The 57,671-nt window shown below is 66.9% G+C and carries 50 protein-coding genes (2 of these 50 only partly in view); 26 read left to right on the top strand and 24 right to left on the bottom strand.

The features are described from left to right. The 7 genes from AC5Y2L_RS02515 to AC5Y2L_RS02485 all read right to left on the bottom strand — a co-directional run. Positions 1-1,206 carry the 5' portion of a nitrate/nitrite transporter gene (locus AC5Y2L_RS02515; RefSeq protein ID WP_499934505.1) on the bottom strand. It extends 237 nt beyond the left edge of the window, so 1,206 of the gene's 1,443 nt are visible here — the first part of the coding sequence; the start codon lies at positions 1,204-1,206; its stop codon lies beyond the left edge, outside the window. Positions 1,207-1,480: 274 nt separating this feature from the next. Continuing rightward, positions 1,481-2,872, bottom strand: a complete 1,392-nt coding sequence (locus AC5Y2L_RS02510) for a nitrate/nitrite transporter (RefSeq protein ID WP_499934507.1) — start codon at positions 2,870-2,872, stop codon at positions 1,481-1,483. A 157-nt stretch (positions 2,873-3,029) separates the two neighbouring features. Continuing rightward, complete coding sequence (locus AC5Y2L_RS02505) at positions 3,030-3,575, bottom strand: GNAT family N-acetyltransferase (protein ID WP_499934508.1); 546 nt, start codon at positions 3,573-3,575, stop codon at positions 3,030-3,032. A 41-nt stretch (positions 3,576-3,616) separates the two neighbouring features. Further along, the gene (locus AC5Y2L_RS02500) at positions 3,617-4,528 is read right to left on the bottom strand and encodes a 5-oxoprolinase/urea amidolyase family protein (protein ID WP_499934509.1); all 912 of its coding nucleotides are present in this window, start codon (positions 4,526-4,528) and stop codon (positions 3,617-3,619) included. Between the two features lie 21 nt (positions 4,529-4,549). Beyond that, complete coding sequence (locus AC5Y2L_RS02495; protein ID WP_499934511.1) at positions 4,550-5,221, bottom strand: 5-oxoprolinase subunit B family protein; 672 nt, start codon at positions 5,219-5,221, stop codon at positions 4,550-4,552. A gap of 89 nt (positions 5,222-5,310) precedes the next feature. Continuing rightward, positions 5,311-6,315, bottom strand: a complete 1,005-nt coding sequence (locus AC5Y2L_RS02490; RefSeq protein ID WP_499934512.1) for an ABC transporter substrate-binding protein — start codon at positions 6,313-6,315, stop codon at positions 5,311-5,313. A 32-nt stretch (positions 6,316-6,347) separates the two neighbouring features. Then, positions 6,348-7,610 (bottom strand): DNA polymerase domain-containing protein, encoded by a 1,263-nt coding sequence (locus AC5Y2L_RS02485; protein ID WP_499934513.1) that lies wholly within the window; start codon positions 7,608-7,610, stop codon positions 6,348-6,350. Positions 7,611-7,677: 67 nt separating this feature from the next. Between AC5Y2L_RS02485 and fadD2 the strand changes: the two genes are divergently transcribed. After that, on the top strand, positions 7,678-9,360 hold the full coding sequence (gene fadD2 / locus AC5Y2L_RS02480; RefSeq protein WP_499934514.1) for a long-chain-fatty-acid--CoA ligase FadD2: 1,683 nt from the start codon (positions 7,678-7,680) through the stop codon (positions 9,358-9,360). A gap of 72 nt (positions 9,361-9,432) precedes the next feature. Here fadD2 and AC5Y2L_RS02475 read toward each other — a convergent pair whose 3' ends face one another. The 4 genes from AC5Y2L_RS02475 to AC5Y2L_RS02460 form a co-directional block, all read right to left on the bottom strand. Further along, positions 9,433-9,768, bottom strand: a complete 336-nt coding sequence (locus AC5Y2L_RS02475) for an ATPase (protein WP_499934516.1) — start codon at positions 9,766-9,768, stop codon at positions 9,433-9,435. A gap of 130 nt (positions 9,769-9,898) precedes the next feature. Then, positions 9,899-12,082 (bottom strand): acyl-CoA dehydrogenase family protein, encoded by a 2,184-nt coding sequence (locus AC5Y2L_RS02470; RefSeq protein ID WP_499934517.1) that lies wholly within the window; start codon positions 12,080-12,082, stop codon positions 9,899-9,901. Positions 12,083-12,197: 115 nt separating this feature from the next. Then, a complete protein-coding gene (locus AC5Y2L_RS02465; protein ID WP_499934519.1) occupies positions 12,198-13,331 on the bottom strand; it encodes an alpha/beta hydrolase family protein in 1,134 nt (377 codons plus the stop codon). Beyond that, complete coding sequence (locus AC5Y2L_RS02460) at positions 13,328-13,978, bottom strand: TetR/AcrR family transcriptional regulator (RefSeq protein ID WP_499934520.1); 651 nt, start codon at positions 13,976-13,978, stop codon at positions 13,328-13,330. The genes AC5Y2L_RS02465 and AC5Y2L_RS02460 overlap by 4 nt, the downstream gene beginning before the upstream one ends. A gap of 101 nt (positions 13,979-14,079) precedes the next feature. On the opposite strand from AC5Y2L_RS02460, the gene AC5Y2L_RS02455 reads away from it, so the two are divergent. Both AC5Y2L_RS02455 and AC5Y2L_RS02450 read left to right on the top strand, forming a co-directional pair. Next, positions 14,080-14,661, top strand: coding sequence for a VOC family protein (locus tag AC5Y2L_RS02455; protein ID WP_499934522.1), 582 nt, complete (start codon positions 14,080-14,082; stop codon positions 14,659-14,661). Positions 14,662-14,669: 8 nt separating this feature from the next. Next, positions 14,670-15,218 carry a hypothetical protein gene (locus AC5Y2L_RS02450; protein ID WP_499934651.1) on the top strand — a complete coding sequence of 183 codons (549 nt, stop codon included), beginning with the start codon at positions 14,670-14,672 and terminating at the stop codon, positions 15,216-15,218. Here AC5Y2L_RS02450 and AC5Y2L_RS02445 read toward each other — a convergent pair. Then, positions 15,175-15,840 (bottom strand): TetR/AcrR family transcriptional regulator, encoded by a 666-nt coding sequence (locus AC5Y2L_RS02445; protein WP_499934652.1) that lies wholly within the window; start codon positions 15,838-15,840, stop codon positions 15,175-15,177. The two genes, AC5Y2L_RS02450 and AC5Y2L_RS02445, sit on opposite strands and share 44 nt — an antisense overlap. A 112-nt stretch (positions 15,841-15,952) precedes the next feature. On the opposite strand from AC5Y2L_RS02445, the gene AC5Y2L_RS02440 reads away from it, so the two are divergent. Together AC5Y2L_RS02440 and AC5Y2L_RS02435 are read left to right on the top strand one after the other, a co-directional pair. Continuing rightward, on the top strand, positions 15,953-16,858 hold the full coding sequence (locus AC5Y2L_RS02440) for an oxygenase MpaB family protein (protein ID WP_499934523.1): 906 nt from the start codon (positions 15,953-15,955) through the stop codon (positions 16,856-16,858). 136 nt (positions 16,859-16,994) lie between these two features. Beyond that, the gene (locus AC5Y2L_RS02435) at positions 16,995-18,554 is read left to right on the top strand and encodes a PPE family protein (protein WP_499934524.1); all 1,560 of its coding nucleotides are present in this window, start codon (positions 16,995-16,997) and stop codon (positions 18,552-18,554) included. A gap of 79 nt (positions 18,555-18,633) precedes the next feature. On the opposite strand, the gene AC5Y2L_RS02430 is transcribed toward AC5Y2L_RS02435, so the two are convergent. After that, positions 18,634-20,109 (bottom strand): PPE domain-containing protein, encoded by a 1,476-nt coding sequence (locus AC5Y2L_RS02430; RefSeq protein WP_499934526.1) that lies wholly within the window; start codon positions 20,107-20,109, stop codon positions 18,634-18,636. 189 nt (positions 20,110-20,298) lie between these two features. Between AC5Y2L_RS02430 and AC5Y2L_RS02425 the strand changes: the two genes are divergently transcribed. Continuing rightward, positions 20,299-22,536: a heavy metal translocating P-type ATPase gene (locus AC5Y2L_RS02425; protein WP_499934527.1), complete on the top strand. Its 2,238-nt coding sequence runs from the start codon at positions 20,299-20,301 to the stop codon at positions 22,534-22,536. A gap of 6 nt (positions 22,537-22,542) precedes the next feature. Here AC5Y2L_RS02425 and AC5Y2L_RS02420 read toward each other — a convergent pair whose 3' ends face one another. Together AC5Y2L_RS02420 and AC5Y2L_RS02415 are read right to left on the bottom strand one after the other, a co-directional pair. Continuing rightward, positions 22,543-23,259 carry a DUF2275 domain-containing protein gene (locus tag AC5Y2L_RS02420; RefSeq protein WP_499934528.1) on the bottom strand — a complete coding sequence of 239 codons (717 nt, stop codon included), beginning with the start codon at positions 23,257-23,259 and terminating at the stop codon, positions 22,543-22,545. Between the two features lie 15 nt (positions 23,260-23,274). Further along, on the bottom strand, positions 23,275-24,213 hold the full coding sequence (locus AC5Y2L_RS02415) for a class I SAM-dependent methyltransferase (RefSeq protein ID WP_499934530.1): 939 nt from the start codon (positions 24,211-24,213) through the stop codon (positions 23,275-23,277). Positions 24,214-24,439: 226 nt separating this feature from the next. Between AC5Y2L_RS02415 and AC5Y2L_RS02410 the strand changes: the two genes are divergently transcribed. From AC5Y2L_RS02410 to eccE, 12 genes are all read left to right on the top strand, one after another. Beyond that, positions 24,440-26,011 (top strand): PPE family protein, encoded by a 1,572-nt coding sequence (locus tag AC5Y2L_RS02410; protein WP_499934531.1) that lies wholly within the window; start codon positions 24,440-24,442, stop codon positions 26,009-26,011. Between the two features lie 248 nt (positions 26,012-26,259). Continuing rightward, on the top strand, positions 26,260-28,101 hold the full coding sequence (gene eccA / locus AC5Y2L_RS02405) for a type VII secretion AAA-ATPase EccA (protein WP_499934532.1): 1,842 nt from the start codon (positions 26,260-26,262) through the stop codon (positions 28,099-28,101). Beyond that, positions 28,098-29,735, top strand: a complete 1,638-nt coding sequence (gene eccB, locus AC5Y2L_RS02400; RefSeq protein WP_499934533.1) for a type VII secretion protein EccB — start codon at positions 28,098-28,100, stop codon at positions 29,733-29,735. The genes eccA and eccB overlap by 4 nt, the downstream gene beginning before the upstream one ends. After that, positions 29,732-33,730, top strand: coding sequence for a type VII secretion protein EccCa (gene eccCa / locus AC5Y2L_RS02395; protein ID WP_499934534.1), 3,999 nt, complete (start codon positions 29,732-29,734; stop codon positions 33,728-33,730). The genes eccB and eccCa overlap by 4 nt, the downstream gene beginning before the upstream one ends. Positions 33,731-33,765: 35 nt before the next feature. Next, positions 33,766-34,074, top strand: a complete 309-nt coding sequence (locus AC5Y2L_RS02390; protein ID WP_499934536.1) for a PE family protein — start codon at positions 33,766-33,768, stop codon at positions 34,072-34,074. 2 nt (positions 34,075-34,076) lie between these two features. Continuing rightward, positions 34,077-35,603, top strand: a complete 1,527-nt coding sequence (locus AC5Y2L_RS02385; RefSeq protein WP_499934537.1) for a PPE family protein — start codon at positions 34,077-34,079, stop codon at positions 35,601-35,603. A 64-nt stretch (positions 35,604-35,667) separates the two neighbouring features. Next, positions 35,668-35,961: a WXG100 family type VII secretion target gene (locus AC5Y2L_RS02380; protein WP_499934538.1), complete on the top strand. Its 294-nt coding sequence runs from the start codon at positions 35,668-35,670 to the stop codon at positions 35,959-35,961. Between the two features lie 40 nt (positions 35,962-36,001). Next, positions 36,002-36,292: a WXG100 family type VII secretion target gene (locus AC5Y2L_RS02375; protein ID WP_499934540.1), complete on the top strand. Its 291-nt coding sequence runs from the start codon at positions 36,002-36,004 to the stop codon at positions 36,290-36,292. Between the two features lie 10 nt (positions 36,293-36,302). After that, positions 36,303-37,181, top strand: coding sequence for an ESX secretion-associated protein EspG (locus AC5Y2L_RS02370; RefSeq protein ID WP_499934541.1), 879 nt, complete (start codon positions 36,303-36,305; stop codon positions 37,179-37,181). Between the two features lie 84 nt (positions 37,182-37,265). Further along, the gene (eccD, locus tag AC5Y2L_RS02365) at positions 37,266-38,666 is read left to right on the top strand and encodes a type VII secretion integral membrane protein EccD (RefSeq protein ID WP_499934653.1); all 1,401 of its coding nucleotides are present in this window, start codon (positions 37,266-37,268) and stop codon (positions 38,664-38,666) included. After that, positions 38,663-40,081 carry a type VII secretion-associated serine protease mycosin gene (mycP, locus tag AC5Y2L_RS02360; protein ID WP_499934542.1) on the top strand — a complete coding sequence of 473 codons (1,419 nt, stop codon included), beginning with the start codon at positions 38,663-38,665 and terminating at the stop codon, positions 40,079-40,081. Before eccD ends, mycP begins: the two co-directional genes overlap by 4 nt. Continuing rightward, on the top strand, positions 40,078-41,064 hold the full coding sequence (gene eccE / locus AC5Y2L_RS02355) for a type VII secretion protein EccE (protein ID WP_499934544.1): 987 nt from the start codon (positions 40,078-40,080) through the stop codon (positions 41,062-41,064). Before mycP ends, eccE begins: the two co-directional genes overlap by 4 nt. Here eccE and AC5Y2L_RS02350 read toward each other — a convergent pair. Next, complete coding sequence (locus AC5Y2L_RS02350; protein WP_499934545.1) at positions 41,051-42,235, bottom strand: alpha/beta hydrolase family protein; 1,185 nt, start codon at positions 42,233-42,235, stop codon at positions 41,051-41,053. The two genes, eccE and AC5Y2L_RS02350, sit on opposite strands and share 14 nt — an antisense overlap. A 156-nt stretch (positions 42,236-42,391) precedes the next feature. On the opposite strand from AC5Y2L_RS02350, the gene AC5Y2L_RS02345 reads away from it, so the two are divergent. After that, entirely contained in the window at positions 42,392-43,171 is a 780-nt protein-coding gene (locus tag AC5Y2L_RS02345; RefSeq protein WP_499934654.1) for a trans-aconitate 2-methyltransferase, read from the top strand. A gap of 78 nt (positions 43,172-43,249) precedes the next feature. Here AC5Y2L_RS02345 and AC5Y2L_RS02340 read toward each other — a convergent pair whose 3' ends face one another. The 3 genes from AC5Y2L_RS02340 to AC5Y2L_RS02330 are packed head-to-tail and all read right to left on the bottom strand — an operon-like array spanning position 43,250 to position 45,851. After that, positions 43,250-44,641, bottom strand: a complete 1,392-nt coding sequence (locus AC5Y2L_RS02340) for a sulfatase family protein (RefSeq protein ID WP_499934546.1) — start codon at positions 44,639-44,641, stop codon at positions 43,250-43,252. Then, on the bottom strand, positions 44,625-45,341 hold the full coding sequence (bluB, locus tag AC5Y2L_RS02335) for a 5,6-dimethylbenzimidazole synthase (protein ID WP_499934548.1): 717 nt from the start codon (positions 45,339-45,341) through the stop codon (positions 44,625-44,627). The genes AC5Y2L_RS02340 and bluB overlap by 17 nt, the downstream gene beginning before the upstream one ends. A 27-nt stretch (positions 45,342-45,368) precedes the next feature. Continuing rightward, entirely contained in the window at positions 45,369-45,851 is a 483-nt protein-coding gene (locus AC5Y2L_RS02330) for a hypothetical protein (protein WP_499934549.1), read from the bottom strand. A 47-nt stretch (positions 45,852-45,898) separates the two neighbouring features. Between AC5Y2L_RS02330 and AC5Y2L_RS02325 the strand changes: the two genes are divergently transcribed. Both AC5Y2L_RS02325 and AC5Y2L_RS02320 read left to right on the top strand, forming a co-directional pair. Beyond that, positions 45,899-46,591, top strand: coding sequence for a phosphatase PAP2 family protein (locus AC5Y2L_RS02325; RefSeq protein ID WP_499934550.1), 693 nt, complete (start codon positions 45,899-45,901; stop codon positions 46,589-46,591). 4 nt (positions 46,592-46,595) lie between these two features. Continuing rightward, positions 46,596-47,252, top strand: a complete 657-nt coding sequence (locus AC5Y2L_RS02320; RefSeq protein ID WP_499934551.1) for a L,D-transpeptidase family protein — start codon at positions 46,596-46,598, stop codon at positions 47,250-47,252. Positions 47,253-47,327: 75 nt separating this feature from the next. Here the strand turns inward: AC5Y2L_RS02320 and AC5Y2L_RS02315 are convergent, their stop codons facing one another. Both AC5Y2L_RS02315 and AC5Y2L_RS02310 read right to left on the bottom strand, forming a co-directional pair. Then, positions 47,328-47,804, bottom strand: coding sequence for a nuclear transport factor 2 family protein (locus AC5Y2L_RS02315; RefSeq protein WP_499934553.1), 477 nt, complete (start codon positions 47,802-47,804; stop codon positions 47,328-47,330). Positions 47,805-47,831: 27 nt separating this feature from the next. After that, entirely contained in the window at positions 47,832-48,452 is a 621-nt protein-coding gene (locus AC5Y2L_RS02310; RefSeq protein WP_499934554.1) for a TetR/AcrR family transcriptional regulator, read from the bottom strand. A 39-nt stretch (positions 48,453-48,491) separates the two neighbouring features. Here AC5Y2L_RS02310 and AC5Y2L_RS02305 point away from each other — a divergent pair, with 39 nt between their 5' ends. Beyond that, positions 48,492-49,718 carry a hypothetical protein gene (locus AC5Y2L_RS02305; protein WP_499934555.1) on the top strand — a complete coding sequence of 409 codons (1,227 nt, stop codon included), beginning with the start codon at positions 48,492-48,494 and terminating at the stop codon, positions 49,716-49,718. A 154-nt stretch (positions 49,719-49,872) separates the two neighbouring features. Beyond that, the gene (locus tag AC5Y2L_RS02300; RefSeq protein WP_499934557.1) at positions 49,873-51,786 is read left to right on the top strand and encodes an Hsp70 family protein; all 1,914 of its coding nucleotides are present in this window, start codon (positions 49,873-49,875) and stop codon (positions 51,784-51,786) included. Positions 51,787-51,844: 58 nt separating this feature from the next. On the opposite strand, the gene AC5Y2L_RS02295 is transcribed toward AC5Y2L_RS02300, so the two are convergent. After that, entirely contained in the window at positions 51,845-53,269 is a 1,425-nt protein-coding gene (locus AC5Y2L_RS02295; RefSeq protein WP_499934558.1) for an RNA-guided endonuclease InsQ/TnpB family protein, read from the bottom strand. A gap of 453 nt (positions 53,270-53,722) precedes the next feature. Here AC5Y2L_RS02295 and AC5Y2L_RS02290 point away from each other — a divergent pair, with 453 nt between their 5' ends. Next, positions 53,723-55,135, top strand: a complete 1,413-nt coding sequence (locus AC5Y2L_RS02290; RefSeq protein ID WP_499934560.1) for a DUF7159 family protein — start codon at positions 53,723-53,725, stop codon at positions 55,133-55,135. Between the two features lie 99 nt (positions 55,136-55,234). Next, on the top strand, positions 55,235-55,621 hold the full coding sequence (locus AC5Y2L_RS02285; RefSeq protein ID WP_499934561.1) for an Rv0313 family protein: 387 nt from the start codon (positions 55,235-55,237) through the stop codon (positions 55,619-55,621). Positions 55,622-55,631: 10 nt separating this feature from the next. Here AC5Y2L_RS02285 and AC5Y2L_RS02280 read toward each other — a convergent pair whose 3' ends face one another. Next, positions 55,632-56,288 carry a DUF3060 domain-containing protein gene (locus tag AC5Y2L_RS02280; protein WP_499934562.1) on the bottom strand — a complete coding sequence of 219 codons (657 nt, stop codon included), beginning with the start codon at positions 56,286-56,288 and terminating at the stop codon, positions 55,632-55,634. 44 nt (positions 56,289-56,332) lie between these two features. Here AC5Y2L_RS02280 and AC5Y2L_RS02275 point away from each other — a divergent pair, with 44 nt between their 5' ends. Next, positions 56,333-57,352, top strand: coding sequence for an NADP-dependent oxidoreductase (locus tag AC5Y2L_RS02275; protein ID WP_499934564.1), 1,020 nt, complete (start codon positions 56,333-56,335; stop codon positions 57,350-57,352). Positions 57,353-57,355: 3 nt separating this feature from the next. On the opposite strand, the gene AC5Y2L_RS02270 is transcribed toward AC5Y2L_RS02275, so the two are convergent. Continuing rightward, positions 57,356-57,671, bottom strand: the end of a protein-coding gene (locus tag AC5Y2L_RS02270) for an aldehyde dehydrogenase (RefSeq protein ID WP_499934565.1). 1,103 nt of this gene lie beyond the right edge of the window; only the last 316 of its 1,419 coding nucleotides appear in the window; its start codon lies off the right edge, out of view; it ends in the stop codon at positions 57,356-57,358.

Below are 57,671 nucleotides of genomic sequence, written 5' to 3'. Positions count from 1 at the left end.
GGCCCGTGACCAACGGCGGCGCTCCACTTCCCCGGCATGCAGAGCGTGGCTGCGGGCCTCGAAGACCGACGGGATCAGTTTGAACACCGACCCGTTGCCCATTCCGGACAGCACGAACAGGGCCATGAAACCGGCGACGTAGCCGATCATGATCATGGAGCTCGTTACCCCGCCGTCGTGGGAAAAGCTCCGGTGCTGGGCGAAGGTGCTGATGACGACCAGCAGCGCGGCGGCCGGGATCATCCCACCGAGCACGCCCAAGGTGACGTGGCTACCGCCGCGTCGATCGGCCAGCTTGCCGCCGTAGATGCGGGCCAGCGAGCCCAGCAGCGGCCCGACGAACGCGATCTGCGCGGCGTGCAGCGACGCGTGCTTGACGCTTTCCCCACTGGCCATGAAGTTGACCTGCATCACCTGACCGAAGGCGAACGCGAAACCGATCCACGAACCGAACGTGCAGATGTAAAGCAAGGAAATCGCGTAGGTGTGCCGGTCGACGAGGATCGACCGCATGTGGTTTACCGCGATGCCGTGGTCCAGGTTGTCCATGAACACCGCCGCCGCGATACCGACGACTGCCAGCAATACCAGGTAGATCGCGCAAACCCAGTAGGGTGCTTCATGTCCCGCGATGGCCAGCACCAGCAGACCCACCAATTGGATGACCGCAACGCCTAGGTTGCCGCCACCGGCGTTGATGGCCAGTGCGGCCCCCTTCAGCCGCTGCGGATAGAAAGCGTTGACGTTGGCCAGCGATGCCGCATAGTTGCCTCCGCCCAAGCCGGTCAGCGCCGCACACACCACATACGGCCACCGGGGCAGGCCCGGATTTGCCAACAGCACGATGGTGCCGACGGTCGGGATCAGCAAAACCAACGCCGAGAACGTCGTCCAGTTGCGGCCGCCGAACGCGGCGATGCCCCAGGTGTAGGGGATGCGCACACAGCCGCCTACCAGCGTGGCGACGGCGCCCAGCAAGAGCTTGTCGCCGGCGGACAAGCCGTAGACGGAGGCCGGCATGAACAACGCCATCACCGACCAGAGGCTCCAGATCGAAAACGCCACATGGTCGCCCGCTACGGTGCAGATCAGATTGCGGCGTGCGATGCGCTTGTTACCGGCCTTCCATGCCACGGTGTCTTCGGGGTTCCAGTCACTGATGTGGTGGTTGCGGCCGACGTCGCGCACGGTGGCGTGCACCCCCATAGTCCGGACCCTCTCTCATCGAGCCGTTCCGCTGCTGAATCTGCCTGGCCGACTTTGGCCTTGGAAGCGCCGCACCTGAAACTCGAACGGACCTAACTGAAGGAGTATGCGCCGCTGGCAGGGTCGATGCTCACATCCGTGATCGCCGGCCGTCAACTCGGTATGGCCCGATATCGCCTGAAAGTTGATTCCGAGTTGGCTGGTAACTTACTGGCAGACCAGCCAACATCAACGAGTGTGAGCTGCAATACATTTGGCGACACACCAGCGCGCCCTACGCCAGCGAAGCGGCTTCGGCAACGGGCGCGGTCATTGGGCGACGCACGTACACCGCCCACGTCGTAAACGCGGCTCCCACGTAGAACAATGCGAAGGACCAGAATGCCGCCGTTGCGGTGCCGCTTTGCATATATGACTGCCGCAGCGCGAGATTGACGCCGACACCGCCCAGCGCGCCGATGGCCCCGGCGAGGCCGATCAGTGCCCCAGACATGGACCGCGACCATTCCCGGCGCTCGGATTCGGTGAGTTGCATTGAGTGGCTTCGTGCCTCGAAGATCGACGGAATCATCTTGTACACCGAGCCGTTGCCGACTCCTGACAGGATGAACAGCGCGACGAAGCCGACGACGTAGCCGACCATTGTGGCAGCCGGTACCGGTCCGGTCGTGTGCGCACCGAAAGTGCTTGCGCTGATTACTATTCCGGCGGCAAGCAGCATCGCGCAGAAGACGGCGAGGGTGACGCGGCCACCACCGATGCGATCTGAGAGCTTGCCGCCGTAGACGCGCGACACCGAACCCAATAGCGGCCCCAGGAAGGCGATCTGGGCGGCATGCAGCGAAGCCTGCGCAGTACTTTGGCCACTGGCGATGAAGTTGAGCTGCAGCACCTGGCCGAAGGCGAACGAGAACCCGATGAACGAGCCGAACGTGCCGATATAGAGCAGCGCTACCACCCAGGCGTGCGGCTCGGAAAGCACTGCCCGCATGGTGCTCATCTCGATGCGGTACTGCGGCAAGTTGTCCATGTACAGTGCCGCGCCGATTCCGGCGATTGCCAACAGCACCAGGTAAACGGCACACACCCAGTAGGGCTGCCGGTTGCCGGCCGTCGCGATCACCAGCAGGCCGACCAGCTGGACCACGGGCACGCCCAGGTTGCCGCCGCCGGCGTTGAGCGCCAACGCCGCACCCTTGAGCCGTTGCGGATAGAAGGCGTTGATGTTCGTCATCGACGAGGCGAAATTGCCGCCACCGAGGCCGGCCAGTGCGGCACACACCAGATACGGCCACAACGGCAGGCCAGGGTTGGCCAGCAGCAACAGGGTGCCGATCGTGGGGATGAACAGCACCAGCGCGGAGAAGACGGTCCAATTGCGCCCGCCGAACTTCGCGGTGGCGAACGTGTACGGGAATCGCAGGCAGCCTCCGACCAACGTCGCGACGGCGCCCAGCAGGAACTTGTCTCCCGCCGAAAAGCCGTACACGGAGGTCGGCATGAACAGCACCATCACCGACCAGATGGACCAGATCGAGAAGCCGACGTGTTCGGCGGCCACCGACCAGATCAGGTTGCGCCGCGCGACGTTCTTGTTGCCGGCTTCCCAGGCCGCAGTATCTTCCGGGTCCCAGTCCAGCAACACATGCGAACGCCCTTTACGCATACTCCAAAGCTCCTCACGTCATCACTCTTGGCGATCACGCTAGGAATCCTTTGTTGCCCCGGACGCCGCCCACAGTGACCCGGGCGTGAAATTCCGCTCACCCCCGGCAAGCCGACGATGTGAGCGTCAGTCGTTTCGTGTGACCCTCACCACACGGCTACCAGACATCCCCTGCGCGCCAATCGCACATCAGCTCCGCCGAGGTATCCAGGCTGATTCCGACCGGCAGGACGAATACTGATCCGTCGTCGTCGGGCGTACGCGTCGGGCCGGTGGGGGCCAGCACCGAGGTGGGGCCGCGCCAGGGCATCCAACCGCGCGGCGGATAGAGCCCTCGGGCACGGTCTGAGGAACTGAGCGCCCCGAGTTGGTAGGCGCCGCGGATCACCTGCTCGACCCCGTCCAGCAGCGAGCTCACCAGACCACGGCCACGCCAATCCTCGCGTACCGCAACGCCTTCGACGTACCCGCAGCGCAGAGCGGTACCGCGGTAATACAACCGCCGCTGGACCACCGCGGCGTGCGCGATGATCGCGCCGTGCCGGCAGATCAGCGCGTGCATCCCGCCCAGCGTGTGTTCCCAATCGGTTTCGGCGAAGTCGCCGCCGAACGCATCGGTGACCATCTGACGGACCCGCCGGCGCGCCTCGATGTCGAGATCCGCGGTGTGGACCAGGCGGGCGGTGTGTACCTGGCGGGGCACCTGCGCGCCTCCGGCTTCGCCCTACCGATGTATGGCCAAGGCTATGGCCAACCTGCAGCAGCTGCGCTCACACGGGACCGCTGCGGCGACCGGGGCCGCGACCAGTGCAGCCGCACATATTGGCCTGGCCGCACCTGCGCAAGTTTGTCGATGTCCTCGTCGATCACCACGCCGATCACCGGGTAGCCGCCCGTCACCGGGTGATCCGGACCCAGAATCACCGGTAAGCCGTTGGGCGGCACCTGGATTGCGCCGCGGGTTACGCCCTCGCTCGGAATTTGACGGTCCGGATTGCGGTATTGCATGGGACGGCCCACCAACCGCATGCCGACCCGGTCGCTGCGATCAGACGCCATCCAGATGGTGTGCACCAGCGCGTCGGGATCTACCAGCCAGTCGTCGTGCGGCCCGGGCACCACCAGCAGTTCCACCATTTGCCTGGTGATCGCCGCGACCGGGGCCTGTTCGAGCTCGGGGTAGTCGTCGGTGTGCTCACCGACCGGCACGACGTCTCCGGCCTTGAGCGGCGATGGGCCGATCTCCGACATGACGTCGTAGCTGCGCGAACCCAGCACCGGTTTGACGCTGATGCCGCCGCGCACCGCCAGATAGCTCCGCAACCCGGCTCGGGGGGTGCCCAGGGAGATCACCTGGCCGTCTTTGACATGCTGAATGCTGTTGGTGCCGAACGTGATTCCGTCTACCGTCGGGTCGGTGTCGGCGCCGGTCACGGCGATGTCGACGTCGCCGCCGTGGACCCGGGCGCAGAATCCGCCGAACGTCACCTCGACAGTGGCGCGATCATCGGGGTTGGCCACCAGGCGGTTGGCGAGCGTGTGCGAACGCCGGTCAGCGGCTCCCGAGCGGCCGACGCCGATGTGGGCCAGGCCGGTGCGGCCCAGATCCTGAACGACCGCCAACGGTCCGGTTCGCAGAATCTCCAGAGTTGCCACGAGTCCCTCCCTCAAAGTCCCTCAGGCCGCCCGGAACTGGACCCACATGCCGGGCGTCAGCAACGCCGGGTTGGGCCGGCCGAGGTCCCACAGCACCGCCTCGGTGTGGCCGATGAGCTGCCACCCACCGGGCGACTGCCGGGGATACACCGCGCTGAACTCGTCGGCCAGGGCGACCGCCCCGGCCGGTACCGCAGTTCGCGGCTCGGACCGGCGCGGCACCCGCAACCGCGGGTCGCCGTCGACCAGGTAGGCGAAACCCGGTGCGAAACCGCAGAATCCGACCCGCCACAGGGTGGTGGTGTGGGCATGGATGACCTGGGCAGTGCTCAGCCCGGTGCGGCTGGCAACCTCGGCGAGGTCGGGTCCGTCATAGACGACGTCGATCACCACGTCGGCGCGCCGATCCCCTGAAGCGGTCGGTGTGGCCTCGGGAAGGACCTGCAGTTTGCGCAGCCGGTGACGAGTACCGGCCTGGTAGCGGGGGCCGTCCAGCTTCACCAGGACAGTGCGCGACGCGGGGACGATGTCGAGCACACCCGGCAGGGCCGCCTCCCGCAGCGCGGCAGTCCATGCCAGTACCTCGGCGGTGCTGTCGAATTGCAGCAGCAGCGCTTGGTCGCCGTAATCGGCGATGGCAAGGCTTTTCGCCGGACCCATCGAGAGGTCTGCTGAGAGATCCGTCACGCTCATAAAACGACGGTAGCGCCGCATTCGGGGGCTCGGCGAGCTTCTACCCGGGATTTTCGAGCACTGCCAGAGGTGCCTTAGCAAACGCTCAATTACGTCAGGATTTTGCCGATCAGCGGGGGCAACTGATCGGCGACCATCGGGTAACTCAGCGGAGACGCGAAAGCGATCGCGCCGGCCAGTTCCTTCGACGTGAAGATGTGGCGGTTCTGCGCGGTCGCCTGTGCGCCGGCCACCTCGGGATCGGCCAGCAACGCCTTCTGGTCGTCCGGACTCTCGGTGGACCAGATCACCACGTCGGCGGAATCAAGCACCGCTTTGATGCGATCACGGGGAATGACAGCGCGGTGGTCGGCGCCGAATTCCTTGATGCTGTCGGCGATCGCCAGACCCATCGCGGTGAGGAAGTCGGTGCGCCAGCCCGCCGGCGTCGCGACCACAGTGCCCTGCTCGAGCCGGCCCCGCATCAGCAGCGCCTTCTTGCCCTTCCATTGCGGATTCTTCTGCGCGACAGCGGAAAACTTCTGGTCGACGGCAGAGATCAGCGACTTCATCTGGTCGGCCTGGAACACCGCCTGGCCGATCGCGGTTGCCTGGTCCTTCCACGGCTCGAAGAATGCGTCCTCACCCGACTGCGGGATGGTCGGCGCGATCGCCGACAGCCTGTGGTAGGTGTCGGCGTCCACGCCGGCGTTGGTGGCCACGATGAGGTCCGGTTTCAGGCCGGCGATCTGGTCCACCGGGATTCCGTTGTCGAGGTTCAATACCGTCGGCTTGGCGTCGCCGAGCTTCGGCTGCGCCCACGGCCACACCGCGAACGGCTGGTCACCCCACCAGTTGGTCACGGCGACGGGCACCACGCCGACCGCGAGCAGGTCGTCTTGTTCGGTATATCCGGCGCTGACCACGCGCTTCGGCGGCTCCTTGACGACGGTCTGGCCGAACAGGTGAGTGATGGTCACCGATCCGCCACCGGGCGAGCCGGGCGCCGGCTTGGGTGTCGAACACCCTGCCAGAGACTCCGAGGCTCCCGCTGCGAGCAGCCCTGCGGCCCCGGCGAGCTGGAAGAATCCCCGTCGACTCCATCCCTGCCGCACAGCGTGAGAGTATCGCGTGCGTCACGGGCTGGTCAGTCACGCGGCCGAGGTTTGGCGTGATAGCGCTCCCAGGGGCTGTAATCGGCGATCAGCTCCTCCTGCGCAGGCCGCTGGTCGGGCGGGACGTGCTGCAGGTTGATCCGGATGCGGTACCAGATGGAACTCGGCCCGCGCATGCCGTCGACCAGGACGTCCGCCGGTTCCAGCCGGCCGGCAGCCGTCGGATGACGAGCCCGCCAGGTGTCGAGCGCGGCCATCGCCTCGTCCCGGGTCTTGGTACGGGCGATCTCGATCAGCGGCTTCGACGAGACCCGCCGGCCGTCACGGCTACGTGAGGTGTTCTTGGCGCCTTTAGGCGCACGCTCGGGCGGGCCCAGCTCTTCGGCCAGGATCAACAGGCGGTCGAGTTCCCCAACGGCGTGCTCCGCGTCCATGCCCGCCCACGGGTCACCGATCTCGGCGAACCGGGCCGGCACGGTCGCGATGGTGAACGCCTCCGGCCGGCAGTCGGCGACCTCGTCCCAATGCAGCGGCGTGGACACCCGGGCGTCCGGAGTCGCCCGCACCGAGTAGGCCGACGCGATGGTGCGGTCCTTGGCGTTCTGGTTGAAGTCGACGAATACGCCTTCGCGTTCTTCTTTCCACCAGCGGCTGGTTGCCGCATCGGGTATCCGCCGCTCGACCTCGCGGGCAACGGTCTGGGCGGCCAGCCGAACCTGCCTGAACGTCCGGCGGGGTGCAATCCGCGCATAGACGTGGAAGCCCTTCGACCCGGACGTCTTCGGCCAGGCGACCAGGCCGTAGTCCTCGAGCACCTCGCGGGCCACCAAGGCCACATCGACAATCCGTTGCCAGGACACCCCGGGCATCGGGTCGAGGTCCACCCGCAGCTCGTCGGGATGATCGAGGTCCCCGGCGAGCACGGGATGCGGGTTGAGGTCGACACAACCCAGGTTGATCACCCAGGCCAGCCCGGCCGCGTCGTGAACGACCGCCTCCTTGGCCGAGGTACCCGACGCGTAGCGCAGTTCGGCGACGTCGACCCAGTCCGGGCGGTTGGCCGGCGCCCGCTTCTGAAACACCGCCTCCACCGCGATGCCCTTGACGAAGCGCTTCAGGATCATCGGGCGTCCGGCCACACCACGCAGCGCCCCCTCGGCGACCGCGAGGTAGTAACGGACCAGGTCAAGCTTGGTGTACGCGGGTGCGCCGTCGTGCGGTTCGAAGACCACCTTCTCCGGATGGGTGATGGTGACCTGGCGTCCGTCCACTTCGAGTGATACCGGCCTGGTCATGGGGTACAGGGTAGTAATGCGCAATTTTTCCAACCGCACTGCGACCTGCGTCACATAGGGTGAGATCATGCCTAACCTCAGCGACCTGCCCGGGCCAATCCCAGCCAAGATTCAGCAGTACGTCGAACGCGGCGCAGCCGAACTGCACTACGTCCGCAAGATCTTCGAAGCGGGTGCGTTCCGGCTGGAGTCGCCGCTCAAGACCGCCGCGATGGCAGCCGATATCGCCAAGTGGGGCGAGTTCGGCATGCTGCCGTCGCTCAATGCCAGACGCCACCCGGACCGGGCGGCGTGCATCGACGAAGAAGGCGAGTTCACGTTCAAAGAACTCGACGACGCCGCCCACGCGGTGGCCAACGGGCTGATCGAGAAGGGCATCAAGGCCGGCGACGGCGTGGCCATCCTGGCCCGCAACACCCGCTGGTTTCTGGTGGCCAACTACGGTGCGGCCCGGGCCGGTGCCCGCATCATCCTGCTCAACAGTGAGTTCTCCGGGCCGCAGATCAAAGAGGTGTCGGAGCGCGAAGGCGCCAGGCTGATCATCTACGACGACGAGTACACCAAGTCGGTCAGCAAGGCGGAACCGGAGCTGGGCAAGTTGCGGGCGCTCGGCACCAACCCGGACAGCAACGAAGACTCCGGCAGCGAGGACGAGACCCTGGCCGACCTGATCGAGCGGAGCAGTAAGGAACCCGCCCCGAAGGCCAGCAAGCACGCGTCGATCATCATCTTGACCAGCGGCACCACCGGCACGCCCAAAGGGGCGAATCGCAGCACCCCGCCCACCTTGGCGCCGGTCGGCGGAATCCTGTCGCATGTGCCGTTCAAGGCCAACGAGGTGACGTCGCTGCCGGCGCCGATGTTCCACGCGCTCGGGTATCTGCATGCGACCCTGGCTATGTTCCTGGGCTCGACGTTGGTGCTGCGGCGCAAGTTCAAGCCGCCGCTGGTATTGCAAGACATCGAAAAGTACCGGGCGACCGCAATGGTCGTGGTGCCGGTGATGCTGTCCCGGCTGCTGGACGCGATCGAAAAGCTGGAGAAGAAGCCGGACCTGTCCAGCTTGAAGATCATCTTCGTGTCCGGCTCGCAGTTGGGCGCCGAGCTAGCCTCCCGCGCGCTCAAGGACTTCGGGCCGGTGATCTACAACATGTACGGCTCGACCGAGATAGCGTTCGCCACCATCGCCGGCCCCAAGGACTTGGAGAAGAACGCGGCGACGGTCGGTCCGGTGGTCAAGGGGGTCAAGGTCAAGATCCTCGACGATAACGGCAAGGAATTGCCGCAGGGTGAGGTCGGCCGGATCTTCGTCGGCAACGCCTTCCCGTTCGAGGGCTACACCGGCGGCGGCCACAAGCAGATCATCGACGGTCTGATGTCCTCGGGTGATGTCGGCTACTTCGACGAGGACGGATTGCTGTACGTCAGCGGCCGCGACGACGAGATGATCGTCTCCGGCGGTGAGAACGTGTTCCCCGCCGAAGTCGAGGACCTGATCAGCGGCCATCCCGACGTGGTGGAGGCCACCGCGATCGGTGTGGAGGACAAGGAGTGGGGCCACCGGCTGCGCGCCTTCGTGGTCAAGAAGGAGAACGCCGATCTCGACGAGGACAAGATCAAGCACTATGTGCGCGACCACCTGGCTCGTTACAAGGTGCCGCGGGAAGTGATCTTCCTCGACGAGTTGCCGCGCAATCCCACCGGCAAGATTCTCAAACGCGAACTGCGCGAGATGGACGTCGAGAGCTAGTACGAGTTAGCGCGAGCAGACGCAAAATCCCCTGAATCTTGATTCAGGGGATTTTGCGTCTGTTCGCGGGCGTCAGCGGCGGGCCTGAATGGCGCGGGTGATCTGCGCGGCCAGCTTGGGGTCGGCCAGAAGTTGGTCGACGAGTGCGGCGAGGACCTCTTGTCCGGTCACCCGGGCCACTCCCAGGCGGTCGGCGGCGTCTCGCTGCCAGATGTCGAGGGCCCGGTGGGTGGCGACCGGCAGATCGACGGTTCGACGGGTTCGCTGGCCGCTGCGGCTGGCCTGGCTGATCTGTTGCGCCGACTGTCTGAGGTGGCTCAGGCGCACGGTGGGCACCGCATCCCCGGCTGGTGGGGTTGGTGGACGATGCGATCCGCCGGGTTCGCCGGGACCTGGGCCGATGCTCAAGGTAGCCACCTCCGTTCGTGCGGCACAAATCAGTAACTCAGTACATCAGTATACCACCGCCCGATTGTCGGGCGGCCGCGAAAACCCGAAATCCGGCCGTTGCTAGGGGTTTTCGCGTCGACTGACCGGATCACGGATCTCGGGGCAGGCCCAGCAGCCGTTCGGCGATGATGTTGAGCTGCACCTCGGAGGTGCCGCCGTAAATCGTGGTGGCGCGACTGCCCAACAGGTATTCGCCCCACTTGCCGGCCAACTCGTCGGGGTCGCCGATCGCGGCATCGGAGCCGAACGATGCCACCGCGAATTCCGCATAGCCCTGACCCGTGCGCATCGACAGCAGCTTGGAAATCGCCGCCGAGGGCATCGGGTCGCCCCCGGCCAGCGTCAGCAGCGTCGAACGTAAGTTGAGCACCTTGGCGGCATGACCTTCGGCGATCAGTTGGCCGGCGCGGTGCTGCGCGACTTGGTCGAGTTGGTTGTCGCGCACGAAATCGACGAACTCGGGCAGGGTGGCCAGGAAATTGGCATCGCTGCTGCCGATCGAAACGCGTTCGGCGGCAAGGGTATTACGGCTCACCTCCCAGCCGCGGTTCACCTCGCCGAGCACATGGTCGTCGGGTACGAAGACGTCGTCTATGTATACCGTGTTGAAAAACTCTTGGCCGGTGAGTTCCCGCAGCGGTTTGACCTGTATGCCTTCACTTTTCATGTCCAGCAGGAAGTAGGTGATGCCGTTGTGCTTGGGAGCGTCGGGATCGGTCCGCGCCAACAGCGCGCCCCACTGCGAGAACTGGGCGGCCGTGGTCCAGATCTTCTGGCCGGTGATGCGCCAGCCGCCGTCGACGCGGGTGGCCTTGGTGGACAGCCCGGCCAGGTCCGAACCCGCGCTTGGCTCGGAAAACAGCTGGCACCAGATCATTTCGCCGCGAAGCGTCGGGGGCAAGAACCGTTGTTTCTGTTCTTCGGTGCCGAAAGCGACGATGGACGGGATGATCCACGCCGCGATGCCGACCTGCGGTCGCTTCACCCGACCCGCGGCGAATTCCTGGGCGATAATGACCTGCTCGACCGGGCTGGACGCACGCCCCCACGGCTTGGGCAGGTACGGCAGCACCCATCCGCCCTCGGCAATCGCGACCTTGCGTGCCTCGCGGTCCATCGCCTTGAAAGCGGCTACCTCGGAGCGGATTTCGCTCCTCAGTTTTTCGGTGGTGGGGTCCAGGTCGATATCCACGGCGCGCATCCCGGTGGTCGTCGCCGTGTCGACAACTTTCTGCGGGTGTTCGGACGCGCGGCCGAAGCCCGCGGCCAGCACCAGCGCTCGCCGGTAATACACGTTGGTGTCGTGCTCCCAGGTGAATCCGATGCCGCCGTGTACCTGGATGCAGTCCTGTGTGCAGCGCTGGGCGGCGGTCGGCGCCAGCGTGGCGGCCACCGCCGCGGCGAATTCGACATGCTCGCTGGGCTCGTCGATGGCACGCGCGGCGTCCCATACCGCTGCGGTGGCGCGCTCGGTGTCGGCCATCATCTCGGCGCACTTGTGCTTGACGGCCTGGAACTGGCCGATGGGCCGACCGAACTGTTCACGGATCTTCGCGTACTCCGACGCGGTCTCGGTCGCCCACCGCGCGACTCCGATGGCCTCGGCGGACAGCAGGGTGGACATCAGCGCGTGCGCGGTGGCCGTGCTCAGGTTGCTCAGCACGACGTCGTCGCCGATTTCGACGGCGTTGGCTCGCACGTGCGCGATGGGCCGCAGCGGGTCGATGCTCTTGACGGGCTCGATCTCCAGCTGGTCGGCGCGCAGCACCACCCATTCCTCGCCGCTGTCGATCGCGACCGGGAGCACCAGCACTGACGCCTGTGCCGCAGCCGGAACCGCGCGGGCCTCCCCGCGGATGACCAGTACTTCTTCTTCGGGGCCATGGCGGGTCGCGGTCAGTGACGACTCGCGCGCGTAGGCGGCGATGGTCGCCCCCGACGCCAGCTCGGCAAGCACCTTGGCGTCCGGGTCATGCGCGGAGATCAATGCGCTGGCGATCGCCGACGGCACGAACGGCCCGGGCACCGCGCCGTAGCCGAACTCGGCCAGCACGATCGCCAGCTCCAAGATGCCAAAGCCTTGTCCGCCAACCGATTCCGCCAGATGTACGCCGGGCAAGCCCTGGTCTGCCGCCGCCTGCCAGTACGGCGGAGGGTTCTCGAGCGGCGTCTCCATGGCCTCGTGCAGCACTTCGGACGGCGCCACCCGCGCCACCAGAGATCGCACGGATTTGGCCAGGTCCTGATGCTCAGGAGTTATCGCGATCGGCATTGGTCGCCTTCCCTGCGTTTCGGGGTCCGTCTTCGGACAAGCACCATCCAAGCTAACAACCGGGCGGTTGGTTGACGATGTTGGCCGGCACATCTCACCGTCGGTGCTGGATCCCTCAACGCCAGCGCTGGTGGATCCACGCAGCGATGATGTCGGCCTGCTCGCTGCGCGCGCCCGGGGTGGTGAAGTAATGGTCGGTGTCGATCGCTGCTTGCGCTTTGTCGGTGCTGCCCAGCGCGTCGTAAATGCGTTGCGCGTCGGAGGGAAACACTCCGGTGTCGGCCTCGGCGTTGATCACCAGCGCCGGGCAGGTGATGCGCGCGAGGTGCGGTTCGGCCCGGGTCTGCGCCACCCGCAAACTCCACATGCCCAACCAGTTGCGCAGGGTGCAGGCCGCGGCGATCCCGTGCGCGGAGCGGTTCGCCTTCGCGGGAACGCCCGCGTAGCACTGGTTGGGCGCACGCTTGGTCGGCTCGATCGTGGGATCGACCATGCGCGGGTCGGCCCAGGTCCGCATCACGGTGAACGGCCGGTCGGAAAAGCCTGCCGCGCGAACCCGTTTGAGCTCGGTTTCGGCCCACTCGGTGATGGCGTGGTTGCGTGCGGTCTGCGCCGAGCGGTACCGGGAAATGAAATCCGGCGAAAACGGCGGTCCGTTGCTTTCGTCGAACAGGTCGAGCTCGGGATTGGTTGCGACAGGGTCATTTTCGTCGACGACGGCCGCGTCCATCCAGGCCGTCAGCACTTCGGGACGTCCCGGATGTGCCGCGGTGGCGACGTACCCGTCGGCGGGCGGCAATTCGGTCACACCGGCCGCGGGCCGCATCCCCTCCAGCGGCGTCACGTTGGGTTCCACCGCCTGCGACTGGTATGCAGCCATCAGTGAACCGCCACCCGAATTACCCAGTAGCACAACAGTTTCGACGCCTTGGATGTCACGCAGCCAACGGACCCCGACGCCGATGTCCACCAGCGCGTGATCCAGCAGGAAGCTGCTCTCGAAACCGCGAAACCTGGTGTTCCAGCCCAGAAAACCGATCCCGCGGGTGGCCAGGTACTCGGCGATGTAGTGCTCGGAGAAATCGATCTGGTAGTGCGTGGCGATCATCGCCACCTTCGGCTTGCGGCCCACCGCGCGGTAGTACAGCCCTTGGCATGGGTGGCCGCCCGCGCCGGCGCGGCCGGCGGTGCGCGACGGGAGCCCGACGAACTCGCGCACAACCCCTGGAGCGCCGGCCTGACCAGTCAATTGAGGCGATCCTCCTCGCTGTAGATGGCTCGGTAGTAGATGTTGGCAAGGGTCTTGATGCAGGCCGCGTCGTCGGGTGCGCCGGCCTTTTGGTCGGACCCGCTGAGCCGGATGTAGCAGAACTGGTTGAACATCGCCACGATCGCCTCGGCGATCAGCTGGGGGTCGTCATCGGGGCAGTAGCCGTCAGCCTGAGCGCGCCGGACCGACTCGGCAATGAAAGATATTGGAATGGCGCACATCTCGGCCCAGTATCGCGCGAAGTCGTCGTTGACCATCGCCAGCTGCGACACGCTGATCATCTCGGCGAGGCGGTTTCGGTAGGTGTGCCAGTGCGAGGCGGCTGCCTCGTGGGCACGCTCCCGGTTGGTCAGGCCATGCCGGGTAACCGAACGTGCCCGCTGGTTGGCCTCGTCACGGAAGCGCAGCGCCCATTGGCGCACCATCGCCTCCTTGGAGTCGTAGTAGTTGTAGAACGATGCCGCCGACCGGCCGGCCTCGGCGGCGATGTCGGCGATGGTCGCGGCGAGAATTCCCTTGCGCGCGATGACAGTTCGCGCGGCGGTGTCGATTGCCGCCTGGGTACGCCGGCCCCGGTGAGTCGGGAGTTGCGGGGAACGGCCCGCCTCGTCGAACGCGGTCGACACCGGCACCTCCCTGGATCGGAACTGAATCTGATGTTAGATTCAGATTCAGGTCTTGGCCAGCGCCGGTTGATCGCGACCCGCTGGGACGAGGGGAGCCCGCAATGATCAAGCCGCACAACACCAACTCCGAGTTCGAACTCGGCGGAATCAACCACGTCGCGCTGGTGTGTTCGGACATGGCCCGCACCGTCGACTTCTACACCAATGTCCTTGGCATGCCGTTGGTCAAGTCGCTCGACCTGCCGGGCGGACAGGGCCAGCACTTCTTCTTCGACGCGGGCAACGGCGACTGCGTCGCGTTCTTCTGGTTCGCCGACGCACCCGACCGGGTTCCGGGCGTCTCGTCGCCGGCAGCCATCCCCGGCATCGGCGACATCACCAGCGCGGTGAGCACGATGAACCACCTGGCGTTTCACGTACCGGCCGAAAAATTCGACGCCTACCGGCAGCGGCTCAAAGACAAGGGCGTGCGCGTCGGCCCGGTGCTCAATCACGACGAGAGCGAGATGCAAGTGTCCGCCACGGTCCACCCGGGGGTTTACGTGCGTTCGTTCTACTTCCAGGATCCCGACGGCATCACACTGGAATTCGCCTGCTGGGTAAAGGAATTCACCGAAAGCGACACACAGACGGTGCCCAAGACCGCCGCCGACCGCCGTCCCCCGGTGGGCGCGGGCCACTAGCCCCCATGATCACCGACGGCATCTTGACCGACACCCAGATCGCCGCGCTTACGCCCGAGGAGCGGCGGGAGTTGATCCGCCGGCTGGAGAAGCCGCTCAACCAGCTGATCGACCCGGAGATGGTGCTGCGGATACGGCGAATCCGGTTAACCCTCCTGATCGGTGGCTCGATCGCGATGATTCCCTGGATCGGCTATCTGTCGGTGACGCTGCCGCAGAAGTACGTGGCCCACAACTGGGACCTGACCTGGGTCGGCTTCGACGTACTGTTGGTTGCCTTCATGTTGGCCACGGCCGTCCTGGGTTACCTGCGGCGCCAGGTGCTGCTGCTGGCCGCGTTCACCTCCGGGGTGCTGCTGATCTGTGATGCGTGGTTCGACCTGATGACGGCGGGACCTGCCGACATCTGGTTGTCACTGGTAACCGCGCTGCTGATCGAAGTCCCGATAGCGATCTTCCTGATTAGCAGTGCGCTGCGCATCATCCGGATCACAATGATGCGGTTGTACCTGCTCAAGCCCGGGATGCGCCTTTGGCAGCTGCCGCTGTTTCCGTGACGCGGTACAGGGCCGGTTCGGTGAGCTCGTCGAGCAGCGACGCCAGGAGTTCGACGAACTGCTCTTCCTCCATGCGCACATCGTGAGCCAGCCAGGCGCTGATGGTCTGTCCGACGCCGCCGACCGCAAAGTGGGCCCCCGCTTTCAACCGGTCGTTCGCCGGAGCACGCAGCACGTTGACGGCGTGTTGGCCGTACAGCATGGCGAACAGCGCGCTGGATTCCACCCGCTTGCGCACGATCACCGGGTCCGCGAGCTGCGTGCTGAACAGCAGCCGGCCCACCCGCGCGTCGTTGGAGATGGTGCGCACGATGTTGGCCATCCCCGCGCGCGTTTGCTCTTCTGGCCGGACCGCAGCGACCGCGGCCTGGGTCGTAGCCGCCAGATCGGCGACCACCCAGTCGAAGACGCCGCTGACGAATTCGTGCTTGTCGGCGAAGCTTTCATAGAAATAGCGAGATGCCACCCCCGCCCGCCGGCAGACTTCCCGCACGGTCAGCGCGGCAATGTCCGGATGGTCGGAGCCCAACAGGTCCAGCCCGGCGTTCAGTAGCCGGCCGCGACGTTCGGCTCGTCGTACGGCGGCCTCGACGCCGCGGTAGGGCCGGGCGCTCGCAGTCACGTCCGATTCACCCGGGCTCACCAAGCCACCTTGACACCAGGGCAGGATACCGCCAAAATCAGGAAACAAGCGTTCTCACAATTTGCGGGACGAGTGCAGTGGGAGTTACCAGATGGCCATTCAGGAGACGATGCACCTCCCGATTCCCCATGTCGAGCGCCCGATTTCCGATCCACCTCGTCCGCAGCGGCGTAAGCGCCGACGGGTTGCCGACGACTACGGCTTGATGGGCGTGGCGCTGCTGGCCGGCCCGGCCAATGTGATCATGGAGCTGGCCCGCCCCGGCGTCGGCCACGGCGTGGCGGAGAGCCGGGTCGAAAGCGGCCGGATCGACCGTCATCCGATCAAACGGGCCCGCACCACGTTCACCTATATCGCGGTGGCCAACTCGGGCACCGAAACCCAGAAGGCGGCGTTTCGTCGCGCCGTGAACCGCGCGCACGCGCAGGTCTATTCCACTCCGGAAAGCCCGGTCTCCTACAACGCATTCGACCCCGACCTGCAACTGTGGGTGGCCGCGTGCATCTTCAAGGGCGGCGTCGACATCTACCGCACGTTCGTCGGCGAGTTGGACGACGAGGAGGCCGATCGCCTGTACCGGGAGGGCATGTCCATCGGCACCACCCTGCAGGTGCCGCCGGAGATGTGGCCCCCGGACCGGGCGGCCTTCGACCGCTATTGGCAGGAGTCGCTGGAGAAGGTGCACATCGACGACACCGTCCGCGAATTCCTCTATCCGATAGCCGTGTCCAGGGTTCGCGGGGTCAACCTGCCCGGGCCGCTGCGTCGGCGGTCGGAGAGCTTTGCCTTGCTGATCACGACTGGCTTTCTGCCGCAACGGTTTCGCGACGAGATGCGGTTGCCGTGGGATGCCGTCAAGCAGCGGCGCTTCGACCGGCTGATGGCCGTGCTGGCCACGCTGAACAGCATGATGCCACGGGTTGTTCGCGAGTTTCCGTTCAACCTCATGCTATGGGACTTGGATCGCCGGATCCGGACGGGCCGGCCATTGGTTTAGGCCTTAATGGGCACCCCGCCGCTAGCAGTTGAAAACGACAATCATATTCATTAAGCTCTCGGGCTGGTAAGACTCTCCAGCCCGAGGAGTACCTTGTCGTGACGTTGCACGTCATGAACCAACAGCGTGGTGCCTTATGACGGCCCCGATATGGATGGCCGCACCACCCGAGGTGCATTCGGCGCTGCTCAGCGCCGGCCCCGGCCCCGGCCCGTTGCTGGCGGCGGCGGCGGCGTGGACGTCGCTGAGCACCGAATACGCCTCGGCGGCAGACGAACTCGTAGCATTGCTGGGCGCCGTGCAAGGTGGAGCATGGGAAGGCCCCACCGCAACGGAATACGTGGCCGCACATGTGCCGTACCTGGCGTGGCTCACGCAGGCCAGCGCGAACAGCGCGGAAGCCGCCGCCCGGCATGAGACGGTGGCCGCGGCCTACACCGCGGCGCTGGCGGCGATGCCGACACTGGCCGAGCTGGCCGCCAATCACACCGTGCACGGCGTCTTGGTCGCGACGAATTTCTTTGGGATAAACACGATTCCGATCGCGTTGAACGAGGCCGACTACGCGCGGATGTGGGTCCAGGCCGCCACCACGATGGCGACCTACGAAGCGGTGTCCGATGCGGCGGTGGTGTCGACGCCGACCACCGTGCCGGCGCCGCAGATCCTGAAATCCGATGCGCAGACGCTGGATTCCGGCGATGGCCACGATCATGGGTTCGAGAGCGAGTTGGATAACGCCATCGCGAACTTGCTTCGCCAGATCACCAACGGCTGGATCAATTGGGACCCGGCCGAAGGCACCCTCAACGGACTGCCTTTCGACTCGTACACGAACCCGCTCGACCCGATGTGGTGGGTGGCTCGGGCGCTGGAACTGCTTCAGCAGTTTGAGCAGTTCGTCAAATTGCTGTTCGAAAATCCGATCCTGGCGATTTGGTACCTGATTCAACTCGAGTTGTTCGACTGGCCGACTCACATCCTTCAGCTGGCCCCGTTCATCGGCCCGCAGATGATCGGCCTCATGCTTGGCGCCGGCGCCGCCGGGGTGGGGGCGATAGTCGGCCTGGCCACCCTGGCCGGACTGCCCGGCGTCGAGCCGATCGCGGTGCCCGTCGCGCCGCCGGCGCCGGCCCCCGCGCCGCCGCCCGTAGTCGTGCCGACCTCCGGGTCTGCCACGCCCGTCACCGCGCCGGCCACGGCTCCCACGTCGGCCTCGGCACCCGCATCGGCTACCGCCCCTGCCTCAGCCCCAGCGCCCGCGCCGTCGGCCCCCGCAGTCGGGGGCTTTCCGCCCTATCTCGTCGGCGGCGGACCCGGGATCGGGTTCGGTTCGGGCATGTCGGCCCGCGCCAAGACCGAGGAGCCGGCCTCCGATTCCGCCGCCGAGGCGGCCGCGGCGGCGGCACAGGCGGCGGCGCGCAAACAGGCGCGGGCCCGTCGGCGCCGGAAGACGGGGGTCGGCGAACACGGCCATCGCGACGAATACATGGACTTGGACTCCGATTCGGGCACCCCGCCATCCGGCGCCTTCGCTTCGGACCAGGGTGCGGGGCCGGTGGGATTTGCGGGCACGATGCGTCGCGACGCTGCCCCGCAAGCGGTGGGACTGACCGTACTGGCCGGCGACGAGTTCGATGGCGGCCCGCGCGAACCGATGCTGCCCGGCACCTGGCACCAAGACGAAACCGATTAACGGTTGACCCGCCGCGAGGGCGCGCATATGCACCGCGAAACGACGGTATGACCGGCAATTTGCGCGCGCTCGGCGGCGATTAGGGCCGTTCCGGATCGGTTTCCCAGGTACCCGGGACCATGGGCACCGTCGGCCCGCCGCCGAACCCGTCATCTGCCAGCGTGGCCAAACCCGTGGCCGCGATGTCGGCGGCCTTCGGTGCCGCGCCGGCGAACCCCACCGCTCCGCCGCCGCGATCTGATGCCGTCGAGGCGGGCTCCGTCCCGGAATCAGAGTCCAAGTCCATGTATTCGTAGCCGCGGTAGTGGTCGTCCATCGTTGCTCGACGGCGCCGACGCGCCCTGCGCCGTTCTCGTGTGGCGGCAGCGGCCGCCGCCGCGGCGGCGGCGGAATCGGGTTCGGGCGCCTTGCGCCGCGCGCTGCTGCTCATACCCGAACCGGTTCCGTTACCCGGGCCGCCCACCAGGTACGGGAACGCAGCGACCTCGCTACCTGCCGGCGGCGGCAACGGTGGTCCGCCGGTTGCGGGTGCCGAGGTCGGTGCGGGCGCCGAAACGGAAGTGGGGGCAGGAGACGGCGCCGAGGCCGAGGCCGTGGCAACGCTGACCGCCGGAGCGCTGGTGATAGCCGGCGCACGAGGCGCCTCGGGCGTTGGCTCAGACATGGCGGCGGGCGCCGGTGTCGCGGCCGTGTCAGGCTGGATCGCGGCCAGCAGGCTTACGCCCGCTATCCCTCCCGCAAATGCTCCCGGTACGGCGAACGGAACGGCCAGAAGCTGGGGGAAGGTCTGAATGGCCTCGAGGGCATGGTCGAACTCGTCGATGATCAGCAGTGGGATGTCGCGTAGCAGGTCCGCTATCGCCTTTTCCGGGTGCTGCGGAAATTCCGCCAAATCCCTTGCCAGAGTTTGGAACACCTCGGTGATGCGGTTTATCCACCAGCTCGGCTGGGTCGGGTCGCCGCCGTCGTTGTCGATGATTCCCCCGTCGTCGCCGCCGTCGTCACCGCTGTCGTCGGCGTGCATGATTTGCGGCGCCGCGGCGGTTCGGGGGGCCGCCGTCACGGCCGCACCAGAGACCGCCTGATAGGTCGCCATGGTGGTGGCCGCCTGGATCCACATCCGCGTGTAGTCGGCCTCGTTGAGCGCGATCGGGATGGTGTTGATGCCGAAGAAATTGGTAGCCACCAGGACCGCGTGAATGGCGTGGTTGGCGGCCAGCTCGGGCAGCGTCGGCATCGCCGCCAAGGCGGCGGTGTAGGCCGCGGCGGCCGTCTCATGCTGGGCGGCCACGCCCGCGCTGTCGACGCTGGCCTGCATCAGCCAGCCCAGATACGGCACATGTGCGGCGGCGTACTGCGCGGCGGTCGGCCCTTCCCAGGCCCCGCCCTCCACGGCCCCCAGCAGTGCGGACAGCTCGGCGGCAACAGCGGCGTAGGTAGCGCTCAACGAATTCCACGCTCCGGCCGCGGCAAGCAGCGGTCCCGGACCGGGACCCGTACTGAGCAGCGCCGAATGCACCTCTGGCGGTGCCGCCATCCACACCGGAGCCGTCATCGCCGGCTGCCGGGTGCAAGCCGAAGCGCCAATCCAAACTCCTCAAGGATTCAAACGATACTCAGAAGTAGTCGCGACCGGCCCGGAAAAGTTCCCGGCCGACGGCAAAGCCCAACGAGGTAATTTGGACCCACGCGACAGCTGGCGGCAACGTCGTCAGGGGCGTCGGAAACATTTGCGTCGAGGAAGATGAACGTGCCATCAGCCATCGCACGAGACCCGGAAAGCTCACAGGCTCACCGTCTCGAGCTGGAAGTGCTGGGCATGACATGTGCGGCCTGTGCCAACACGGTGCAACGTGCGCTGAACAACCTCGACGGCGTTCATGCCTCGGTCAACTTCGCGACCCGAACAGCCACCATCGACACCGACACCGTCGGCGTCGAGTCGCTGTGCGCGATCGTGGCGGAATCCGGCTACCGGGCCAGGCCCCGCCGGGGTCCGGCCCCGGGGGCCGATGATCCATCGGCCGAGCGCGCCGGTGCCCTGCTGCGCCGGCTTGTCTTCGCCGCGACATTGTTCGCGCCGCTGGCAGCCCTTTCGGTGCTGTTCGCGCTGTCGCCGCAGATCCGGTTCGCCGGATCAGGATGGCTGCTCATCGCCCTGGCCGCCCCGGTAGTCACCTGGGCGGCGGGGCCGTTTTACCAGGTCGCGGCCAGGAACCTGCGGCACGGCAACGCCAGCATGGAGACACTGATCTCGATCGGCATCCTCGCGGCAACGCTGTGGTCGCTGTACCGGATTTTCACCAGCAATGGCCAGGCGTCCGACGGTGGCTGGGCGGCGATCGTGGGCAGCGATTCCGTGTACTTGGCGGTGGCGGCGGGCGTCACCGTGTTCGTGCTGGCCGGCCGATACTTCGAGACGCGAGCGGAATCCAAAGCGGGAGAAGCGTTGCGGGCGCTCGCGGCTCTGCGTGTCGCGGAGGTGTCGGTATTGTCGCCCGATGGCAGCGAGTCGGTGATCCCCGCCGATGAACTCATCGAACAACAGCGGTTCGTGGTGCGTCCGGGCCAGCGCATCGCCGCGGACGGCTTGGTGGTCGAGGGCGAGGCCGCGATCGACATGAGCGCGATGACCGGCGAACCCACCCCCGTGCAGGCCGGTCCGGGCAGCAGCGTGATCGGCGGTACGGTCGCCCTCAACGGCCGGTTGGTGGTGGAAGCCGCCGCGGTCGGTCCCGACACGCAGTTCGCCGGCATGGTCCGGCTGGTCGAGGAGGCGCAGTCGGGACGGGGTGATGCCCAGCGCTTGGCCGATCGGGTTGCCGGCGTTTTCGTGCCGGGCGTGCTGGCCGTCGCCGCGGTCACCGCCGCCGTCTGGCTGATCGTCGGTGGCAGCGCCGACCATATGGTTTCCGCCGCCCTGTCCGTGCTACTGGTGGCCTGCCCGTGCACATTGGGACTGGCAACGCCGACTGCCTTGATGGTGGCCTCCGGCCGGGGCGCCCAATTGGGGATTTTCTTCAAGGGGCAGGCCGCGCTGGAGTCCGCTCGCAGGATCGACACCGTCGCATTCGACAAGACGGGCACCCTCACGACGGGTCGGCTGACGTTGACCTCGGTGAGCACCGCGATGGGCTGGGATCGGGACGACGTACTGGCCTGGGCGGCGGCAGTGGAGTCGGCGTCCGAACACCCGGTGGGCGTGGCCATCGCCGGCGATCTTGCGTCCACGCCGTCGCTTCCGGTCGCCGACTTCCATGTCGTCCCGGGCAGCGGCGTGCTGGGAACGGTCGAGGGCCGCCACGTGAAGGTGGGCAGGCCGGCCTGGGTCGCTGGGGCCAAGACCGTGGGAGCCGACCTCCGCGCGGCCCGAAGGGAGTGCGAATCCCGCGGTGACACAGTGGTTTTCGTCTCGGTCGATGGTCAATTGTGCGGTGCGATCGCCGTTGCCGACGTGGTCAAGGATTCCGCGGCCGGTGCCGTGGCCGCATTGCATCAGCGGGGCTTGAGCGCGGTGTTGCTCACGGGTGGCAACGCAGCCAACGCACAGGCGATTGCCACCCAGCTCGGTATCGACGAAGTCATTGCCGAGTTGCTTCCGGAAGGGAAGGTCGACGTCATCGAGCAACTTCGTGACCGCGGGCGGGTGGTCGCCATGGTCGGTGACGGAATCAACGACGGGCCGGCATTGGCGTGCGCCGATCTGGGGGTGGCCATCGGTCGTGGCACCGACGTGGCGATCAGCGCAGCCGATGTGGTCTTGGTCCGCGACAGCCTGGACCTGGTCCCGCAAGCTCTCGACCTGGCTCACACCACGATTCGCACCATCTGGGTGAATATGTGCTGGGCTTTCGGCTACAACTTGATCGCGATCCCCGTCGCGGCCGCGGGTTTGCTCAATCCGCTGATCGCCAGCGCCGCGATGGCGTTCTCGTCACTGTTTGTGGTGTCGAACAGCCTGCGGTTGCGCCGGTTTGACTGAGCTCGATCAGGCCGCCGAGTCGTCCGCGGAGCGCAGATGCCCGCGCCGCTTTCCCCGAGTCGCGTTGTCCGGCAACACGATATCGTCTATCCGCGTGTTCGACGACGGCGTATCCGGCGCGCCGCGATGCCACAGCAACAGGGCCAGCACGGTGGCAACCACCGCCGGAAGATGACTGAGCGATCGGACCGCGGTCACCTGATCGGACAGGCCATCGCTGATCACATAGCCGGACAAGATCACCGTGAAGCCGGCCAGGATGCACGTCACCCCGGGCAGCGTCACCCGCCAAACCGCCGCGATGACCATGCCGGCGCCGAGCGCCAATGACCAGGCAGTGGACTCGTTGAGCAGATGCGCCCCGCTCATGGCGCTGTGTGCGCTCCCGTGCGCGGCCACCATGCCGAAGTCCGCCCCAGCGATTTGCGCTACGGCTAGGCCGATTTGGACAACGCCGACAACGGCCAGGGCGATTCGCAGCCAATGCGACCGAAGCCATCGCCGCCACATATCCCCGGGACCGGGCGGCCCAAGGGACGTCGGCTCGCCCAGCCGGCGATCGACCATGCCGCGCAACTGCAGCGTCCAACCCTGCGCATCGGCATACCAGGCCCGGCATGGCGGGCATGACGTGAGGTGCTCGTCGACACGGGCCGACGGCACGGGTTCGCGCTCACCGTCCAGTCGCGCGGACAGCGCCTCGCGGGCGATGTCACAGTCCACAGCCGCCAAGATAATTCAGTCCTCGGCGGAACTGAAGGGATCCGATCCCGCTTTGACGGCGCTGACCAGGGTATTGCGGGCGATCATCGGTCCCGATTCGGTGTCCAGTGCCGGCACCGGCCGACCCACCGAGTGCAGGTAGTCGGGCAGCGGCGTGCCGACCGCCCGCCAGCCGCGGTGGGCGAACCAGTCGGCGGCTGGCGCGTGCCGTTCGTTGTAGACCAGCTGGAAAAACACGCGGTCTGCGGCGCCTGAGGCCACCGCGGCCCGCTCCTCTTCCAACTTCGCCTCGAACTCGTGCTGATCCAGGGGCGCGCCGTCCTCGACCGCGGCATGGCTGCCGGGTGCGGCCAAGGCGTCGATGCCGGTGAACAGCTGCTCCTGAGCGGTGGCCGGCAGATAGATCAGCAGGCCCTCGGCGATCCAGGCCGACGGCTTGGCGGGGTCGAAACCGTTGTCCCGTAAGGCTTGTGGCCAGTCTTCGCGAAGGTCGACGGCAACCTCGCGGCGCTCGGCGCGCGGCTGGGCCCCGTGTCCTTCGAGCACCTCACGCTTGAAGTCGAGGACCTGTGGGCGGTCCAACTCGAAGATGGTGGTGCCGTCCGGCCAGGACAGCCGGTAGGCACGTGAGTCCAGTCCCGCCGCCAGCACGACCACCTGGCGTATCCCGTCGTCCGCGGCGCGCCGGAAGTATTCGTCGAAGTATTTGGTGCGAGCACCCTGGAAGTTGACGAAATGCTCGCCGAAGTCGCTGGTCTTGAGTGGGTGGTCGGGGACCTTGCCGTCGAGAACGTCGGCGGCCGGACCGCCCACGGCGCGGCAGAACAACTCCGCATAGGGGTCGACGGCCAGTGGGTGGGGCTTTTGCGCTTCCAGCGCTCGCGCGGTCGCTACGAACAACGCGGTTGAGCCGACACTCGTTGTGATATCCCAGGTATCGCCTTCGCTACGCACCCAGTCGACATTGCGCGAGGCAACCGACGCTCGAGGCTGACGACCGGTGACCGGCGAACCGCGGCGTGAACCAAGCGCGTCTCTACGGCAAATGCGGAGCTAATTCACAGCTTAATCCGCAGATACGGACTATAGTCTGCAGAAACAGTTGCATCTGCTGAACAACGCTCGGTGGGCTATCTATGAGCGGCTCCCCGGACTCACGTCGCAAGCGGGAGGTGTGACGGTGACGGCACCAATCTGGATGGCGTTTCCACCAGAGGTGCATTCGGCGTTACTGAGCAGCGGACCCGGGCCAGGTCCGCTGCTTGCCGCTGCTGCCGCGTGGCACGCGCTGAGTGTCGAATACGCAGAGGTCGCAGACGAACTGAGCGCCGTCATTGCCGCGGTGCAAACCGGGGCGTGGCAGGGGCCGAGCGCGGAATCGTACGAGGCCGGCCACCTGCCCTATATAGCCTGGCTGCTGCAGAACAGCGCGAGCAGCGCAGAGATGGCGGCCCGGCACGAGGTGGCCGCGACGGCCTACGTCTCGGCCCTGGCGGCCATGCCGACCCTGGCGGAGTTGGCTGCGAACCATGCCACCCATGCGGCATTGGTGGCGACGAACTTCTTCGGCATCAACACCATCCCGATTGCGGTCAACGAGGCCGACTATGCCCGGATGTGGGTACAGGCGGCCACCACGATGACCACGTATCACACGGTTTCCACTGCCGCGGTAGCCGCCGCACCGCAATCCACCCCGTCGCCGCAAATCATGAAGTCGGATATGGGCAACGGCTCGGGTATGGGCAACATGCCCGGCATGAACACCACCTTGCCCACGACATGGGATCAGTTGCTGCAGGACATATTTCCGCCGCAATTCAACCCGTTTTCGCCGACTTCCTTCCAGAACATGCAACCGAGCTTGGCGACGTTCATCCCGCGGGCCGAAGCCATGCTCGCCAACTATGCGGGCAATCCCGTGCAGTTCATCGAGGCTGTGCTGCTGCTTGCGGTTCAATTCGTCGTCCACCGAACCATGTACCTGATCTGGATCCTGCTGTACAACCCGCTGCTGCTACCGGCTTTCATCCTCGCCAACCCGCTGTATTCCATCGGTTTGGCCATGCCCATGGTGGTAGCACCAGCGGCAGCGGCCGGCGGCTTCGCGAGTCTCGCCACGCTGGCCGGTGTGGCCGCCCCGGCGCCGATCCTCCCTGTAGCCGCGGCACCACTGCCGTTCATGGAGGTTCCGACTACGCCCGCGTTCGGCATCGCTCCGGCCGTCGCCCATGCGCCGATGCCGGGTAGCTCCGCGCCGTTAACCACCGCGCCCCATGGATCGACGCCTAGTCCTGCGCCGCCACCGGCCACCCCATCAGCACCCCCAGTCGTAAGTGCCGAAGGCGCAATGGGCTCGCAAGCCGCGGCCTACCCCTATTTGGTGGGCGCGGCCCGGGCTGACTCGGAAGCAAGCGCGCGCGGTAAGACTCCGCGGGAGGCGTCCACACCGGCCGATACGCCAGCCGCCGCGGCCGCGTCCGCAGCGGGGCAGAAGAAGGGGCGGCACAGCAGGCGACCGGCGTCGCACATTGAACGGGGTTACCGCTACGAATTCCTGGATCTTGATTCCACTGACGGATATGCGGCCTCCGGTCAAGGGGCGGGGCAGCTGGGTTTCGGCGGCACCGCGGCCAGTGCGCGCACGCCTGGCGGATTGGCCACGCTCTCCCGCACAACCTTTGGCGGCGACCCGACTGTCCCGATGTTGCCCGGTGACTGGAACTCGGATGCCGATCAATCCGACTCCTAGACGAGTACGCAAAGCGACCGCAGTTGATAATGAAAATCATATTCATTAAGTTGACGTTGTGCGCCCGCCGGGGTGGGTCAGCGTGAACAAAAGGGGAGTCGGTAATCGTGCGAAACGCACTGGCCAGCAGGGCAAACCGGGGAGCAACGGCGTGAGGGGCCGGGCCACCCGCTTCACAAGCAGCTTAGGTAATGCTAACTTCAGGCGGGTTAGGTTAGGTTTCACAACATACGGGAGACGAAGCGGCCGTGGAACGCGGTGACACTGGCGTGCTTGCCGCTCAGCCAGCTATTTCTCGGGTCGACGGTGATGTCGTCAGCAGATTCGCCACCTGCTGCCGCGCGCTTGGCATAACGATCTACGATCGCCAGCGTCCGCCCGATCTCGCTGCCGCCAGGTCGGGCTTCACCGCCCTCACCCGCATCGCTCACGACCAGTGCGACGCCTGGACCGGCCTGGCCGCCTCCGGCGACCTGTCCATGCGGGTGCTGGAAGCCGTTTCGCGTACCGCCCCGACGGCGGGCACGCTGCAACGCAAGGTGGAGCTGGCGCCCGGCACCTTGGGCTTCCGTTACGACAGCGGCCTGTACCTGCAGTTCCGTGCCACGGATCCCGACGACTTCCACCTCGCCTACGCCGCGGCGCTGACCTCGGCCGGCCAATACGCCGAGGCCCATCGGCTGATCAGCGACGTCACCGAGCGCCGGCCGGGCCGGCGGGAGGCCCGCTGGGCCGCAGTGGTGCTCAACTATCGCACCGAACGCTGGTCGGATGTGGTCAAGCTGCTGACGCCGGTCGTGAACGACCCCGAGCTCGACGCCGCCTACTCGCACGCAGCCAAGATCGCCCTGGGTACCGCGTTGGCGCGGCTGGGCATGTTCGCGCCGGCGTTGTCGTACCTCGAAGAGCCCGACGGGCCCGTCCCGGTGGCGGCGGTGGACGGTGCGCTGGCAAAGGCGCTGGTACTGCGCGCCCATGTGGACGAGGAGTCGGCCAGCGAAGTTCTGCAGGATCTCTACGCCGCGCATCCGGAGAACGAACAGATCGAGCAGGCCTTGTCCGACACCAGCTTCGGGATCGTGACCACCACCGCGGCCCGCATCGATGCCCGTACCGATCCGTGGGATCCCGCCACCGAGCCGAGCGCCGAGGACTTTGTCGACCCCGCCGCCCACGAACGCAAGGCCACGCTGCTGCACGAGGCCGAATGCCAGCTGGCCGAATTCATCGGCCTGGAAGAGGTCAAGAACCAGGTATCACGACTGAAGAGTTCGGTGGCCATGGAGCTGGTCCGTAAGCAGCGCGGGCTCGCCGTCGCCCAGCGCGCCCACCACCTGGTCTTCGCCGGACCGCCCGGGACGGGCAAGACCACCATTGCCCGCGTCGTCGCCAAGATCTATTGCGGCCTGGGCCTGTTGAAACGAGAGAACATCCGAGAAGTACATCGCGCCGACCTGATCGGCCAGCACATCGGTGAAACCGAGGCCAAGACCAATGCGATCATCGACAGCGCATTGGACGGGGTGCTGTTCCTGGACGAGGCCTACGCCCTGGTGGCCACCGGGGCCAAGAACGACTTCGGGCTGGTGGCGATCGACACGCTGCTGGCACGCATGGAAAACGACCGCGACCGGCTCGTCGTCATCATCGCCGGGTATCGCGCCGACCTGGACAAGTTCCTGGACACCAACGAGGGTCTGCGCTCCCGGTTCACCCGCAACATCGACTTCCCGTCGTATGCGCCGTCGGAGCTGGTGGAGATCGCGCACAAGATGGCCGAGCAACGCGACAGCGTCTTCGAACCGGCCGCGCTGGAAAACCTCGAATCCTTGTTCGCCAAGCTGGCGGCGTCGGAAACGCCTGACGCCAACGGCATTTCGCGGCGCAGCCTGGACATCGCGGGCAACGGCCGGTTCGTCCGCAACATCGTCGAGCGCTCGGAGGAAGAACGGGAATACCGGCTGGACCACTCGGAACATGCCGGCTCCGGCGAGTTCACTGACGAGGAGTTGATGACGATCACCGCCGAAGACGTGGCCAGGTCGGTAGATCCGCTGCTGCGTGGTCTCGGTCTTTCGGTGCCGGCATGACGCCCCGCGAACGGGACTGGGAATCCGAATCCGACGGCGCACGTCGCTCATTCGCGTCGCGCACCCCGGTCAACGACAACCCCGACGCGGTGGTCTACCGCCGCGGCTTCGTCACCCGCCACCAGGTGAGCGGATGGCGGTTCGTGATGCGCCGCGTCGCCTCCGGCATCGCTTTGCACGACACCCGGATGCTGGTCGACCCGCTACGCACCCAGTCGCGTGCGGTGCTGATGGGTGCGCTCATTCTGATCACCGGTCTGGGGGGCTGCTTCGTCTTCTCGCTGATCCGGCCCAACGGCACGGTGGGCAACAACGCCATCCTGGCCGATCGCTCCACCGCGGCGCTGTACGTGCGGGTCGGCGATGAGTTACATCCGGTGCTGAACCTGACGTCGGCGCGGCTGATCGCCGGTAAGCCGGATAACCCCACCACGGTGAAAAGCACTGAGCTGGACCGTTTTCCGCGCGGCAACCTGATCGGCATTCCGGGTGCGCCGGAGCGGATTGTGCAGAGCACCGCCAAAGACGCGAACTGGACGGTGTGCGACACCGTCACCGGACCGGTGCAGGGCGGCCGCGCCGGCCACAGCACCGGTGTCACGGTGATCGCCGGGCCGCCCGACAGCCACGGGGCGCGCGCCGCGGCGCTGAGCTCCGATCAAGTTGTGCTGGTCGACTTCGCCGGCGACCGGGGCAGCGGCACCTGGCTGCTGTGGGAGGGTAAGCGCAGCCAGATCGACGTGGCCGACCACGCGGTCACCAACGCACTGGGCCTTGGTACCGACCTGCCCGCGCCGCGGCCCATCGCCGCCGGGCTGTTCAACGCCATCCCCGAGGCCCCGCCGCTGGCCGCGCCGCCCATCCCGAACGCCGGTAGTCCGGCAAACTTCGGAGTGCCTGCGCCGATCGGGGCGGTGGTGGTTGCCCTTAGCTTGGGACAACACGCGTCCGACACCTATTACGCGGTGTTGCCGGACGGCCTGCAGCCGATCTCGCCGGTGTTGGCCGCGATCCTGCGCAACACCAATTCGTATGGCCTGCAACAACCGCCACGCCTGGGCGCGGACGAGGTCGCGAAGCTACCGGTGTCGCGGATGCTGGACACCACGCGCTATCCGGCCCAACGGGTAACCCTGGTCGACGCCGCGCACGATCCAGTCACGTGTGCTTATTGGAGCAAACCCGCGGGTGCGGCAACCAGCGCACTACGCCTGCTGTCCGGTTCGGCGCTGCCGGTGCCCGACGGAATACGTACCGTCGAGCTGGTCAGCGCCGGTACTCCGGGCGCCGCTGCGCGGGTCGCCCTGGCGCCCGGCACCGGCTACTTCACTCAGACCGTCGGCGGCGGTGCGTCCGCACCGCCCACCGGTTCGCTGTTCTGGGTGTCCGACACCGGGGTGCGCTACGGCATCGACACCGAGGTGGGGACCGGGACTTCCGGTCGATCCAAAACCGTTGAGGCCCTTGGCCTGAGCGACCCACCGGTTGGCATCCCGTGGTCGATCCTGTCCCTGTTCGCTAACGGGCCGACGCTATCGCGCGCCGACGCATTGCTGGCGCACGACGGCCTGGCGCCCGACACCAGGCCCGGTCGCCCCGCGCAGGCCCAAGAGGCCGAGAGGTCCCACCGATGAGCAGACTGATTTTCGAGGCACGCCGGCGGCTGCCACCACCGAAGACCCGCAAGGGCACCATCACCATCGAGGCGCCTCCCCAGCTGCCGCGGGTGATACCGCCGTCGTTCCTGCGGCGCGCCATGCCGTATCTGATCGTGATCCTGATCGTCGGCATGATCGTCGCGTTGGTCGCCACCGGAATGCGGCTGATCTCGCCGCAGACCTTGTTCTTCCCGTTCGTGCTGCTGCTGGCCGCGACCGGGCTGTACCGCGGCAACGACAAGAAGATGCGCACCGAGGAAGTCGACGCCGAGCGGGCCGACTACCTGCGGTACCTCTCGGTGGTCCGAGACAACATCCGCACGCAGGCCGCCGAGCAACGCGCGGCCGCGGAGTGGTCGCATCCGGACCCTTCGGCGCTAGCGGCCGTGCCCGGCTCGCGCCGGCAGTGGGAGCGTGATCCGCACGACGCCGACTTCCTGGTGTTGCGGGCCGGACGGCACTCGGCGCCCTTGGCAGCTCCGCTGCGGGTCCAGGACACCGCCGACGAGATCGACCTGGAACCGGTGGCGCACAGTGCATTACGCAGCCTGCTCGACGCTCAGCGCACCGTTCACGACGTGCCCACCGGAATCGATTTGACGAAGGTCTCGCGGATTACCGTGCTGGGAAATCCAGCCGAGGTCCGCGCCGCCTTGCGGGCCTGGATCGCCCAGGCGGTGACCTGGCACGACCCGACGGTGCTGGGGGTGGCGCTGGCCGCGCGCGGCCTGGAGGGCGACGACTGGTCCTGGCTGAAATGGCTGCCGCACGTGGACATTCCGGGTCGGCTGGACGGTGTGGGTCCGGCCCGCTACCTGACGAACGACCCCGACGAGCTGATCTCCCTGCTGGGTCCGTCGCTGAGCGACCGGCCGGCGTTCGTCGGGGAGCCCGCCGACGCGCTGCGGCACCTGCTGATCATCGTCGACGATCCCGACTACGACCTGGACGCCTCGACGCTGGCGGTAGGGCGTTCCGGTGTCACCGTCGTGCATTGTTCGGCCACACCGCCGCACCGCGAACAGTATTCGGACCCCGAGCGGCCGATCCTGCGCATCGCGGACGGTGCGATCGAACGCTGGCAGACCGGAGGTTGGCAACCGTACATCGACGACGCGGACCAACTCGGCGTCGCCGAGGCCGCGCACTTGGCCCGCCGGTTGTCGAGGTGGGATTCCAACCCCACCCATGCCGGTCTGCGCTCGGCCGGAACGCGCGGCGCCAGCTTCACCACGCTGCTCGGGATCCCGGACGCGTCGCGCCTGGATGTGCCGGCGCTGTGGGCACCGCGCCGCCGCGAGGACGAGTTGCGGGTGCCGATCGGTGTCACCGCAACCGGGGAGCCGCTGATCTTCGACCTCAAGGACGAAGCCGAGGGCGGCATGGGCCCGCACGGCCTGATGATCGGCATGACGGGTTCGGGCAAATCCCAGACTCTGATGTCAATTCTGTTGTCGCTGTTGACGACTCACTCTGCCGAGCGGCTGATCGTGATCTACGCCGACTTCAAGGGGGAGGCCGGGGCCGACAGCTTCCGCAACTTCCCGCAGGTCGTCGCGGTGATCTCCAACATGGCCGAGAAGAAGTCGCTGGCCGACCGCTTCGCCGACACATTGCGTGGCGAGGTGGCTCGTCGTGAGGTGTTGCTGCGCGAAGCCGGTCGCCGGATTCAGGGCAGCGCGTTCAACTCGGTGACCGAATACGAGAACGCTCGCGAATCCGGGGCGGCCGGCGCCGCCGACCTGCCGCCCATCCCGACGCTGTTCGTGGTCGCCGACGAGTTCACCCTGATGCTGGCCGATCACCCCGAGTACGCGGAGCTGTTCGACTATGTGGCCCGCAAGGGCCGCTCGTTCCGCATCCATATCTTGTTCGCGTCCCAGACGCTGGATGTCGGCAAGATCAAGGACATCGACAAGAACACCTCATACCGGATCGGGTTGAAGGTGGCCAGCCCCAGCGTTTCCCGCCAGATCATCGGCGTGGAGGACGCCTACCACATCGAAGCCGGCAAGGAGCACAAGGGAGTCGGCTTCTTGGTGCCGGCACCCGGAGCCACCCCGATCAAATTCCGCAGTACCTATGTCGATGGCATTTACGAACCACCGCAAACCACCAAAGCCGTTGTGGTGCAATCGATCCCAGAGCCCAAGTTGTTCACGGCGGGGGCCGTGGCGACGGATCAGGACACGGTGATTTCCGGCGAGGACGACGACGAGTCGACCGGCCCGCCGCGCAAGTTGATCGCGACCATCGGAGAACAGCTGGCGCGCTACGGCCCGCAGGCGCCGCAGCTGTGGTTGCCGCCGCTGGACGATCCGATCCCGCTGCCCGCGGTGCTGGCCCGCGCCGGGGTGCCGGAACGACGGTGGCGTTGGCCCATCGGTGAAATCGACAAGCCATTCGAGATGCGCCGCGATCCGCTGATCTTCGACGCGACATCGTCGGCCGGGAACATGGTGATCCACGGCGGACCGAAATCCGGCAAATCAACTGCGCTGCAGACGTTTATCATGTCGGCCGCCAGCCTGCACTCGCCGCGCGAGGTCACGTTCTACTGCCTGGACTACGGCGGCGGCCAGCTACGTGCGCTGGAGGATCTGGCGCACGTCGGCAGCGTGGCCTCGGCGCTGGAGCCCGAACGTATCCGCCGTACTTTCGGCGAGCTCGAGCAACTGCTGTTGTCGCGCCAGCACCGCGAGGCGTTCCGCGACCGCCCGGGCAGCAACGGCCACGGGAACGGCTCGACGGCTGCGCCGGCCGGAGATGACGGGTTCGGCGAGGTATTCCTGGTCATCGACAATTTGTATGCCTTCGGCCGCGACAACACCGACCAGTTCAACACCCGAAACCCGTTGCTGGCCAGGGTAACCGAGCTGGTTAACGTGGGGATGGCGTACGGCATCCACGTCATCATCACCACCCCGAGCTGGCTGGAGGTGCCGTTGGCGATGCGCGACGGCCTCGGGCTGCGGCTTGAACTCAAGCTGCACGACGCGCGCGACAGCAACGTCCGGGTGGTCGGTGCCCTGCGCCGGCCGGCCGATGCGGTGCCGCACGACCAGCCGGGCCGCGGTTTGACGATGAACGCCGAGCATTTCCTGATCGCGACGCCACAGTTGGACCAGATTCCCGCGATCAACGCCCGCTACCCGGGCATGGCCGCGCCGCCGGTGCGGCTGCTGCCGACCAACCTCTCGCCCGAGGCCGTCGGTGTGCTCTACCCAGGCCCGGAGCAGGTCGTGATCGGCCAGCGCGAAGAGGATCTCGCGCCCGTCGCAATCAACTTCTCCGAGAACCCGCTGCTGATGGTCTTCGGGGACAACAAGTCTGGCAAGACCACCTTGCTGCGCCACATCATCCGGACCATCCGGGAACACTCTTCGGCCGACCGGGTGGCGTTCACCGTGCTGGACCGCCGGCTGCACCTGGTCGACGAGCCACTGTTCCCGGACAACGAATACACCGCCAACGTGGACCGGATCACCCCCGCGATGATCGGCCTGGCCAACCTCATCGAGGCGCGCCGGCCCCCGGCGGGCCTGTCGCCGGCCGAGATGTCCCGCTGGACGTACACCGGCCACACGCACTACGTGATCATCGACGACGTCGACCAGATACCGGATTCGCCGGCGATCAGTGGTCCCTACATCGGGCAGCGGCCATGGACTCCGCTGATCGGGTTGCTAAGCCAGGCAGCTGATTTGGGGCTGCGGGTGATCGTCACCGGCCGCGCCACCGGATCCGGGCACGCCCTGATGACCAACCCGCTGCTGCGCCGCTTCAACGACTTGCAGGCGACCACGCTGATGCTGGCGGGCAACCCGGCCGATAGCGGCAAGATCCGCGGGCAGCGGTTCGGCCGGCTGCCGGCCGGACGGGCGATTCTGTTGGGCGACAGCGACACCCCAACCTATGTGCAGCTGGTCAACCCCCTGGTCGGCGAGGGGATCGAGGGGATGGCCCGGTGATTATTGGTGAAACGCAACAGTAAGGAGTGATGGTCATGACGTTGCGAGTGGTTCCCGAAGGCCTGGCCGCAGCCAGTGCGGCGGTCGAGGCGCTGACGGCGCGGCTGGCGGCCGCGCACGCGGCGGCGGCCCCAATGATCACGGCGGTGGTCCCGCCTGCGGTCGATCCGGTGTCGCTGCAGACCGCGGTCGGGTTCAGCGCGCAGGGCCAGGAGCACGCCGCCGTCGCCACCCAGGGGGTGGAGGAACTGGGCCGTGCCGGAGTTGGTGTCGGCGAGGCCGGTGTCAGCTACCTGGCGGGTGACGCCGCGGCGGCCGCTACCTACGGGATCGCCGGCGGCTGAATGTGACTTCTCCTTTTGGGCCCATCTGGATTGCGTCGCCGCCGGAGGTGCATTCGGCGTTGCTGAGCGCTGGTCCCGGACCGGGGTCGCTGTTGGCGGCCGCCGGGGCCTGGACCTCGCTCAGCACCGAATACGCCTCGGCGGCAGCAGAACTCAGTGGGCACCTGGGGGCGGTACAAGCGGGGGCGTGGCAGGGTCCGAGTGCCGAGCGCTACGTGGCCGCTCACGCTCCGTACCTGGCCTGGCTGATGCAGGCCAGCGCCGACGCCGCCGGGGTGGCGGCCCAACACGAGGTTGCCGCGGCGGCCTACACGACCGCCCTGGCTGCCATGCCGACGCTGGCGGAGCTGGCCACCAACCACGTCGTCCACGGGGTGTTGGTGGCGACGAATTTCTTTGGCATCAACACCATTCCGATCGCCCTCAACGAGGCCGACTACGTGCGGATGTGGCTGCAGGCCGCGACCACCATGAGTGTCTACCAGGCAACTACCGGTGCGGCGCTGGCGTCGGCGCCGCGCACCACCCCGGCGCCGATGGTGCTCACACCCGGTGGGGAGGCGCAACCGGCGACCGACCCGAACCAGGCCGCTGCGACCGCTCAGGCCACCAATTCCGGTACGTCTCTTGACAGTTCGGACAGCATCGCCCAGTGGCTGCAAAACCTCATCAAGTCGCTGCAGGACTTCATGTCCAACCCCTTGCAGTCGCTGCAGCAGATGTTGAGCGATTTCTTGCTCAACCCGTCGGCGGCGCTGGTCGCCTGGGGGCCGTTGCTGTTGTTCATCGCGTACGAGGCGTTCTGGATCCCGGTCGGAACTTTCAGTTGGGTGATGATGCTGAGTGCGCCGGTGTGGCTGCCGCTGCTGGTGGTGGGGCTGACCAATCTGCTGTCGCTGGATCCGCTCGACTTCGAAGACCTTCCCGACGACGCACCTGCGGAACCGGCGCCGATTTCGGAGGGTGTCAGTCAGCAGCAGCCAGCCGCGGTTCCCGCAATCTCCTCGACGGTGGCAAGTCCGGCCGGGGCACCGGTGTCCGGGACGGCAGGGGTTCCCGCCGGCGGGGCGCCGGCGTCGGTCGCGGCGTCCGCGGTGTTTCCGTATGCCGTTGGCAGCATGAACGATTGGGATCCCGGTGTGGGTCCGACCGTGGGCGGTCGTGGTGGGGCGAAAGCCCCTGCGGCGACCATCCCCGCGGCGGGTGCGGCGGCGCCAATCCGTGCCGAGGCGCGGGCGCGCCGGCGCCGGCGGGCGGCGATGCACGATCACGGTGACGAGTTTCTGGACCTGGACTCCGACATCGGGGTGGTCCCCGACTTCGGCCCGGGCGCATCGGATCAGGGCGCCGGACCGCTGGGATTCGCCGACGCGGTGCGCAAAGGCGCCGTGCAGGCCGCGGGGCTGACCATGCTGGCCGACGATGAATTCGGCAGCGGCCCGAAGATGCCGATGGTGCCGGGAACTTGGCAATCTGACCCGTCGGATGCCCGCAACGGGTCCGGAGCAGCCGGGGAGGGGGAGACCTGACAGTCGGCGAAAGAGTTCTCAGCAAGCTGGTGATCAATCGAAAATTGAAGGGAGAGAAGTCATTATGAGTATGTTGGACGCTCATATTCCGCAGTTGGTTGCGGCCGAGTCGGAGTTCGGCACCAAGACGGCCTTGATGCGGCACACCATTGCCCAGGCCGAGCAGGCGGCGCTGGCGGCGCAGGCCTTCCACCAGGGCGAGTCCGCGGTCGCGTTCCAGGCCGCGCACGCCCGCTTCGTCGAGGTGGCGGCCCGGGTCAACACCCTGCTGGACATCGCGCAGACGAACTTGGGCGCCGCAGCCGGCACCTATGTGGCCACCGACGCCGCGGCCGCGTCGACCTACACCGGATTCTGACCCGCAACAACCCAGACCCAAGACTCGAAAGGACATTTTGATGTCGCAGATCATGTACAACTACCCCGCGATGCTGGGCCACGCCGGGGATATGTCGGGCTATGCCGGGACGCTGCAGGGTTTAGGTGCCGACATCGCCAGCGAGCAGGCCATCCTGTCCAACGCCTGGCAGGGCACCACCGGTATGACCTACCAGGCCTGGCAGGCCCAGTGGAACCAGGCCATGGACGACCTGGTGCGCGCCTACCAGGCCATGGCCACCACCCACGAGTCCAACACCCTGGCGATGATGGCGCGCGACCAGGCCGAAGCCGCCAAATGGGGCGGTTAACACCGGCTAGATGAACGCCAAACCAAACGCCGTCGAGCTGACGGTCGATAACGCATGGTTCATCGCCGAAACCATTGGGGCGGGCACCTTCCCATGGGTTCTGGCGATCACCACCCCGTACCGCGATGCGGCGCAACGGAATGCGTTTCTCGACCGTCAGCGCGCCGAACTGACCGAGATGGGTCTGATATCGGCCGACGGTGTCATCAACCCCGCGGTCGCCGACTGGATCCGGATGGTTTGCTTTCCGGATCGGTGGCTCGACCTGCGCTTCGTGGGGCCGTCCAGGTCAGACGGCCCGGGCGACATGTTGCGCGGTGTGGTGGCACACCGCGCTGGGACCACCGAGACCGTCCCCAACACGGTCGTCGCGCTGCGCAGTGCGCAGTTGATCACCATCACCGCGATGCAGGTGGATGGCGCACCGGCGCTGGTCCCGGTGCTCTGCGTCGGCCTGGCCCAGCGGCCGCCCGCGCGGTTCGACCAGTTCAGCATGCCGGCGCGGGTCGGCGCGCGTGCCGACGAGCGGCTGCGGTCGGGCACTCCGCTCGCGGAAGTCATTGAGTACCTGGGGATCCCGCAATCGGCTCGACCGGTGGTGGAGTCAGTGTTCTCCGGTCCGTGCAGCTATGTCGAAGTGGTCGCCGGCTGCCGGTGCGACGGCCGGCACTCCACCACCGAGGTCGGGTTGAGCGTCGTGGACACCACCGCGGGACGGGTGCTGGTGAGCCCGTCCCGTGCCTTCGACGGGGAATGGGTGTCCACCTTCAGCCCCGGCACACCTTTTGCCATCGCGGTCGCAATTGAACAGCTGACCGCTAGTTTGCCTGACAGCCAATGGTTTCCGGGCCAGCGGCTGTCCCGAGATTTCTCCGTCCAATCGTCGTAACACCAAACCAGATAGAGAAGAGAGCACGATGTCTGAGCAAACGCCGCAAACCTCACCGGGGGTCCGGTGACGTCCGGCGCCGTCATGCCGATCGTCCGCGTCGCGATACTCGCGGACAGCAGGTTGACGGAACTGGCCCTGCCCGCGGAGTTGCCGCTGCGCGAAATCCTGCCCGCGGTGCACCGTTTGGCGGTCCCTGCCGCTCCCGACGGTGATGCCGAGGATCCGGCTGACGCGGCTACCCAGCTGAGCCTGGCCCCGATCGGCGGGGCGCCGTTCAGCCTCGATGCCAGCCTGGACACCGTCGGTGTCGTCGATGGTGACCTGCTCGCCCTGCAGCCGGTGCCCGTCGGTCCGGCCGCGCCCGGCATCGTCGAGGACATCGCCGATGCCGCGATGATCTTCTCCACCTCTCGGCTAAAGCCCTGGGGCACAACACATATCCAGCGCGGTGCGCTGGCGGCGGCGATCGCCGTGGCACTACTTGCGACCGGCCTGGCGGTCACCTACCGGGTGGCCACGCATGGCCTGGCCGGTCTGCTGGCGGTCAGTGCGATCGCGGCAGTTGCCGCGGTGACCGCTCTGGCGGTCCGGACCCGTTCGGCGGGGGCCGGGATTGCGTTGTCGATCGCGGCGCTGGCGCCGATCGGTGCCGCGTTGGCTTTGGCGGTGCCCGGCAAGTTCGGTCCGGCACACCTGCTGCTGGCCGCGGTCGGCGTCGCCGCCTGGTCGTTGATCGTGCTGGTGCTGCCCGGCCAGGAGCGTGAGCGCATCGTCGCCTTCTTCACCGCGTCGGCCGTGGTGGCGACCGCCGTCGGGTTGGCCGCCGGCGCCGAATTGCTTTGGCAATTACCGATATTGTCCATCGGCTGCGGGCTGATCGTGGCCGCCCTGCTGATCACCATCCAAGCGGCTCAGCTGTCGGCGCTGTGGGCACGTTTCCCATTGCCCGTTATCCCGGCACCGGGAGACCCCACGCCGTCGGCGCCGTCGTTGCGGGTACTCCGGGATTTGCCGCGGCGCGTACGCGTCAGCGACGCCCATCAGAACGGTTTCATCGCCGCCGCGGTGCTGCTGAGCGTTCTTGGCTCGGTGGCGATTGCGTTGCGCCCCGAGGGGTTGAGCGCGTTCGGCTGGTACGTCGTGGGAGCCACCGCGGCCACCGCCACGCTGCGGGCCCGGGTGTGGGATTCGGCTGCCTGCAAGGCCTGGCTGCTGGCCCAGCCGTATTTGGTCGCGGGCGTGCTGTTGGTGTACTACACGGCAACCGGACGTTATGTCGCTGCGCTGGGTGCCGCACTGGTACTCGCCGCACTGCTGTTCGTGTGGGTAGTGGTCGCGCTGAACCCGCGTATCGCATCGCCGGAGAGCTATTCGCTGCCGGTGCGGCGCCTGCTGGGCTTTGCGGCCGCCGGTCTGGACGCTTCGCTGATTCCGGTAATGGCCTACCTGGTCGGGCTGTTCAGCTGGGTGCTGAATCGATGATCCGAGCCGGATCGGTCCGTCTCGCAGCGTCTTTCACGGCCGTTGCGGCGGCCTTCGTGGCGGCGACTGCGTGGACCTGTCCGCCGGCAGTCGCCATCACCAGTCCGAAGGTCGACCCGGCCGTGCCACCGCCGAACGGGACCCCCGGGCCTGGGCAGCCGATGGATCAACGCGGCGCGTGCAGCACGACCGGAGTCATCCCGGGCACCGACGCCGGCGTGGCGACGCCGAGTCAGTCGGCGCTGGATCTTCCTGGTGCGTGGCGGTTTTCCCGTGGTGAGGGCCAGTTGGTCGCGGTGCTCGACACCGGGGTGCGGCCAGGGCCGCGGCTGCCGAACGTCACCGCGGGCGGCGACTATGTGGAGACGACCGACGGCCTGACCGACTGCGACGGGCATGGCACCCTGGTTGCCGGAATCATTGCGGGCCAGCCCGCAGATGACGGCTTCTCCGGAGTCGCGCCCGCGGCCCGGGTGGTGTCGCTGCGGGTGACCTCCGCCAAGTTTTCGCCGAAAATCCCGGGCGGCGATCCGCTTCTGGCCCAGGCTTCTTCGGACGTCGCGACGTTGGCCCGGGCGATCGTACACGCTGCCGACCTCGGTGCCCGGGTGATCGACATCTCTTCGACCACCTGCCTGCCCGCCGACCGGCCCATCGACCAGACCGCCCTCGGTGCGGCTCTGCGGTATGCGGCGGTGGACAAGGACGCGGTGATCGTGGCCGCCGCCGGCAACACCGGACCGACAGGGTCGCTGACCGGCGGGACCTCCTGCGATTCCAATCCGCTCACCGATCTGGGACGCCCCCAGGATCCGCGGAACTGGGCGAGCGTCACGTCGGTCTCGATCCCGTCGTGGTGGCAGCCGTACGTGCTGTCGGTGGCGTCCCTGACCCCGGAGGGGCAGCCGTCGAAATTCACCATGGCCGGGCCGTGGGTCGGCATCGCGGCGCCCGGCGAACACATCGCGTCGGTGAGCAATCGCGACGGCGGCGGCTTGGCCAACGGACTGCCCGACGAACACCAGCAGCTGATACCGCTCAGCGGCACCAGTTATGCGGCCGGCTACGTCTCCGGTGTCGCGGCGCTGGTGCGCAGCAAATATCCGGCATTGACCGCAGAGCAGGTGGTACGCCGTATCACCGCTACCGCGCACAACGGCGCGCGGGCTCCCTCCAACCTCGTCGGCGTCGGCAGCGTCGACCCGGTGGCGGCGCTGACCTGGGAGCTGCCCGCCGGCGATGCACCGGGTGCGGCGCCGGTCAAGCCGGTCGCCCTCCCCCCGGCACCGGCGCCGAAGGACAACACGCCGCGGACGGTCGCGTTCGTGGGAACCGCCGCGCTGGCTTTGGTCGTCGTGGCCGTCGCCGCGGCCACCGCGATCACCTCGCGCCGACGAAAGGACCCCACCTCGTGAGCCAATCGATCGTGTGGCCGGGAACCGGCCGTATCACGCTGGCACTGCTTGCAGTGGTGCCCGCGGCGATGGCCTACCCGTGGAACTCCACCCGCGACTATTGGCTGATCGGCATCGCCGCAGCTGTGGTGATCCTGCTGTTGGGCTGGTGGCGCGGACTGCATTTCACCACGATTATCGGCCGTCGGCTGGCGTTGCTCTTTCGGCGCAGGCGCCACGCTCACGAATTCAGCAGTGACACAAGCACAACCACGCTATTGCGGATCGGGCCGCCCGCAGGGGGCCAGGACGTGTTACCGCTACCGCTGATCGCCGGGTACCTGAACCGCTACGGCATTCGTGCCGACAAGGTGCGAATCACCAGTCGTAGCAACGCATCCGGTACCCAGGAAACCTGGGTCGGGCTGACCATATCGGCGGTCGACAATCTGGCAGCGTTGCAGGCCCGCTCGGCACGCATCCCGTTACACCAGACCGCGCAGGTCGCGGGACGCCGGCTCGCCGACCACCTGCGCGAAATCGGCTGGGAAGCCGGCGTTGTCGGACGCGAAGACGCCCCGGGCCTGATCACGTCGGCCGCGCGTGAGAGGTGGCGTGGGCTACCGCAGGGCTCGGAATACCTGGCCGCATACCGCGTCGCGGTGGATGACAGGCTGCCCGAGACCTTGGCCGCAATTCGGTCGCATCCGGCCATCGAAACCTGGACGGCGCTCGAAGTCGCAGGTGAGCCAACCAATTACACGGTTGCCACGGCATGTGCCTTCCGCACCGAACGTCAGCCGGGCAGCGCGGCTCCGCTGGCCGGCCTCATTCCGGAGCGGGGTAACCAACTACGGGCGTTGACGACGCTCAATCCGCTGTCCACCCACCGACTCGACGGGCACACCGCCGTGTCCGCAGACCTGCTGACCACGCTGAACTGGCCGACCCCGCCCGCCGGTGCCCACCGGGCGCCGCAGCTCGAGGCCGCTACTCGAACATGACGCCGTGCAGGAACGGGGTCATCCGCCGCAGGTAATCCAGCTGGCTGATGTGCATCACATGGCTGCCGGGAAACCAGTGCAGCCGACAGCGATCCCAATGCTCCCAAAGCATTACGGCGTGTTCCGGCGGAGCCATCCGATCGCCGAGGCCGGTGATGATCATCCGGCGCTCCTTGGGAACCACCGGCAGATAGTTCAGCGGACAGTGATAGGCCAGGCCGGCGTCCAACTCGTCGCGGTCGATGCCGGTCAGCCACAGACCTAGCTTGACCAGTTCGCTGGCCGGGAACCACTCGCCGAACAACTTCGCGGGGGTGACAACCGGGCAGTTGGGGATCACGGCCTCGAGGCGGTCTTCGACCGTGGCCAGCAGCGCCGAGGTGTACCCGCCCAGCGAAAGCCCGGTCAATGCCACCCGTTCGACGCCGGTGTGGCCCAGATAGTCCACCACCGAGCGGAAGTCGTGCACGGCCTGGGCCATCGACTCGGCGAAGCCGCTCAGCCCGCGTGCGAAGTAGCCGAATCCGCTGAAGGGCGAGTACCTTTCGGCTCGCCGGCCGTGAAACGGCAAGGTATACAGCAGCACGTCGTAGCCCGCCCGGTAATACCACGGCAGCGAGAAGAACAAGCCGTTGAGCACGTACGACGAACCCATGAAGCCGTGGATGACGCACAGCGTCGGACGTGGCCCGTCGTCATGGCGCCAGTGCTGGGCGTGAACGATGTTGTTGGACCGCAGCTGGCTCCATTGCTTGCGCAGCGCGGGGTTGATCGCTCGGAAGCTGCTGGTGAATTCGATGTTGTCGACGGTGCCGCGCGCCAGCCGCTCCGCAATCACGTTGGCCCGCCGAGAGGAGACCCGCGGCATGTCGGTGGGTGCCGGAAACGACTTCGCGGTATCCCGCTCGGCGGCCAGTTCGGCATAGAAACCCAGCTTGCCGCGCTCGCTGCCGGATTGGCGTAAGGCGTTGGCGACGACGATCGGTGTCACCGTCGTCGTCAGCACCGACGCGACGGCGGTGCGCAACGCCAGGTCGCCGATCGCGGAGGAGTCGACGACCAGGCGTTGGCCCAGCGGTAAATCCGAGCGTCGGGGTAGTCCTTCGGCACTTGGCGGCACGTCGGCACCGGGCACGGGAACGGGCGGATCGATCGGTTCTGCGTCGGACATCAGCGTCAGTTCGCCTTTCTTGCCGGGTGCCCGCGATGTTATCCCGCGCCCCCGCGGCTGGCCGGTGACTCGCCCCGGTACCCCGACGACGCGCACCCGGTAATACGGTTTGTCTAACCGCGGGGACGAGCGACGGTGTTGATCAGGAGGACCGACATGTGGGATCCCGACGTCTACCTGGCCTTTGCGGACCACCGCAGCCGCCCGTTTTACGACTTGCTTTCGCGGGTGGGCGCCGAACGGGCGCGGCGGGTGGTCGATCTCGGCTGCGGACCGGGCCATCTGACCAAATACCTGGCGAAGCGCTGGCCGGGCGCGGTGATCGAGGCACTGGACAGCTCGCCGGAAATGGTGGCCGCTGCCCGGGAACGTGGAATCGATGCCACCACGGCGGACTTGCGCGAGTGGAAGGCGAAGCCCGACACCGATGTGGTGGTCAGCAATGCGGCCTTGCATTGGGTGCCCGAGCATTCCGACTTGCTGCTGCGCTGGACCGGGGAGCTGGCGCCGGGCTCGTGGATCGCGGTGCAGATGCCGGGCAACTTCGAAACGCCGTCCCATGCCGCCGTGCGGGCCCTGGCCCGCCGAGAGCCTTACGCAAAGATCATGCGCGACATACCGTTTCGGGTCGGGGCGGTGGTCCAGCCGCCGGTGCACTACGCCAACCTGCTGATGGACGCCGGATGCCGAGTCGACGTGTGGGAGACCACCTATCTGCACCAACTGACCGGTGAGCACCCGGTATTGGAGTGGATCACCGGCACCGCCTTGGTCCCGGTTCGCGAACGGCTCGACGACGAGGGCTGGGAGCGTTTCCGCCGGGAACTCATCCCGTTGCTGGACGACGCCTACCCGGCCCGGGCCGACGGCACCACGATCTTCCCGTTCCGGCGGGTGTTCGTGGTCGCACAGACCGGATCGCGCCGATCCGGCTAGCTAGACCGCCCACGAAGGTCCGCAAATGTACGCATTTCACGCGTTTTGGCGTACATTTACGCGCGCTCGCGGCCAAGGTTACCGGCGGGTTTGGGTGGGCTGTTCCTCGATGCCCCGGTCGAACGCGATCGCCGAGCGGCTGGTCACCTTCGCGTGGTGGGTCTTCAGATACGTTTCGGTGTAGCGTGCGGCGATCCGCGAACCGGCAAAATCCGACGGTATGACGTCGTCGGTTCGCTGGCGCCAATCATGTAGTCGCACAGCCAGATCGGCCGCGATCTCGGCTACGCTCTCGGAGTTCTCACCGGTGAGCAGGTTGTTGGTCTCGGTGGGATCGGCGCGCAGATCGTAGAGTTCTCGCTCGGGACGCGGCGCCGTGACCAGGGGTGCGACGGCCAGACCGGACGGGCTTTCCTGGATATCCCACGGCAGGTCCAGCAGTGGCCGCGGCACATAGTTTTCGATATAGCTGAAATCCTTTGTGCGGATTGCCCGTATCGGGTCGAATGCGTCGTGATAGGTCTTCATGGTGTACAGGTGGTCACGCACCGGATCGGCTTGCTCGTCGCGGGCAAGCAGCGCGGCCGCGTGCGACATGCCTTCGACGTCGGCCGGTATGTGAATACCGAGTAGGTCCAGCAGGGTCGGGACCAGGTCGACGCCGCTGAACAGGTCGTCGTAGATCTTCGGCGGCAAGCCGCGGCCGGTGGGCGGGCGGACGATCATCGCGATGCCGGTTCCGGCGTCGTACAGCGTGGACTTGGCGCGGGGGAACGCCGGGCCGTGATCGGTGAGGAACACCACCCAGGTGGTGGCGTCCAAGCCGGTTTCGGCCAGCGAGTCCAGCAGCTGACCGACGGCCGCATCGGCCGTGGCGATGGAGCCGTAGAAGTCGGCCAGGTCTTGGCGCACCTCGGGGGTGTCGGGCAGGTAATCCGGCAGCTCGACGGCCGCGCTGTCGGCCGGTTGGTAGCGCTCGGGCGGGTAGGGCCGGTGGGTCTCGAAGAACCCGGCGGTCAACAGGAAAGGCTGACCGGAATGCACCGGTGTGCCGCCGCGCAACCACGCCTGCACCTTGTCGACCACATACTCGCAGTACGAATTCGACACGTCGAACTCGTCGAAGCCCAGTCGCTTCGGGTAGGACGTCTCATGCTGCATCCCGAAAAGCGCTGAGTACCAGCCCGATTCGGACAGTATCTGGGGCAGGGTGCGGACCCCGGCGCGGTACTCCCAGCCGTGGTGCGCCAGACCGACGAGCCCGTTGCTCTGCGGATAGCGGCCGGTGAACAGCGATCCGCGGGACGGGGAGCACAGCGGCGCGGTGGAGTGGGCGCGGGTGAACAAGATGCCCTCTGCGGCAAGCCGGTCCAGCCGCGGGCTGGACACATCCGAGTGCCCGTAGGCGCCGAGGTAGCGACCCAGGTCGTGCCAGTGCACCAGCAGCACATTGTCACGGCCGGCCGTCACAGCGTCCATCCTTTCCGTCACCTCGACCGGCGACGATACCCGAGGCGTGATCCCACCGGTTCTCGGAAACGAACTCCGCCAGCGGCCGGGCATAGGCCCAGCCGTCCAGCTCCAGGGCCGGCCGATCGGGAAATTCCGGTACCGGTCCCAGGCACAGGATCGCCACCGGTTCTGCGCCGGCTGGCATGCCCAGCAGCTCTGCCAACCGGTGTGGATCGAACAGGGATACCCAGCCCATGCCGAGGCCTTCGGAGCGGGCCGCCAGCCACAGGTTTTGGATGGCGCACGAGACCGACGCGAGATCCATCTGCGGCAGCGTGCGCCGGCCGAAGACATGCTTGTCGCGCTCGTCGCACAGCGCCACCACGAGCAGCTCCGCGCACTCGCGAATGCCCTCGACCTTGAGCTGTAGAAACTCCTCGGCCCGCGGTCCGAGGGCCTGTGCGGTGAGCGCCCGCTCGTCGTCGACCATCGCATGGATGCGTTCGCGCAGCTTTGCGTCGGTGATCCGGATGAAGCGCCACGGTTGCATCAGGCCCACGCTGGGTGCGGCGTGTGCCGCCTGCAGCAACCGGGCCAGCACATCCTCGCCCACGACCCCGTCGGACACGAACCGGCGCATGTCTCGTCGTTCGGAGATCACCCGGTAGACGGCCTGGCGCTCCAGCGGACTGTACGGATGCTCGGCCACGTCAGCCATCGTAGAAAGCCTGGCCGCGGCCCACGCTCACGGACTGAACGTGACGCCGACCGCGCGGAAGACGTACTCCGGCGGCATGTCGAAGGCCAGCGACCGACTGGGCAGGCGGGCCAGCACGTCATCGGGGATGGCGTCCTTGTAGTGCAGCGAGAGGTGACCGCTGAATTTCGGGTCCACCCGGGCTACGTCGAGGTCGAGCTGCAGGCCGGTCGACGAGATCTCCGCGGTGGCCGCACCGGCCTGCGCCTCGCTCCAGCGCACGTCGATCATGCGGCCGGCCAGCCGCGGCACCACCGACAGCGTCGCCAACGCCCGCTCAGCGCTGAACGCCAGCGAGCCCACGAAGCTGCCGACGGTGTGTGAGGCACGCAGCCCGGGGACCACACCACTGAACCGCCGGGTGACGGCGACGTATTCGGCGAGATAGATGAGACCCTCGGCCTCGATCAGCGCACGCATGTCGGCGGGGAGCTTGCCAATGCCGAAGAGCTTGCGAACGTAAACCGCCATACGACAGTATGACGGCCCGCGGCATCGGTGCTGGTATCGATGTAGAGGTGACTCGTCCCCGGATGCTGGTCCTGTCTACCGCTCTGGTCGCCGTTGTGGTCTACGCCGGCATGTGGTGGGGCTACCGCCACCACTGGAGCTGGCTACACAGCCTCGACTGGTCGTTGTTGAACGCGGCGCACAGCATCGGGATCAAGCATCCGGGCTGGGTGCGGTTCTGGGCCGACGTGTCGTACGTTCTGGGCCCCGTCCCATTGCGCATCATCGGCATGGTGGGCGCCGTGGTCTCGGCGGTCTACCGCAACGTTCGGGCCGCGCTGCTGCTGCTGGCTTGTGTGCCGTTGAGCAGTTTCGTGAAGTCGACGGCCAAGGATCTGGCCGACCGCCCGCGACCGGTCACCGCGTTGGTCGCCGTGCCGCAGACCGCTTTTCCGTCGGGGCACGCGCTGGAGGCGACGGCCGGGGTGCTGGCGCTGCTGACCGTTGTGCTGCCGATGCTGAGCCGGCGGTGGCGCTGGATTGCGATCGCGGCCGGCGCCGTCTGGGTGCTGGCCGTCGGGAGTGCCAGGGTGGCGCTGAACGTGCACCATCCGTCCGACGTGCTCGCCGGCTGGGCGCTGGGTTATCTGTATTTCCTGTTGTGCCTGTGGGTGATTCGCCGGACCATTAGGTCACGACGCGGTGACCGAACCGGGTCTGAACATTTACTTGACCCAGCGGTCGAGCCCATCCGACGATGAACGGATGCGCCGACTGGGAGCTCTGCTGTGTGCTGCGGTGTGCCTGGCCGGTGCCTGGCTGCTGCTCGCACCGGTGAGTTGTGCCGTTGGCAGCCCGTGGTTCGCGAACTCGGTTGGCAATGCCACACAAGTGATTTCGGTGATCGGGACCGGCGGTTCGAACGCGAAGATGGACGTCTACCAGCGCACCGCCGCAGGCTGGCAACCCATCAAGACCGGCATCCCCACCCACATTGGTTCTGCCGGCCTGGCCCCGCAGGCCAAGAGCGGGTATCCGGCCACGCCGATGGGGGTCTACAGCCTCGACTCAGCCTTCGGCACCGCGCCGAATCCCGGTGGGGGACTGCCGTATACGCAAGTCGGGCCCAACCATTGGTGGAGCGGCGACGACCACAGCCCCACCTTCAACACCATGCAGGTGTGCGAGAAATCCAAGTGTCCCTTCAACACTGCCGAGAGTGAGAACCTGCAGATTCCGCAGTACAAACATGCGGTGGTGATGGGCGTCAACAAGAACAAGGTGCCCGGCGGGGGTGCGGCGTTCTTCTTCCACACCACCGACGGCGGCCCCACCGAGGGTTGTGTCGCGATCGACGACGCCACGCTGGTGCAGATCATCCGGTGGCTGCGGCCCGGCGCGGTGATCGCCATCGCGAAGTAGCGTTTCACCGGCGAGCAGACGCAAAATTGCCCAATCTCCAACGAAATTGGGCGATTTTGCGTCTGCTCGCGGTGGTTAGTCGGCCATCGCGCGGCCGGGTTTGACTTTGAAGTTCAAGCCTTCCAACGACATCGTCGCCTCGTAAGTCCGGTCGTACCCGGTGGCGCTGATTCGCCATTCGCCACCGTCGCGGCGGTACTCGTCGCGGTAGAAGGCCGCACCGATCAGCATGAAATTGAACTCCGGGACAATGACTCGGTCCTGCAGGTACCAACTGCCCGCGGCGGTATCGCCGGACACGTCGATCTCCGGGTGGGTCACTCGGTGTTCGGTGACGACGTTGGGGCCGCATGCCGAGCGCATGTAGTCCACCAGGTCGGCGCGGTTGCTGAAGTGCAGCTCCTTGCCGACCGACGATCCGTAGTCGCCGCGGATGTCCTCGGTCAACGTGTCGGCGAAGTCGTCCCAGTGTTTGGTGTCCAGCGCCCGCAGATATCGGTATTTGACGCGTTTGATCGCTTCGACATCGGCCGCTACATCGTGAAGGCTCATCCGGTCATTGCAGCACACGGCTACCGGTCAAGTGTTCTCCAGGTAGTGGGTGACCATGTCGATCAGCGCCCGACGCTCCTGGGACCAGTCGATCGGGGTGCCGATGATCATCTGCGCCAGCACCACGCCCCGCAGTGCGGCCCAGATGACTTCGGCGACACCGGCATTGGCCGGGTCGTCGGTTACCAGCCGGCCGAGCTGGCCGATTGCCTCGTTCATCTCGAGCAGGTGGCGACGCGACGATTCGTCCGGCCCGCCGCGGATGGCCCGCAGGATTTCGAAGGCCGCCAGCGACGTGGGACTGCTGTAGCAGCTCCACGCGGTGTCTACCACGACCTCGATGCGCTCGCGCAACGGCAGTTCGCTGACATCGGCCGACGCCAGGCTCTCGACCAGCCTGGCCACCCCTTCGTCGACGACCGCCATCAACATGCCGTTGCGGTCGCCGAAGTGGTACTGGATGACCCCCCACGTCACGCCGGCGCGTTCGGCCACGTGCTTGGCGGTGGCCGCCGCGAATCCTTCCTCGACGATGCAGCGGACGGTCTCGTCGATGATCTTCGATCGGGTGTCGTCACCTCGTTTTCGGGGCGCGCTGGTGCGCCGAGTGGGGGTGATCGAGCGGGCCTGGCCTGCGGTAACGGACATTGTTGACTTTATAACATAAACCCGACTATTTTCGGGCGGGTGAGCGCATCGCGATACGCGCGGTTGTCCCGTTCGGAGCTGGCCGTCCTGGTGCCCGAACTGCTATTGATCGGGCAGCTGATCGACCGGTCCGGCATGGCGTGGTGCATTAAAGAGTTCGGCCACGAAGAGATGCTGCAGATCGCCATCGAGGAATGGGCGGGCGCCAGCCCGGTCTACACCAAGCGCATGCAACGCGCACTGAACTTCGAAGGCGACGACGTGCCCACCATCTTCAAGGGCATCCAGCTGGACATCGGGGCACCGCCGCAGTTCATGGATTTTCGTTACACCGTGCACGACCGCTGGCACGGCGAATTCCACCTCGACCACTGTGGTGCGTTGCTCGACGTGGAACCGATGGGCGACAAGTACGTCCACGGCATGTGCCACACCATCGAGGACCCGACGTTCGACGCCACGGCAGCGGCCGTCAACCCGCACGCGCGGATGCGGCCCATTCACCGGCCGCCGCGAACCCCGGCAGATCGGCATCCGCACTGCGCATGGACCGTCGTCATCGACGAGTCCTACCCGGCGGCGAAGACCATTCCGGCGGTGGATATCGTGCGCAAAACCCGTGCCGCAGCATGGGAACTCGATCCCGTCGACCGGTCGCAGGAGGGGCAGGCGGATTACTCGGGGCCGCTGATGTCCGATTTCGACTTCGGCGCCTACTCCCACTCGGCGCTGGTGCGGGTCGCCGACGAAGTGTGCCTACAGATGCACCTGCTCAACTTGTCGTACGCGATCGCCGTGCGCAAACGCGCCCGCGACGACGCAATGGCGACCTCGATCAACACCCAGCAGCTGATCGGGCTGGCCGGCGTCGCCGCCGAGCGCATTCATCGCGCGCTCGATTTGCCCACCGGAAAAGACGGCGTGCTCAGGGTTTTGGAGCTACACCCGCTGCTGAACCCGGCGGGTTACGTAGTGGCAGAAGTGGATACGAACCGCCTGGTGGTGCATCGCTCGCCGGCTCACGAGGACGGCGCCTGGATTTCGCTGTGCACACCGCAATCCGTGAAACCGTTGCAGGCGATCGCGACTGCGGTGGACCCGCATGTCTGTGTTCAGGTCAGCGGAACGAACACGGACTGGGTTGCTGAGCTTATCGAATCAGAAACCGCGGCAACCGAATTACCGGAGGTCATGGTGGCCAAGGTAAGTCGCGGCTCGACGTTCCAGTTCGAGCCGAGGCGTTCGCTGCCACTTACCGTGGTATGACCGCAGTCCTGCTGTCAAGGGGTCGCCGATACCGCTTCGGTGACGACACGGCATCGACCGCGTACCAATAAGCTTGCCGGGCAACCGCATCGGGGCCGCCCGCGGATAAGGTTGACGCTGGCCAGAGACCCCTATCGACGAAAGTTTTCGCTTTATGTACGACCCCCTGGGGTTGTCGATCGGAACCACCAACCTCGTCGCAGCACGCAGCGCTAGTCCGCCGGTCACGCGTCGGGCTGTGCTGACGCTCTATCCACACTGTGCGCCGAAAGTTGGTGTGCCCCAAAGCAACCCGGAGAACCCGAGCCTTTCCGAGCCCGGCGTGGTGGTGAGCGGATTTGTCGAGCGTATCGGCGGCTCGGTGGCGCTGGTTTCCAGTGACGGGTCCGCGCATGACCCGGGCCTGCTGATGGTCGAGGCCCTGGATGCGATGGTGAACGCCGCCGGTGCGGATGCCAGTTCGTCGGAGATCTCGATTGCGGTGCCCGCGTATTGGAAACCCGCGACGGCACAGGCCCTGCGGGACGGGCTGCGCACCCATGTGGGCTTCGTGCGTAGCGGTATGGCGCCGCGTCTGGTGTCGGACGCTGTCGCGGCGTTGACCGCTGTGGACTGCGAATTGGGATTGCCCGACGATGGCGTGGTCGGGCTGCTCGATTTCGGGGGCGCGGGAACGTCGGCCACGTTGATGAAACTCGGCGCGGACTTCGAGCCGGTCAGCCCCACAATCCGCTGCCGGGACTTCTCCGGCAACGAGGTCGACCAAGCATTGCTGCTGCATGTCTTCGAGGAGTTGGGCCACAACGGCGACACGGACGCGGACAGTACCGCGGCGGCCGGGCGGATCAGCCAGCTCGTCGAGGAATGTTGTGCGGCCAAGGAGCGGTTGTCCACCGACCAGACAACGCAATTGACCACGAACTTCCGCGGATACACCTGCAGCATCGAGATCACCCGCGACCAGCTGGAGGATCTCATCCAGGATCGGCTGACCAGTTTCATCTACGCATTCGACCATCTGCTGGTGCGTTGCAAGATGGGCTGGCCGGAGCTGGCAGCGTTGGTCGCCGTCGGCGGCAGCGCCAGCATTCCCCTTGTCACACACCGCCTTTCGAGACACGCCCGGATACCGGTGCTGGCCCCGTCGCAGCCGGAACTGGCGGCCGCAACCGGCGCGTTGCTGCTCGCCTCCGGTCGCGGTCAGCTGGATTCGCGGGCCCGCACCTCGGTCGGCCTGGCGACCGCCGCCGCCGGTACCAGTGTCATCGAACTGCCGCCCGGTGATGTGATGGTGATCGACGAGGATGCCATGACCGACCGGGAGTTGGCGTGGTCGCAGACCGAGTTTCCCGGTGAGATACCGTCCCGCCTGCCCGTCGACTCCTACGACGAAGACGGTCCCTCGCCCTGGTCGATGCGCCTGAACATCGTCGAGCCTCCCAAAGCGCGGCGGCGGCGGTTTCGGCTGTCGCAATTGGTCATCGGGCTGTCTTCGGCAGTGGCGATGACCGCGATCGGCGGGGTGGCGTACACGTTGACCGGCGTCGAAAACCGCGAGGCGCCCACGGTGCCCAATATCGCCCCGCCGCCGGCGCCGCCGGTCAGCTCGATGGCCCCCAGTCCCATTCCCCCGCCGCCCTCGGCTCCGCCGCCGCCCAGCGCCCAACCGTTGCCCAGCACCGTGCCGCCACCCCCGCCGCCATCCCCGCCGCCGTCGCCGCCGCCACCCCCGCCGGTGGTGACGCCCACTGCGCCGTCGCAGGTGCTCACCACCGCACCACATACCACGACGGTGCGGCCAAGCCCTACGCCGACGACAGTGTCCACGACTCCACCGACCACAACCACCACCACCACCGAGCCGACCACCACTCCGCCGCCGACGACCACGACGACCACGACCACCGTGCCGATGACGACCGAGTGGTTGCGGATCCCCCTGGTGCCGGTACCGATCCCGGTCCCCGTTCCGCAGAGCCAGGTGCCGCCCGCGCAGAATCCGGCGCCGCAGTACCCGCAGTACCCGCAGTACCCGCAGAACCCCTATGGAGGCCCGGGATCGTATTAAAGCGTGTCGAACTAGTGTGGGTGGGTGTTCGTCACTGCCCTTCTCGGGCGTCGTCGGTTCAGGCCGCTGGTGTGGTGTGAACGTCAGTTCCCGCGTCATTCGGGCTGGTTTCACCGGCACACGTAGGGTGCCGGTCAGCGCCGTCCCGTCGGCGGGCATTGGTGGCCCGGCCTCTTGCTTGGGGGTCCGGGGGTCGTGAGTGGTCGTGATGGGTTTGGCCCCAGCGGGCCAGGTTCGTCGCCGCGTTGGCGTCACGATCCAAGCGATGGCCATTGGCGCAAACGAACACCCGATCGGCCAGGCTCAGATCGGCGCGGCGATCACCGCAGATCGAGCAGAGCTGGCTGGAGGGGTACCACCGGTCGGCGACCGTGACTTGGCCGCCGCGCCATGCCTGCTTGTAGTGCAGCTGGCGGGCGAACTCGGCCCAGCCGGCATCCGATATAGCGCGGGCCACCCGGTGGTTGGCCAGCATCCCGGCGACATGCAGGTCCTCGATGACAAGCCGATCGTGAGTCTTGACCAGCGCGTTGGAGACCTGATGGCAGAAATTCCGGCGCACAGCGGCGACGCGATGGTGATGACGCCCCAGCTTGGCGGCGGCATCACGACGGTTGCGTGATCCTTTCTCCTTGCGGGACAACGATTTCGCCAACCGACGCTGAGTGGTCATGCCGGCAGCGAGTGCTTTGGGCGCGTTGATGATCCGGGCGACCTCGGTGCCGTCGGTGGTGGCGCAGACCAAGAATGCCGACAGGCCCCGGTCTATGCCCACCCAGTCGGCATCCTCATTCGGGTCGTGCTGGTGATTGGGGTGCAGATCGGCGGCTTCAACGTTGAGTGACACCCACCAGCGTCCGCCCCGATGGGTAATGGTGGCGAACAGGATTTTCGCGCGACTCTTGGCGAGCATGCGCCGCAACCGGCGGGTATCGTCGTGCACCGCGATCACGCCGATCCCGGGTAGCGTGACTGAGCGGGGGCGATCGCCGTCACCGATGCGGATCGCCGGTTTGCCACCCCTGGGGTGCTTGTTACGTAACCGGAACGACGGCACCACACCGGATTTCTTCTTGAACTTGGGAAAGCCGACTCGTTTGCCTTGGCGTTTGCCGGATCGCGACTCCGACCACGCTGCGAGTCCTTTACCGCAATCCACGGCGGCTTCCTCGAACACCTGCTGACACACCTCGGTGCGCCACGCTAAGCCGGTCACGACTGGCTCGGCCGTGCCGCGGATATCGACGGTGAACACCCGCCCGGCGTTCTCGGTTTTCTTCCACGTGTTGAACGTGTTGATCAGGTCAAAGCCCGTCCACGGAACCTGGATGGCCGGATCGGCGTGGCGGGCACTCAGGGCGGTTTTGACGATGCGCAGACACTGATTGAACGCGAAGCGGGACGCACCCGCGTGCCGCGCCAGCACATCGTACTGCTCAACGGTCGGGTCGAGGCAGAACTTGAACGTAGTGTGCCGGCTCATCGTCGATGATGGTGCCACGACCCACCGACAACGCACTGACATGCGATAACGTGTCGGGCCGCTCGATCATGATCATCGGTCATGTGACCTCAAGCGGCGGCGCTACGACTCCTACCGTCCCAGACTGCATGGGCGCGCACCGCACGAATCATCATCCCCGAGCATCCGCAGATGGGCGGACCTGCCCACCGCAGTGATCGTCAGCCAAGTTGCCCTGCTACCCACCCGACTCGACCGCAGCCAATTGTTCGGCTCGTATTAGCGGCGCATTAACTCCAGGAATTAATCGAGCCGCACCGACCGCAGGCGAGTACCGTTGAGGTATCCAATGCGGTGGGGCTATGGGTGCTGAGCCAATTCGCCCGGCCTTAGGTTGCGGACCACGCTTGGGGCCATTGACCCGTCGCGAGGGTAGCTTGCCGGAAGAGCTACACAAGGGTCTTTGGAGGAGTCGTGGACGTCGTACTTGGTGTATCGATGGAACCTACGACGGTCCGATTGGTACTGATTGAGGGCGACAACGCCGACGGTGTCACCGTCGAAGAGGACAATTTCGAGGTCGACACCGCGGCGGATTCGGCTTTGCCCGGTGCGGTGGTCGAGCAGGTGATCGAGTCGATCGTCGGCACCCGAGAGGGCGCGCTGCAGGGCGGCTGTCAGTTGACCTCGACCGGGGTGACCTGGACGGATCCGGCCGGGGTGACCATGCTGCGGGACAAGCTCGCCGCCCTAGACATCAGGGGAGTGATGCTGGTCTCGCCGTTGCTGGCTGCGGCCGCGCTGGCGCAGACGGTCGGCGCGTCACTCGGTTACGAGCGCCTCGCGATGCTGTTCGTGGAGCCCATGAACGTGACATTGGCCGTAGTCGACATCGCCGACGGGTCGATCGTCGACCTGCACCGTCAGTCATTGGACGACGGCGATCAAAGCGACACCCGACCGAGCGTTGCCACTCAACTGGCGACGCTCATCACAGGTCTGGACGGCCGGGGGTCACGCGCCGACGGTGTATTCCTAATCGGCTGCGGGACCGACATCACCGCGCTGAAGCCGACTCTCGAGGCAGCGCTTCCGCTCGACGTAAGCGCGCCGGAAGAGCCGCACCTGGCGCTGGCCCGCGGGGCTGCGCTGGCGTCGGCGAATGCGCCGTTGTTCGCGTCGTCGACGGCTGCCTTGGCCTACGCGCTCGACCCGGGAACCGGCGAGATGAGCCCCCGCACGCTCACCCCGACCTACCTCGACGTCACCGCGCACGCCGACCTGGGCGACGGTGTGCTTGCCTACAGCGCTTTGGACGACGAAGCAGACGACGAGCGCATGCTGGGGCGCAGGCCATTGGCGCTGGCCGGAGCCACGCTGGCCGGCAGCCTCGCTATCGCGGGTGCGGTACTGGGCCTGACACTGACGTCGGACCGGCCGGCCCCAGCTCCGCAGCACGGTCCCGGCGGAGCCGTCGCCACTCCCGTCATTCCGCCGGCCCAACCGCCGCCCCCGCAGGCACCGGCCCCCAGCTCTGCGCCCGAAGCACCCCCGCCGGCGGTCGCTGCGCCGACCGCGCCGCCCGTGGTGGAGCAACCCGCGCCATCCACGGCCAGCGTGGCGCCGCTGCCACCGGCTACCGCGGCCGCACCTGTCCATCGTGCGCCGGCGACGCGTGCGCCGGCGCCGGCGCCGAGAGAGCAGGCAGCACCGGCACCCGCCGCGCCGGCCCCGCCACCCGCCGCGCCGCCTCCGCCGGCTCCCGCGCCCGCAGCTCCTGCGCTGCCGGCCCAGCCGCCGATGACGATGTACCTGCACCTGCCGTTCGTGTCGATCCCGATTCCGATCAACCCGCCACCGCCACCAGCTCCGCCGCCCGGGCCCTAGGCGCTGACCGGCCCACATGGCGGATCGCGTCGGGTGAGCGCACACTGGTCGTATTGCGTTTCTGCTCGTTATGAGCCGGCTACCAGCCAAGGAGGTCGCGTGGGCGACTACGGTGCATTCGGTTTTGATCCCGAAGATTTAGATCGGGTGATCAGGGAAGGCAGCGAGGGGCTGCGCGAGGCGTTCGAGCGGATCGGGCGATTCTTGAGCGCTCCCGCGGGCGCGCGAGGCGGCTGGTCGGCGGTCTTCGAAGACCTGTCCCGGCCGCGGCGGTCGGCGCCGGAAACCGCCGGTGAGGCCGGCGACGGAGTGTGGGCCATCTATACCGTCGACGACGACGGCGGCGCCCGTGTCGAGCAGGTCTACGCCACCGAACTGGACGCGCTGCGGGCCAACAAGAACAACGTCGACCCCAAGCGCAAGGTGCGGTTCCTGCCGTACGGCATCGCGGTCAGCGTCCTCGACGACTCCGAAGAGCCCGCGTAGCAGCTGCGGGTCAGCCCTGCTGGACGACGTTCGACTGGCCGGATTTCTTGATCTTCGGCGAGCCGGTGTGATACGTCACCTGGTTTTCCATCCCGGACGCCTCGATGGTGTCGGCGGCGTCGACGGTGATCGAGTTCTTCACACCGGACACGCTCACGCGGGTGCAGTGGCCGGTGATCACCACCGTGTTGGAAACTCCGCTGACGCTGACGGTGTTGTCGATGCAGGCGATGGTCCTGTTCTCGCCGACACCGGAGACGGAGATGGTGGCGCCCGCGGGTGGGGCAGAGGACGGCGGCGTCATCGATGGCACGGTAGGAACCCGGATGCTCGGCATGACCCGCGGTGACGTGCTCTCCCCAGTGCTCGGTGTGGGAGACCCGACCACCACGTCGGCGTCGGAAGATCGGTGCAGCGCGAATGCGGCGATCCCGCCGACCAGGATCAGCACGCCGACCACGAACATGGCCGCCACGATCCACAACACGCGGTTGTTCGAGGACGGGGAGGCCGGCGGCGGGTACATCCCGCCGTACCCGTAGGTAGGCGGCGGCGTATCGGCATAGCCGGGCGGTTGGGTTCCGCCCAGTTCCGACGCGCGTGCGGTATCGACCAGCGGTTGCTCCAGCTGCCGGATCCGGGCTTCCGGGTCGTCGTCCGGGTTCATCCACAGATGCTCGCACAGTTTCGTCGCTTGGGTAGTTTCGGGGAGTGCCCGGATTGCCGAACCGTCAGATCCTGCTGCGTCGCCGCCCCACCGGGCTGGTCGAGCCGGGTGACACCGAGCTGGTCACCTCGCCGGCGCCTGAACCCGGCGACGGTGAGGCGCTGCTTCGCACCACCTATGTGGGCATCGACGCCGCCGCCCGCACCTGGCTGGACGACCAGCCCGGTTACCTGCCGCCGGTGCAGCTGGGCGAGGTGATCCGGGCCGCCGGGATCGGCGAGGTCGTCGAATCCCGTTGTGCCGCATACTCTGTCGGCGACGTGGTCACTACGCTGACCGGTTTCCAGGAGTACGTGATCATCCGCGACGACGTGTTCAGCACGCCCATCCCCGGCGAGGACGACCAGCTGGCCATCATGTCGGTGTACGGGCCGACGGGCGCCACCGCCTACTTCGGGATGACCGACATCGGAAAGCCGCGAGCCGGCGAGACCGTAGTGGTGTCGGCAGCGGCGGGCGCCACCGGATCGGTGGCCGGGCAGATCGCCAAGATCGCCGGAGCGCGTGTGGTGGGCATCGCGGGCGGGCCGGAGAAGTGCCGGGCGGTGGTGGAGGACTTCGGCTTCGACGCCTGCATCGACTACAAGAACGACGACTTGCCGGCCGCGCTCAAACGGCACTGCCCGCAGCGGGTGGACGTCTACTTCGACAACGTCGGCGGGCCCATCCTCGATGCGGTGCTGGGCCGGCTGAATTTCAATGCGCGAGTAGTGCTTTGCGGCGTCATCTCCAGCTACCTGACCGGAGAGCATCCCGGACCGGCCAACTACGTCAACCTGTTGGCCAAGACGGCCCTGATGCAGGGCTTCAACGCACTGCACCAGTGGGGCCGTTTCGAGGAGGCGTTCGCCAACCTCCGTCAGTGGGAGGCCGAAGGCCGGCTGCGGCATCGGCAGACCATTTTCGAGGGCATCGAATCCTGTGTCGACGCCCTCAACGGGCTGTTCACCGGTGCCAACATCGGCAAGACGTTGGTCAAGCTCAGCGAACCCGCGACCGGCTAGCCGTCACCCGCTGGATGCGATCGCGATGGACTTGGTGTCCAGGTAGCTCTCCAGCCCTTCGGGGCCCAGCTCACGGCCGTAGCCGCTGGCCTTGACCCCGCCGAACGGTGCGAACGGGTCCATGGTGTAACCCTGGTTGATCCCGAGGGTGCCGGTACGCATGCGCGCCGCGAGTTCCAGCGCTCGGTCCGTGTCAGCGGTCCATACCGATCCGGCCAAGCCGTAATCGGAGTCGTTAGCAATGGCGACGGCATCGGCTTCGTCGCGATAAGGGATGACCGTGATTACCGGACCGAAAATTTCTTCACGCGCAATGCGC

It is taken from the genome of Mycobacterium sp. NGS66 (genome assembly GCF_059812225.1).
Note: the sequence above shows the minus strand (reverse complement) of the source record. Positions and strands in the feature narration are given on the sequence as shown.

Excerpts from the sequence above, each read along its gene's own strand:
- AC5Y2L_RS02510 (WP_499934507.1), bottom strand. The coding sequence starts at position 2,872 with ATGCGTAAAGGGCGTTCGCATGTGTTGCTGGACTGGGACCCGGAAGAT.
- AC5Y2L_RS02495 (WP_499934511.1), bottom strand. The coding sequence starts at position 5,221 with ATGAGCGTGACGGATCTCTCAGCAGACCTCTCGATGGGTCCGGCGAAA.
- AC5Y2L_RS02485 (WP_499934513.1), bottom strand. The coding sequence starts at position 7,610 with ATGACCAGGCCGGTATCACTCGAAGTGGACGGACGCCAGGTCACCATC.
- fadD2 (WP_499934514.1), top strand. The coding sequence starts at position 7,678 with ATGCCTAACCTCAGCGACCTGCCCGGGCCAATCCCAGCCAAGATTCAG.
- AC5Y2L_RS02470 (WP_499934517.1), bottom strand. The coding sequence starts at position 12,082 with ATGCCGATCGCGATAACTCCTGAGCATCAGGACCTGGCCAAATCCGTG.
- AC5Y2L_RS02455 (WP_499934522.1), top strand. The coding sequence starts at position 14,080 with ATGATCAAGCCGCACAACACCAACTCCGAGTTCGAACTCGGCGGAATC.
- AC5Y2L_RS02440 (WP_499934523.1), top strand. The coding sequence starts at position 15,953 with ATGGCCATTCAGGAGACGATGCACCTCCCGATTCCCCATGTCGAGCGC.
- AC5Y2L_RS02435 (WP_499934524.1), top strand. The coding sequence starts at position 16,995 with ATGACGGCCCCGATATGGATGGCCGCACCACCCGAGGTGCATTCGGCG.
- AC5Y2L_RS02430 (WP_499934526.1), bottom strand. The coding sequence starts at position 20,109 with ATGACGGCTCCGGTGTGGATGGCGGCACCGCCAGAGGTGCATTCGGCG.
- AC5Y2L_RS02425 (WP_499934527.1), top strand. The coding sequence starts at position 20,299 with ATGAACGTGCCATCAGCCATCGCACGAGACCCGGAAAGCTCACAGGCT.
- eccB (WP_499934533.1), top strand. The coding sequence starts at position 28,098 with ATGACGCCCCGCGAACGGGACTGGGAATCCGAATCCGACGGCGCACGT.
- eccCa (WP_499934534.1), top strand. The coding sequence starts at position 29,732 with ATGAGCAGACTGATTTTCGAGGCACGCCGGCGGCTGCCACCACCGAAG.
- AC5Y2L_RS02390 (WP_499934536.1), top strand. The coding sequence starts at position 33,766 with ATGACGTTGCGAGTGGTTCCCGAAGGCCTGGCCGCAGCCAGTGCGGCG.
- AC5Y2L_RS02380 (WP_499934538.1), top strand. The coding sequence starts at position 35,668 with ATGAGTATGTTGGACGCTCATATTCCGCAGTTGGTTGCGGCCGAGTCG.
- AC5Y2L_RS02375 (WP_499934540.1), top strand. The coding sequence starts at position 36,002 with ATGTCGCAGATCATGTACAACTACCCCGCGATGCTGGGCCACGCCGGG.
- AC5Y2L_RS02370 (WP_499934541.1), top strand. The coding sequence starts at position 36,303 with ATGAACGCCAAACCAAACGCCGTCGAGCTGACGGTCGATAACGCATGG.
- eccD (WP_499934653.1), top strand. The coding sequence starts at position 37,266 with ATGCCGATCGTCCGCGTCGCGATACTCGCGGACAGCAGGTTGACGGAA.
- mycP (WP_499934542.1), top strand. The coding sequence starts at position 38,663 with ATGATCCGAGCCGGATCGGTCCGTCTCGCAGCGTCTTTCACGGCCGTT.
- AC5Y2L_RS02350 (WP_499934545.1), bottom strand. The coding sequence starts at position 42,235 with ATGTCCGACGCAGAACCGATCGATCCGCCCGTTCCCGTGCCCGGTGCC.
- AC5Y2L_RS02345 (WP_499934654.1), top strand. The coding sequence starts at position 42,392 with ATGTGGGATCCCGACGTCTACCTGGCCTTTGCGGACCACCGCAGCCGC.
- bluB (WP_499934548.1), bottom strand. The coding sequence starts at position 45,341 with ATGGCTGACGTGGCCGAGCATCCGTACAGTCCGCTGGAGCGCCAGGCC.
- AC5Y2L_RS02330 (WP_499934549.1), bottom strand. The coding sequence starts at position 45,851 with ATGGCGGTTTACGTTCGCAAGCTCTTCGGCATTGGCAAGCTCCCCGCC.
- AC5Y2L_RS02320 (WP_499934551.1), top strand. The coding sequence starts at position 46,596 with ATGCGCCGACTGGGAGCTCTGCTGTGTGCTGCGGTGTGCCTGGCCGGT.
- AC5Y2L_RS02315 (WP_499934553.1), bottom strand. The coding sequence starts at position 47,804 with ATGAGCCTTCACGATGTAGCGGCCGATGTCGAAGCGATCAAACGCGTC.
- AC5Y2L_RS02310 (WP_499934554.1), bottom strand. The coding sequence starts at position 48,452 with ATGTCCGTTACCGCAGGCCAGGCCCGCTCGATCACCCCCACTCGGCGC.
- AC5Y2L_RS02300 (WP_499934557.1), top strand. The coding sequence starts at position 49,873 with ATGTACGACCCCCTGGGGTTGTCGATCGGAACCACCAACCTCGTCGCA.
- AC5Y2L_RS02295 (WP_499934558.1), bottom strand. The coding sequence starts at position 53,269 with ATGAGCCGGCACACTACGTTCAAGTTCTGCCTCGACCCGACCGTTGAG.
- AC5Y2L_RS02280 (WP_499934562.1), bottom strand. The coding sequence starts at position 56,288 with ATGAACCCGGACGACGACCCGGAAGCCCGGATCCGGCAGCTGGAGCAA.